The sequence below is a fragment of the Sphaerisporangium sp. B11E5 genome (assembly GCF_039871875.1).
Lineage (GTDB): Bacteria > Actinomycetota > Actinomycetes > Streptosporangiales > Streptosporangiaceae > Sphaerisporangium.
Genome location: NZ_JBDPMD010000037.1, coordinates 1 through 57,671, shown reverse-complemented (window position 1 = coordinate 57,671; position 57,671 = coordinate 1). Strand labels below are relative to the sequence as shown.

At 72.3% G+C, this 57,671-nt stretch carries 42 protein-coding genes and 2 pseudogenes (1 of these 44 running past the window's edge); 22 read left to right on the top strand and 22 right to left on the bottom strand.

Features of this window, described 5'->3' with window-relative positions; all coding sequences use genetic code 11:
• Window positions 1-674, bottom strand: the 5' portion of a protein-coding gene (locus tag ABGB17_RS27605; protein ID WP_347634619.1) for a UDP-glucose/GDP-mannose dehydrogenase family protein. The gene continues 631 nt to the left of window position 1, outside the view; only the first 674 of its 1,305 coding nucleotides appear in the window; its start codon is at window positions 672-674; its stop codon lies beyond the left edge, outside the window.
• Window positions 674-1,021 carry a hypothetical protein gene (locus ABGB17_RS27600; RefSeq protein ID WP_347634617.1) on the bottom strand — a complete coding sequence of 116 codons (348 nt, stop codon included), beginning with the start codon at window positions 1,019-1,021 and terminating at the stop codon, window positions 674-676. The genes ABGB17_RS27605 and ABGB17_RS27600 overlap by 1 nt, the downstream gene beginning before the upstream one ends.
• 424 nt (window positions 1,022-1,445) lie before the next feature.
• On the opposite strand from ABGB17_RS27600, the gene ABGB17_RS27595 reads away from it, so the two are divergent.
• A complete protein-coding gene (locus tag ABGB17_RS27595) occupies window positions 1,446-2,705 on the top strand; it encodes a nucleotide sugar dehydrogenase (protein WP_347634615.1) in 1,260 nt (419 codons plus the stop codon).
• A 26-nt stretch (window positions 2,706-2,731) separates the two neighbouring features.
• Here the strand turns inward: ABGB17_RS27595 and ABGB17_RS27590 are convergent, their stop codons facing one another.
• The 5 genes from ABGB17_RS27590 to ABGB17_RS27570 form a co-directional block, all read right to left on the bottom strand.
• On the bottom strand, window positions 2,732-3,136 hold the full coding sequence (locus ABGB17_RS27590) for a DUF4279 domain-containing protein (protein ID WP_347634613.1): 405 nt from the start codon (window positions 3,134-3,136) through the stop codon (window positions 2,732-2,734).
• Between the two features lie 2 nt (window positions 3,137-3,138).
• Window positions 3,139-10,335 carry an RHS repeat-associated core domain-containing protein gene (locus ABGB17_RS27585; RefSeq protein ID WP_347634611.1) on the bottom strand — a complete coding sequence of 2,399 codons (7,197 nt, stop codon included), beginning with the start codon at window positions 10,333-10,335 and terminating at the stop codon, window positions 3,139-3,141.
• Between the two features lie 220 nt (window positions 10,336-10,555).
• A complete protein-coding gene (locus tag ABGB17_RS27580; protein ID WP_347634609.1) occupies window positions 10,556-11,311 on the bottom strand; it encodes an SDR family NAD(P)-dependent oxidoreductase in 756 nt (251 codons plus the stop codon).
• Between the two features lie 49 nt (window positions 11,312-11,360).
• Window positions 11,361-11,561 carry a DUF397 domain-containing protein gene (locus ABGB17_RS27575; protein ID WP_347634607.1) on the bottom strand — a complete coding sequence of 67 codons (201 nt, stop codon included), beginning with the start codon at window positions 11,559-11,561 and terminating at the stop codon, window positions 11,361-11,363.
• Window positions 11,551-12,369 carry a helix-turn-helix transcriptional regulator gene (locus ABGB17_RS27570; RefSeq protein ID WP_347634605.1) on the bottom strand — a complete coding sequence of 273 codons (819 nt, stop codon included), beginning with the start codon at window positions 12,367-12,369 and terminating at the stop codon, window positions 11,551-11,553. Before ABGB17_RS27570 ends, ABGB17_RS27575 begins: the two co-directional genes overlap by 11 nt.
• A 205-nt stretch (window positions 12,370-12,574) precedes the next feature.
• Here ABGB17_RS27570 and ABGB17_RS27565 point away from each other — a divergent pair, with 205 nt between their 5' ends.
• Together ABGB17_RS27565 and ABGB17_RS27560 are read left to right on the top strand one after the other, a co-directional pair.
• Complete coding sequence (locus ABGB17_RS27565; RefSeq protein WP_347634603.1) at window positions 12,575-12,934, top strand: ATP-binding protein; 360 nt, start codon at window positions 12,575-12,577, stop codon at window positions 12,932-12,934.
• A gap of 85 nt (window positions 12,935-13,019) precedes the next feature.
• Window positions 13,020-13,772 carry a hypothetical protein gene (locus ABGB17_RS27560; protein WP_347634601.1) on the top strand — a complete coding sequence of 251 codons (753 nt, stop codon included), beginning with the start codon at window positions 13,020-13,022 and terminating at the stop codon, window positions 13,770-13,772.
• 53 nt (window positions 13,773-13,825) lie between these two features.
• Here ABGB17_RS27560 and ABGB17_RS27555 read toward each other — a convergent pair whose 3' ends face one another.
• The 3 genes from ABGB17_RS27555 to ABGB17_RS27545 all read right to left on the bottom strand — a co-directional run bounded on the left by ABGB17_RS27555 (window position 13,826) and on the right by ABGB17_RS27545 (window position 16,793).
• Window positions 13,826-15,130 carry an MFS transporter gene (locus ABGB17_RS27555; protein WP_347634599.1) on the bottom strand — a complete coding sequence of 435 codons (1,305 nt, stop codon included), beginning with the start codon at window positions 15,128-15,130 and terminating at the stop codon, window positions 13,826-13,828.
• On the bottom strand, window positions 15,127-15,735 hold the full coding sequence (locus ABGB17_RS27550) for a helix-turn-helix domain-containing protein (protein ID WP_347634597.1): 609 nt from the start codon (window positions 15,733-15,735) through the stop codon (window positions 15,127-15,129). Before ABGB17_RS27550 ends, ABGB17_RS27555 begins: the two co-directional genes overlap by 4 nt.
• A gap of 77 nt (window positions 15,736-15,812) precedes the next feature.
• Window positions 15,813-16,793, bottom strand: coding sequence for a pirin family protein (locus ABGB17_RS27545; protein WP_347634595.1), 981 nt, complete (start codon window positions 16,791-16,793; stop codon window positions 15,813-15,815).
• A gap of 431 nt (window positions 16,794-17,224) precedes the next feature.
• On the opposite strand from ABGB17_RS27545, the gene ABGB17_RS27540 reads away from it, so the two are divergent.
• Window positions 17,225-17,929, top strand: a complete 705-nt coding sequence (locus tag ABGB17_RS27540; RefSeq protein ID WP_347634593.1) for a hypothetical protein — start codon at window positions 17,225-17,227, stop codon at window positions 17,927-17,929.
• Window positions 17,930-17,962: 33 nt separating this feature from the next.
• Window positions 17,963-20,947 (top strand): AAA family ATPase, encoded by a 2,985-nt coding sequence (locus tag ABGB17_RS27535; RefSeq protein WP_347634591.1) that lies wholly within the window; start codon window positions 17,963-17,965, stop codon window positions 20,945-20,947.
• A 53-nt stretch (window positions 20,948-21,000) separates the two neighbouring features.
• On the opposite strand, the gene ABGB17_RS27530 is transcribed toward ABGB17_RS27535, so the two are convergent.
• Window positions 21,001-22,536 carry an aldehyde dehydrogenase family protein gene (locus ABGB17_RS27530; protein ID WP_347634589.1) on the bottom strand — a complete coding sequence of 512 codons (1,536 nt, stop codon included), beginning with the start codon at window positions 22,534-22,536 and terminating at the stop codon, window positions 21,001-21,003.
• Window positions 22,537-22,623: 87 nt separating this feature from the next.
• A complete protein-coding gene (locus tag ABGB17_RS27525) occupies window positions 22,624-23,229 on the bottom strand; it encodes a cupin domain-containing protein (protein WP_347634587.1) in 606 nt (201 codons plus the stop codon).
• A gap of 124 nt (window positions 23,230-23,353) precedes the next feature.
• Here ABGB17_RS27525 and ABGB17_RS27520 point away from each other — a divergent pair, with 124 nt between their 5' ends.
• The 6 genes from ABGB17_RS27520 (at window position 23,354) to ABGB17_RS27495 (ending at window position 32,407) form a co-directional block, all read left to right on the top strand.
• A complete protein-coding gene (locus ABGB17_RS27520) occupies window positions 23,354-24,940 on the top strand; it encodes an SWIM zinc finger family protein (protein ID WP_347634585.1) in 1,587 nt (528 codons plus the stop codon).
• A gap of 182 nt (window positions 24,941-25,122) precedes the next feature.
• Window positions 25,123-26,601, top strand: a complete 1,479-nt coding sequence (locus ABGB17_RS27515; protein ID WP_347634583.1) for a DUF5691 domain-containing protein — start codon at window positions 25,123-25,125, stop codon at window positions 26,599-26,601.
• An 82-nt stretch (window positions 26,602-26,683) separates the two neighbouring features.
• Complete coding sequence (locus ABGB17_RS27510; RefSeq protein ID WP_347634581.1) at window positions 26,684-27,748, top strand: AAA family ATPase; 1,065 nt, start codon at window positions 26,684-26,686, stop codon at window positions 27,746-27,748.
• Window positions 27,738-30,071, top strand: a complete 2,334-nt coding sequence (locus ABGB17_RS27505) for a DUF5682 family protein (protein WP_347634579.1) — start codon at window positions 27,738-27,740, stop codon at window positions 30,069-30,071. The genes ABGB17_RS27510 and ABGB17_RS27505 overlap by 11 nt, the downstream gene beginning before the upstream one ends.
• Window positions 30,071-31,255: a VWA domain-containing protein gene (locus tag ABGB17_RS27500; RefSeq protein WP_347634577.1), complete on the top strand. Its 1,185-nt coding sequence runs from the start codon at window positions 30,071-30,073 to the stop codon at window positions 31,253-31,255. Before ABGB17_RS27505 ends, ABGB17_RS27500 begins: the two co-directional genes overlap by 1 nt.
• A 150-nt stretch (window positions 31,256-31,405) precedes the next feature.
• Window positions 31,406-32,407: an enolase C-terminal domain-like protein gene (locus tag ABGB17_RS27495; RefSeq protein WP_347634575.1), complete on the top strand. Its 1,002-nt coding sequence runs from the start codon at window positions 31,406-31,408 to the stop codon at window positions 32,405-32,407.
• A 25-nt stretch (window positions 32,408-32,432) separates the two neighbouring features.
• Here ABGB17_RS27495 and ABGB17_RS27490 read toward each other — a convergent pair whose 3' ends face one another.
• The gene (locus ABGB17_RS27490) at window positions 32,433-33,884 is read right to left on the bottom strand and encodes an LCP family protein (RefSeq protein ID WP_347634573.1); all 1,452 of its coding nucleotides are present in this window, start codon (window positions 33,882-33,884) and stop codon (window positions 32,433-32,435) included.
• 321 nt (window positions 33,885-34,205) lie between these two features.
• The gene (locus tag ABGB17_RS27485) at window positions 34,206-35,699 is read right to left on the bottom strand and encodes a prolyl oligopeptidase family serine peptidase (RefSeq protein WP_347634571.1); all 1,494 of its coding nucleotides are present in this window, start codon (window positions 35,697-35,699) and stop codon (window positions 34,206-34,208) included.
• A gap of 145 nt (window positions 35,700-35,844) precedes the next feature.
• On the opposite strand from ABGB17_RS27485, the gene ABGB17_RS27480 reads away from it, so the two are divergent.
• Both ABGB17_RS27480 and ABGB17_RS27475 read left to right on the top strand, forming a co-directional pair.
• Window positions 35,845-36,969: an exonuclease SbcCD subunit D gene (locus tag ABGB17_RS27480; protein ID WP_347634569.1), complete on the top strand. Its 1,125-nt coding sequence runs from the start codon at window positions 35,845-35,847 to the stop codon at window positions 36,967-36,969.
• Window positions 36,966-40,880: an AAA family ATPase gene (locus ABGB17_RS27475; protein ID WP_347634567.1), complete on the top strand. Its 3,915-nt coding sequence runs from the start codon at window positions 36,966-36,968 to the stop codon at window positions 40,878-40,880. Before ABGB17_RS27480 ends, ABGB17_RS27475 begins: the two co-directional genes overlap by 4 nt.
• Before the next feature lie 13 nt (window positions 40,881-40,893).
• Here ABGB17_RS27475 and ABGB17_RS27470 read toward each other — a convergent pair whose 3' ends face one another.
• Window positions 40,894-41,625, bottom strand: a complete 732-nt coding sequence (locus ABGB17_RS27470; RefSeq protein ID WP_347634565.1) for a M50 family metallopeptidase — start codon at window positions 41,623-41,625, stop codon at window positions 40,894-40,896.
• Window positions 41,626-41,896: 271 nt separating this feature from the next.
• On the opposite strand from ABGB17_RS27470, the gene ABGB17_RS27465 reads away from it, so the two are divergent.
• The 3 genes from ABGB17_RS27465 to ABGB17_RS27455 all read left to right on the top strand — a co-directional run bounded on the left by ABGB17_RS27465 (window position 41,897) and on the right by ABGB17_RS27455 (window position 44,533).
• Window positions 41,897-43,045: a magnesium and cobalt transport protein CorA gene (locus ABGB17_RS27465; protein WP_347634563.1), complete on the top strand. Its 1,149-nt coding sequence runs from the start codon at window positions 41,897-41,899 to the stop codon at window positions 43,043-43,045.
• A 23-nt stretch (window positions 43,046-43,068) separates the two neighbouring features.
• The gene (locus ABGB17_RS27460) at window positions 43,069-43,638 is read left to right on the top strand and encodes a TIGR03086 family metal-binding protein (RefSeq protein ID WP_347634561.1); all 570 of its coding nucleotides are present in this window, start codon (window positions 43,069-43,071) and stop codon (window positions 43,636-43,638) included.
• Between the two features lie 148 nt (window positions 43,639-43,786).
• Window positions 43,787-44,533 (top strand): aminoglycoside phosphotransferase family protein, encoded by a 747-nt coding sequence (locus tag ABGB17_RS27455; protein ID WP_347634559.1) that lies wholly within the window; start codon window positions 43,787-43,789, stop codon window positions 44,531-44,533.
• A 70-nt stretch (window positions 44,534-44,603) separates the two neighbouring features.
• Here the strand turns inward: ABGB17_RS27455 and ABGB17_RS27450 are convergent, their stop codons facing one another.
• From ABGB17_RS27450 to ABGB17_RS27425, 6 genes and pseudogenes are all read right to left on the bottom strand, one after another.
• Window positions 44,604-46,817 carry a thiamine pyrophosphate-dependent enzyme gene (locus tag ABGB17_RS27450; protein WP_347634557.1) on the bottom strand — a complete coding sequence of 738 codons (2,214 nt, stop codon included), beginning with the start codon at window positions 46,815-46,817 and terminating at the stop codon, window positions 44,604-44,606.
• A gap of 112 nt (window positions 46,818-46,929) precedes the next feature.
• On the bottom strand, window positions 46,930-47,802 hold the full coding sequence (locus ABGB17_RS27445) for an ABC transporter permease (protein WP_347634555.1): 873 nt from the start codon (window positions 47,800-47,802) through the stop codon (window positions 46,930-46,932).
• A 4-nt stretch (window positions 47,803-47,806) separates the two neighbouring features.
• Window positions 47,807-48,799 (bottom strand): ATP-binding cassette domain-containing protein, encoded by a 993-nt coding sequence (locus ABGB17_RS27440; protein ID WP_347634553.1) that lies wholly within the window; start codon window positions 48,797-48,799, stop codon window positions 47,807-47,809.
• Entirely contained in the window at window positions 48,796-49,017 is a 222-nt protein-coding gene (locus ABGB17_RS27435; protein ID WP_347634681.1) for a hypothetical protein, read from the bottom strand. Before ABGB17_RS27435 ends, ABGB17_RS27440 begins: the two co-directional genes overlap by 4 nt.
• Before the next feature lie 103 nt (window positions 49,018-49,120).
• Window positions 49,121-49,222: pseudogene (locus ABGB17_RS27430) on the bottom strand (helix-turn-helix transcriptional regulator); the annotation flags it as partial.
• A gap of 298 nt (window positions 49,223-49,520) precedes the next feature.
• Window positions 49,521-50,108, bottom strand: a complete 588-nt coding sequence (locus ABGB17_RS27425; protein ID WP_347634677.1) for a TetR/AcrR family transcriptional regulator — start codon at window positions 50,106-50,108, stop codon at window positions 49,521-49,523.
• A gap of 107 nt (window positions 50,109-50,215) precedes the next feature.
• On the opposite strand from ABGB17_RS27425, the gene ABGB17_RS27420 reads away from it, so the two are divergent.
• The 6 genes from ABGB17_RS27420 to ABGB17_RS27395 all read left to right on the top strand — a co-directional run bounded on the left by ABGB17_RS27420 (window position 50,216) and on the right by ABGB17_RS27395 (window position 57,335).
• The gene (locus ABGB17_RS27420) at window positions 50,216-51,799 is read left to right on the top strand and encodes a carboxyl transferase domain-containing protein (protein WP_347634551.1); all 1,584 of its coding nucleotides are present in this window, start codon (window positions 50,216-50,218) and stop codon (window positions 51,797-51,799) included.
• Between the two features lie 3 nt (window positions 51,800-51,802).
• Window positions 51,803-53,785: a biotin carboxylase N-terminal domain-containing protein gene (locus ABGB17_RS27415; RefSeq protein ID WP_347634549.1), complete on the top strand. Its 1,983-nt coding sequence runs from the start codon at window positions 51,803-51,805 to the stop codon at window positions 53,783-53,785.
• Window positions 53,785-54,738, top strand: coding sequence for a hydroxymethylglutaryl-CoA lyase (locus ABGB17_RS27410; protein WP_347634547.1), 954 nt, complete (start codon window positions 53,785-53,787; stop codon window positions 54,736-54,738). Before ABGB17_RS27415 ends, ABGB17_RS27410 begins: the two co-directional genes overlap by 1 nt.
• Entirely contained in the window at window positions 54,725-55,891 is a 1,167-nt protein-coding gene (locus ABGB17_RS27405; RefSeq protein WP_347634545.1) for an acyl-CoA dehydrogenase family protein, read from the top strand. Before ABGB17_RS27410 ends, ABGB17_RS27405 begins: the two co-directional genes overlap by 14 nt.
• A 93-nt stretch (window positions 55,892-55,984) precedes the next feature.
• Complete coding sequence (locus tag ABGB17_RS27400; RefSeq protein WP_347634543.1) at window positions 55,985-56,815, top strand: helix-turn-helix domain-containing protein; 831 nt, start codon at window positions 55,985-55,987, stop codon at window positions 56,813-56,815.
• A 67-nt stretch (window positions 56,816-56,882) separates the two neighbouring features.
• Entirely contained in the window at window positions 56,883-57,335 is a 453-nt protein-coding gene (locus ABGB17_RS27395; RefSeq protein ID WP_347634541.1) for a GNAT family N-acetyltransferase, read from the top strand.
• A 25-nt stretch (window positions 57,336-57,360) separates the two neighbouring features.
• Here the strand turns inward: ABGB17_RS27395 and ABGB17_RS27390 are convergent.
• Window positions 57,361-57,671, bottom strand: a pseudogene (locus tag ABGB17_RS27390) (hypothetical protein); the annotation flags it as partial.

Below are 57,671 nucleotides of genomic sequence, written 5' to 3'. Positions count from 1 at the left end.
GCGTTGATGAACGAGATCTTCATGGCGAGGAACGCGTTGGCCGACACCTTGACGAGTTCCGCGGTGGCGTAGCCGGCCACCACGACGGGACATCCCTCCTCGATGACCGTCCGGTACACCTCCCGCAGCACCTTCTCCGCCCGGGGCGTCTCCACCCCGAACACCAGCCGGTCCGGCCGCAGCGTGTCCTCGATGGCGTGACCCTCCCGCAGGAACTCGGGGTTCCACGCCACCTCGACCTGGTCCGTGCGCCGGGCGACGATGTCCGCCATCCGCCGCGCCGTCCCCGCCGGCACCGTGGACTTGCCCACGATGACCGACGGCCCGGACAGCCGGTCCGCGAGCTCGGTGAACGCCGCCTCCACCCACCGCAGGTCCGCCGCGCACGACCCGGGGGCCTGGGGTGTGCCGACGCACACGAAGTGCGCATCGGCCCCGGCGAGATCGTCGTACGACGTGGTGAACCGCAGCCGGCCCGACTCCACCCCCTTGCGGAGCAACGCACCGAGGCCGGGCTCGAAGAACGGCAGCTCGCACGCGGACAGCGACGCGATCTTCTCGGCGTCCACGTCCATGGCGACGACGTCGTGCCCGAGCTGCGCCATACCCGCCGCGTGCGCGGTGCCGAGGTAGCCGGTGCCCACCACGCTCACGGTCAACCCGGACGCAGCCATCAAGAACTGATCTTTCCGGTGCCCGCGTCCACGGCGAACACCCGGCCGGGGCCGCCCGCGCCGGACAACGTGCCGGCCGGCGCGTGACAGGCGTACCCATGGCCCTGGAGGTGCCCGGCGCCGACCGGCGGGTGCCCGGACGGGGCGGCGGACCCTGGGCTCGACGCCCGGCCGGCCTGGCTGTGACGAAGCGTGTGGCCACGGTGTTCGTGATCCTCGGTGTCGAAGGGAAAGTACGTCCTGCGGGTGTCCTGGTGGACCGCCCGTGCCGGGCACGCCACCACCCGCCGCGATCCGCCGCCGGCCACGCCGGCGCGACGGGCCGCCGCCTGTGCCGGGTACGCCATCACTCGTCGCGGTCCGCCGCCGGCGCGGCCGGCCTCCGGCGGGGTGGCCGGGCATCGGCCGTGGTGGTGCGACGGCCCCCCTGCCGGCCTCGCGCCGGCGACCCCGGACCGTGGGCCGGCCGGCGCCGGCAGGTTCACGCACCTCCCCGTCCGCCGTCCGCCGCTTGCCCATCGCGCCATTCCCGCCACCTCCGAGATCTGATCGTTTTCCGGCAGGAGATCTTTTTTAGGCCCCCGCCACGCGCATGAGCGCCCCCGGCGGGCCAAGACACGGAAGAGCTCTACTCAAATCGGTGGCTGGACGGCGCTTTACGTGGGGTTTCAGGGGATTTCGGCCGGCAGACACGCCTGGCCGGTGCGGGTGACCGTCCCCACCGCCGCGGCGATCTACAGTCGGGCTCATCCGAACGTGAAGGGCGGGGTCATGGGGGAGAGACTCGTCGTCGTCGGGCAGGGCTACGTGGGCCTGCCGCTGGCGATGCGCGCGGTGGAGGCCGGTTTCGACGTCGTGGGCGTCGACGTGGACACCTGGCGGGTCAAGCGCCTGGAAGCGGCCCAGTCGTACGTCGAGGACATCACGGACGAGGAACTGGCCGCCGCCCACCGCACCGGCCGCTACCGCGCGAGCACCGACCACGCCGACGCCGACCCGTTCGACGTCTGCGTGATCACGGTCCCCACCCCGCTCCGCGACGGCGTCCCCGACCTGCGGCACGTCACCGCCGCCGGCGAGTCGATCGCCCCCCTGCTGCGCCCCGGCGCCACCGTGGTCCTGGAGTCCACCACCTACCCCGGCACCACCGAGGAGCACCTGCGCCCCCTGCTGGAGGAAGGCAGCGGCCTGCGCACCCCCGGCGACTTCCACCTCGGCTACAGCCCCGAACGCATCGACCCCGGCAACCGCCACTGGCACCTGGAGAACACCCCGAAAGTGGTCGCCGGCCTCGACGCCGACGCCCTGGAGCACGTCCGCGCCTTCTACGGCCGCATCGTCCGCCAGGTCGTCCCCGTGTCATCGCTGCAGGTCGCCGAACTGTGCAAACTCCTGGAGAACACCTTCCGGCACGTCAACATCGCCCTGGTCAACGAGCTGTCCATCTTCGCCGCCCAGCTCGGCATCGACGTCTGGGAAGCCATAGACGCCGCCTCGACCAAACCCTTCGGATACATGCGCTTCACCCCCGGCCCCGGCGTGGGCGGCCACTGCCTCCCCATCGACCCGTCCTACCTGTCCTGGCGGGTGAAACGCAGCCTCGGCCACAACTTCCGCTTCGTGGAACTGGCCAACGACATCAACGACCACATGCCCGACCATGTGGTCCACCGCCTGACCCTGGCCCTCAACCGCCGCGGCAAACCCGTCAACGGCAGCCGCGTCCTGGCCCTGGGTCTCGCCTACAAGAGGAACACCGGGGACTGCCGGGAATCCCCCGCCCTGGAAGTGGTCAGGTCCCTGACGAAACTAGGCGCCAAGGTCCACGCCGCCGAACCCCACGTGGACCCCTTCCTCCTTCCTCCCGGCATCCACCTGACGACCCCCACCCCCCAGGAACTCACCAAAGCCGACGCCGTGGTCATCCTCACCGACCACGACCTCTTCGACTACGAGACGATCCGCACCACCGCCCCTTTCATCTTCGACACCAGAAACCGCTGCCACGGCCCCAACGTGGAACGCCTGTGACCACGCCGCCCTCCGGCCGGCGCCGGTCAGTAGTAGATGTACTGGTCGACGTCGACGGCGGCGCCCGCCGTGGCCAGCCACTCGACGAGTTCCCGGCTCAGTGAGATCCCTTTCTCCAGTGGTTCGTCCGGGGTGCGGAACTCCTGGACGACGACCAGCGAAGCCTCCCAGCCCTTGTCCGCGCATACGTCACGAAACCTGCGCGCCAGCGGAAGACCCCACGAGACCAACGCGTCGAACGCCTCCTCCGGCCGCTCCACCCGCGGCCCCGGCCCCAGGGGGACGCTCCAGGAACTGAACTTGTGCGGCCGGCCGGTTCTGACCGACGGTTCTCCGGCACGGGTCGCGGTGCCGGCCGCCATGCCCGTGGCGGCCGTCACCTCCGCCGGATCGCCGTCGTCGCTGACGAGACGCAGCGATATGCGAAACATTGCTATCGATCCCACTTGAAGCTGGTTCTGATTTTTGCCTTGCCATCCTTGCGGATCAGCCAATAGTAGCCGTCCGATCCCCTGTACACGTCGAATCTGGAGATCTGCGCACCGCGCCCGAGCTCGTCCTGCTTCAGTTCGTGCGGGTCGATGCCGTACTTCTCCTCCAGCTCCTTCTCCAGACGCTTTTCTTTTATCTTGTTGAAGGAGACGGCTTCCTCTATCGCCTTATCGGCGGCGTCTCCGCAGTCCGGCTCGGAACTCGCGTTGGCATTGTGCACCAGCACGTCGGCCGAGCCCACGGACACGTAGTAGGTGTGGAAGCCCTCGATCTCCAGGTTGTGCACGCGCTGACCCGGCCGATGGCCACGTTCGACTCCGGTGATCAGAAGGTCCGCGCCGCCGGGCGACCGGAGACGCATACCAGGCCGCAGCGCGGAGGCGTTGAACCAATGGCCCTGATCACCCACCCAGAAGGGATGTCTGTCCGTCGCGACGACCACACCAGAGGCGACCGTTATCGTGACGACGTCCTTGTCCCCGAGGTCGGTCAGCAGCGCCTCGACGCGCTTGGCTTCGGTCCGGCCGGTCTCGGGATCGTAGGCGAGCACCCTGTCGCCCACTTCGACGCTCTCGATCGGCTTGTGACCGCCATCGGCCATCAGTACTTTCACGCCAGGAACGAAGCTGCTGCACGACTTGATGGCCTTGCCCAGATAGCCGCCGAGCTTCTGACCGGCCTTCCCGGTTTTGCTAGCGAGTTTGAGACCTGCGACCGCCAGTTTCTCACCCGGGATGAAACTCGCCGCGAATAACGCGCACGAGCCGACGCTGCCTTCAGTGCATTTAACCGCATCTTCGAGCATGAATTTCACGACGCCGGCGGTGAAGCGGGCCACGTTTCCCGCCACGCTGTCGTCGTAGTACTCGAACGGATCGAACCCGAGAAGTTGTTCCAGTTGCTGGTCGATCCGGCCGATGCACAGGTAGTCGGAGCAGTGAGTCCGCGCGACGAGCAGGTTCGCGACCGCCTGCCGCCAGCGTTCCGCCTCTTGGATCGCGCGCTTGGCGAGCTTCTTCTGCTTGAGGTACTCCTTGCACCAGACCGACGCTTCCTTCTTGCACAGATGGTCCTTGTAGCTGTCGCATTCCGCCTGGTTGGTGCATGGGATGAGGCCGTTGGGGTCGGAAAGCCCCACAGGGTTGCCCCCTGCGTAGCTGTAGGGATTGGTCCACTGCGGCCGGGACATGTCCAGCAGAGGGTCGGTGGAGACGAACCTCGCGATGGCGGGGTCGTAGTAGCGAGCGGACAGGTAGTCGAGACCGGTCGAGCCGTCCTCGATCTTGCCCAGGAACCCGCGATCGGTGAACGGAAGGTCGTCGACGCCTCGGCGCTCCCCGTACGGGAGATAGCGTTCGCGGCTGACCTGGCCGGTGGTGTCGTCGACGGCGAGTTGCTGGCTGCCCTGCAGGCCGGAAGCCAGCCAAGTCAGTCCGCTCGCACCGGAGCGCATGGCGACGGTGGAACCGTCGGGAGCCGCGTAGTAGCGCTTGCCGGTGAGCTGACCGTTCGCCAGCTCGAGCTCCATGGACCCGAGGAAGAGCGTGACCCTGCCGTCGGGGTCGCGGCGGATGAGGCGTTCCCCTTCGGCGTCGTACACCATCGTGGTGTCCTTGCCGTCGATGGTGGCCTTGGTGAGCTTGCCCAGTTCGTCCCACTGGAAGGAGCCCGCTTTGCCGGCCACGGTACGGGCGGTGAGGCGGCCGGCGTCGTCATAGGTGTAGCTGTCGCTGACGCCGCCGGGACGGTCGATGGAATTCACCGCGTTGGGACGGACCGCCGTGGCACCAGGTGCCGGGTAGCGGTAGGCCGAAGCCCGGCCGTTGTCGGTGAAGGTGGTGATGTTGCCGACGGCGTCGTAGGCGTACTGCTGCTTGTACGGATCGATGCCTTGCCCGTCGGCACCGGCCACACCATCGGCACACGAGGTGGCGGTCGTGGTCCACGCTTCCGACAACCTCTGCAGGCCGTCATAGGAGAAGCATTCCGACTGCCCCGGGGTGCCGCCTGGAACCGCCGAGGCGGCGTCGAGGACACGGGTGATCTGACCGGCGGTGTCGTAGTAATACCGGTCGTCCTGCGCCACCTGCGGGGTGCTGGTGTCAGCCTTGGCCGTGGTAACGACGCGGGTCAGCCATCCCGTGGAATCGTTCCAGGTCAAGGCACGTTTGATTTTGCCGGCTGCGCCGTAGGAGCGCTCGGCGAGCCGACCCGTCGGGGTGTACTGGGTGGCCTTGACGTAGGTGAATCCGCCGCCGAGATCCGACGTCAGCCCGTACGCCAGCCCGAGATCGGTGAAGGTAGAGGTGATCTTCTCGGCCGGGAGCCCGCCTGCGGCCGGCATGCCCACCTCGCTGAGCTTTCCCGAGGCGTCGTACCCGGCGGTGAACTGATAGTCCCCGGCGAGCAGGCCCTCCGAGGACGGAATCGTGAGAACCGAGCCGGTGGGCCGCCCCATAGCGTCATAGCCGGTGATCCGGTCCACGTAGGCGTGATCGTTCACGAACCGTGTGGACGACGTCAGCTTGCCTTTGGCCAGGGTGTCGTAGACCCACTCGACCAGCTTGACCCCCGTGCCGGCGTCCCCCGACCACGCGGCGGTCTTCCTACCCAGATCGTCATAGCTGTAGGAGACCTTCTGGCCGTTGCCGTCCACGGTCCACGCGAGGAGGCCGGCGGCATCGAAGTGCTGCTGACTGTCGCCGGCGTCGGGATCGTGAGCCGATGTCCGGTGTCCCTGCAGGTCATAGGTGAAGGTTCGCCGGTTGCCGTTGGCGTCCACCATCGTGGTGACATGACCAGAGGTGTCGTACGTGTACTTCGTATCGTGATGCGTGGACGCGTCGGCCCACTCTTCGATTTTGGTGGTCTGATCCCTGATGTCCTTGTGGAAGACGCTCTTCCCGCCCACGGGCGGCTGGACCTCAAGCCGATCACCGAAGTACCGCGTGATGTTGCGCCGCAACTCTGCCGAGGCGCCGTACTCGATCTCCGCGACGGTACGACCCACGCCGTCGTAGATCAGTTTGGTCCACTGAGGCAGGCTCGTCAGCACGGGGTTGAGGAGTCCGCTCCCGGGGGCGCCGGAGGCGTAGGCGGCACCGGATGTGGCGGCGGTGAGCCCGCGCGCGTCGTAGGCGATCGCCTTGATGATCCGGCCGCCGGCCGGCGAAGCGGCCTGGGTTTCACGTGGCCGCCCGGTGCCGTCGACATAAGTGTGCGTGCTCACCCATTTGGCGGTTGAGCCGGACCCCGACCGCAGGGTGTTGATGGTGGTCTTGGCGGCCGAGGTGGGCTGCCCGAGCGTCCCGTCATAGGGAATCGTGTAGTTGACGTATGCTGCCGGTGTGCCACCGCTCTGGGGGCGTTCGGGGGTCCACAGCCGCTGAGTACGGCCGAGAGCGTCGTATTCGAGGGTGACCTCGTTGCCGTCCGAGTCGCGCATCCTGACGTTCTGACCGGTCGCCGGTGCGGGCCAGTTCGTCCCTGTGTGACCCTTCGGGTTGGTCACCGTGATTCCCTCGACGGGGTATCCCGTCTGCGGCTTGTACGCGGTCGTCGTGGTCATGCCACGCGCGTCGGTCGTGGAGGCGGGGCGCCCGTACCTGTCGTAGGTGGCCCGCACCGTCGCGAACTCGGTGTCGCTGACGGACGTCCGGGTCTCGGTGGCGTCACCGCGGGTGGGGGTGTTGGCGGACGGGCTCGTGGCGCCGTCGTACAGCGTCACGGTCCTGGCCAGCAGGGTTCCCGAGGTGCAGGCGTCGCCGGCCCGGCGCTCCACGGTCGCCGGATAGTGGAGCAGCCACTTGGCGGTGTTGCGCGCGTAGGTGAAGGTGGTGCAGGTGTTGTCCGCGGCGTCCGCGGTGTCGCCGTAGTCGTTCACCTTGGTGGGCAGGCCGTAGGAGTCGTAGGCGGTGCGCTGGTCGGCGTAGCGGAATCCGCTGGTGACGGCTTCGCGGGAGACCTGGCGGCTGGTAGTGACGAGCGACGGGTCGTGGATGCCCGGGCCGTTGCCGGCCAACTGGATCGCGTACTCGTACCGTGTCGAGCGGACCTCGGCGTAGCCGCCCAGGACCGGACCACCCGGAGGGGTGGTCGGCGTCGCGGTGGGGGTCGGCGTGGGAGTCCGGGTGGGGGTGGGCGTCGGGGTCGAGGTGGCGCAGGCGCCGAGGTCGAGCCACGAGGAATCGACCCCGGGTTCGGCGCCGATGCCCATGTTGAGGTTCTTGGCCTCCCAGTGGTGGCTGACCCAGGTGACGCGGTTGCCCTTGCCGTAGAAACTTGTCCTGGACCATGTGGGATACGTGCACGCGGACGTGGCGGTGCCGGACAGGCCGCTGAGGAGTGCGCGGGCGGGAGCGAGCGCGGCGCCGATCACTTTGGCGCCGTGGAGCGCGGCCACGGGTCGGGTACCCGCCGTGGCGAGGCCCGGCCGTGGCGGAGAGCCGTGACGTTGTGCGGGAACCGGTGGCCCGGCCGCCGGGCGGCCTTGTGCCACGGAGGGGGCGGCGCCGTTGCCGATGGTGGTGGCGCGCCAGGTCTGTTCCTGAAGGATACGGCCAGCCAGGACGCGCAGGTCGTTGTAAGCGACGCCGTCGAAGTCGGTGACGCGGGTGCCCTTGGCGCTGCCGGAAGCGTTGGGGTCGTCGTACATGCCGCGGAAGAAGGCGGTGGTGGTGACGCTGTAGTCGTCGGGGCTGGCGCCGGCGCCCTTGATGGTGCGCACGGTCTGGTAGCCGCGGAACTCGTCCCAGTCTTCCGAAAGAGTCTTGCAGTAGCCGGTGACCGGCGGAGTGCAGACCAGTCCGTTCAACGTGGTGGCCTTCATGTAGTCGAAGGCGCGTGCCCAGGCCGGGGTGCCGAGGTATTCGTAGCGGGTGGGCATGTCGGGTGAGCCGCCGACCAGGTCCTTCTCGACGGTCTGGGTGACCAGCCATTTCATGTAGACGGCGCGGCTGGTGCGGGGGATGCCGCTGGAGTCGTAGTAGGTGCCGAGGGTCGCCCGGTAGCAGTCGCGGGCGTTGGTGTCCCAGCCGGTGCTCGGGTAACCCGAGGGGTAGGGGCAGGGATTGGCCTGCCCGTAGTACACGTCGGTGCGCCCGCCGAGGCCGTTGTAGACCGCCGAGATGCGGGGCATGCGTAGCCGGGCCTTGCCCTGGGCCTCGTCGTAGTCGGCGCGGTTGTCCAGCAGGGTGGCCTCGAAGTCCACCGGCGGCAGCGGGATGTCGGGGCCGTCGCCGGCCAGGCCGACCGGGCGCAGGGTGTCCAGCCACAGCACGGGACCGGCCGGGGGCAGGCCCTGCAGGATCTGTGTGTAGACCCACTTGTAGCCGGCCTCCAGCCGGTACACCTGATCCCACTGCGAGGTCGCCGGATTGTGGACCGAGGTCACGATGGTGTTCAGCCGCTTGGAGATGTAGAACGCCGGCCCGGGGGTATCGCAGGGCTGGATCACGTCCGCAGGGCCGGATGGACAGTTCAGGTCGGTGGGGGTGTCGTTGTCCCACGGCATGCCGGAAACGGGCGGGGTTCCGCGGTCGACGGCGTTGAAGGTGACCCGGGCGGTGTGCGCCGAGCCGGCGACGTTGGTGTTACGGCCGTACTCCACCTGCGCCAGGTATCCGCCGCGGTCGTAGGCCACCCGGAAGGCTCGTCCGTCACCCAGAGGCCCCGGCTGGCACAGCGCGCCGACGGTCTTGCAGTACCAGTTCTCCTCGCGGGTGTAGGTGTAGTCGACCACATTGCCGTGGGGATCGGTCTCCTGGTCCAGGTTCCACCGCCAGGTGGCGTTGCACAGTCCCGGCGTGCCGGTCTTGGAGTAACTGGAATGACATGGCTCGCCGGTGTCGTCACCCACGTACGCGGTCTGCCAGTTGGAGTCCCGCTGGGCACCGAACCGGTAGGTCGTGCCATCGGTGGTGGTGACCACCCAGGACGACAACCCGGAGGCGACGTCCAGTACGTAGGCGACCTTCCAGCCGTAGTCCTCCACCGTCTTCCAGGTGCCGCTGCTGCGGTCCTTGACGATCGCGGAGGACTTGCCGTCCACTGACAACACCAGGTAAGAGGTGGTGTGGTCGGTGGTCGCCGAGTCCCCGTCGTTCTCATCGGGGGACTCCCAGCACTGATGCTTCCAGTTGACCTGGTCGGGGTTCTTGGTGGTCTCTGCCGTGTCGTCGGAGCACGGCCGGAAGCGGCGCTCGACGTACCCGGTCGGGACGTCCCACCCCATGCCGGCCACAGAAGCCTGGTTGTTGGTGTAGTTGGTCAGCCCGTCGATCGCCGACGACGAATACGACAGCGCCAGCTTGGGAGCCTCGCCGGCCACCGGCGGCGGCACCGGGATCGGGTAGGTGTAGGAGAACCCGCCGCCCGAGAGCCCGACCTGCCAGGAGCCTGCCGCCTTCAGGTCGGTCGCGGCGAAGTTCCCCGTACCCGCACCCGGATCCTCGGCCGCTGCCATCGTGGCCATCACATACACGGTCCCTTGCGACGATGGCGTGGCCGCGGAAGCGTCCACCTCGGCCACCAGGTGCCGCGAGGCGGCGTCATTGTCGCTCGGTACGAAGCGGGCCTTCGCCGCGGACTTGGCACATACCGTGTCCGGCCGTGCTTCCAGCACACACGCCGGCATCTCGATCAAACCCAGCCGGGATGCCGCGCTGGCGGGCAACGCGGCGGCGAATCCGGAATAGTCGAGACCCACCCGTACACGTCCAGGCGTGTGGGCACCATCGGCACGCGTGACTCGCACCCCCACCGCCACGCCACCCAATCGCTTGGCCGCGTCGGCGCTCAATGTCTCCACCCGCACCTTGCCCGGCGAGCCGGTTCCACTCGCCTGAGCTACCGTGACGGGCTGACCGGGCACTTTGGCGGCACCGGCACCGATCGTGACGTCAGCCACTCCCGCACCGGGCCACACCGGTGTCGGCGGCTTCCCCGCCGGGAAAGGAAAGTCCTCCGCGCCGTCGACGGCGGCGACCTTGCGAACGGGTTGCCCCTCCACCGGCCGCTCCCGCGCCGCGGAGGCAGACGAGGAAGGCGACACAAGATCGGTGATCAAACCGGCACCGGCGCCCGTTAACACCACGGAAAGAATCGCGAACAGCCAAATTTGAGCATGCCGAAAACGCACGCCACACCCTCCGAAATCCCCGTCAATCCGCGGCGTCGGCCTCAGCCGGCCGCGTAAACCCCGTATAAATCATGCCAAATCGAATTTATTTTCATCGGCACCAGCGAACGTGTCAATGCGCCAGTGGAACGACGTGGGCATCACGGGGGTAGCCGCGTGGGCGGGCTTTGGGTCGTGGATCACACCCAGGAGGCCGGGGCGTGCGGTGTCTCGGCCGGAGTCAGCGGCCCATGCGCCGGGCGGCGTGGCGGATCACGCCGGACGGGATGAGTCGGGCCACGCTCGCGATGGCCTTGTAGCGGGCGTCCGGGACGCTGACCGGGATGCCGCGGGCGAAGTCGCGCATCGCTGTGGCGACCACTCGGTCGGCGTCGAGCCAGAGCCAGGACGGGATGCCAGAGGTGTCGATGGACGCGCGTTCGTGGAACTCCGTGCGGACGAAACCAGGGCACAGGGCCATGATCCGTACGCGGGGCTCGGGGATGCTCAGGGCCATGGACTGGCTGTAGTTGACCACCCAGGCCTTGGAGGCACTGTACGTGCCGCCAGGGAGGAAAGCGGCCACCGAGGCCACGTTGATGACGCCGCCCCGTCCCCGGGCACGGATCGAGGGGAGCGCCGCCATGGTGAGGCGCAGGACGGCCTCGCAGTGCAGGCGCAGCATGCGGACCTCGTCGGCGACGGGCACGTCCGCCGTGCCGTACCTGCCCTCGTGGCCGAACCCGGCGTTGTTCACCAGCAGATCGACCCCCGCCCGCAGCCGTTCCTCGACCGTCGCGAGGCCCTCCTCCGTGGTCAGGTCGGCGGGGAGCACCTCGGGCTCGACCCCGTACCGCCTCCGCAGCGCGGCGGCGCTCTCCTCCAGCCGCTCGGCGTCCCTGGCCACGAGGACCGGCGTCAGTCCGTCCCCGGCGAGCTTGCGGGCGAACGCGGCGCCGATGCCCGCGGTGGCGCCGGTGATCAGTGCGGTAGGCATGCGGGCAGACTAGCGGCCCGCATGCCTGCTCCTGCACCACCACGGTGGGTCAGACGGTGAACCGGCCGCTCTTGACGGCGTCCAGGAACGCCGACCACTCGGTGAGGGAGAAGATCAGCGCGGAGGCGGCAGGGTCCTTGCTGTCGCGGACGGCGAGGACACCGGGCAGGTTTGAAGCGACTTCGACGCATTGCTCGTCGGCGCTGAAGCTGCTCTTGCGCCACCGTGCGTCGTGGAGGTCATACGACACGTGCGTTCACCACTTCCTCGATGAGACGGAGCGACTGCCTGAACGGTAAAGCCTCGGCTCTGATGGCGTCATATCGAAGCATCAGCTGAGCGATCTCCAGGTGCCCTCCGATGATGCGTCCGTGGGGCTGGCCTTCGATGAAGGCGATATAGGGGGATCCGTGGCGTTCGGCGATGATGAAGCCGCCTGACAGCCCACAGTGCGCCCCCGTCTCGTAGGGGACGATCTGGAGGGTGAGCTTCGGATGCTGAGACATTTCCAAGAGGTGGCTCAGCTGTTCCGGCATGACCTCCGGCTCGCCGATCCTTCGGTGGAGGACCGCCTCGTCCATCAGGAAGCTGATGGTGGGAGCGTCGTGCCCGCGCAGGATCGACTGGCGTTGCAGGCGGCTGGTGAGCCTTTCATCGATCTGCGCGGCGGTGATGCCTGGCCGCTTGGAGATCATCTCGCGGGCGTACGCCTCCGTCTGGAGCAGGCCGGGGACGATGGTCGGTTCCCAACTGCGCAGTCCTGTCGCGTCCTGTTCCTCCTCCAGCCACGGCCGGAGGTTCTCGGGGGCGTTCTTCCATGTGGTGGCGACGTAGAGCCGTTCCATCGTGCCGTCCAGGCCGAGGGCTTGGTCGCACAGGCGGGCGAACGGCTCGGTGGGTGGGCGTCTGAGTGATTCCACCATGGCTACCTGGGAACCTGAGTAGCCGATGCGGTCAGCCAGGCCGTGCTGGGTCAGGCCGGCGGCGTTCCGGTGCCGTTTCAGCTCGAAGGCGAACAGAGCGCGGGGCGACTCGCGGGGGTCGAGCTCGCTGGACAATTCCTGCCTATTTCCTTTCTAATCGGGCGATTAGTCGTCTTACCTCTATTCTCGCGGCGATTGTAGGTCAGGTGTGAGGGGAAAGCGCTACCGATCGTAGCGGGACGCCGCCAATCTGGTGGGGCGAAGTTCGCAGGAAGTGCGCGCTTCGGCGAGGGAAAGGGCGTGCCCCATGCGAACGGGGAAACTCTTAGGAGCCATAGAGTTGGCCGGTTCTCCGGAATCGGTCAAGGCTGCGCGTGAGTTCGTGAGGCGGCGGCTCGGCGACGGGCACCCGGCGCTGGACGACGTGACGCTGCTGGTGTCCGAGTTGGTGACGAACTCGGTGCTGCACTCCAGGTCGCGGGGTGGAGGGCGGGTCGCGGTGGCGATGGCGGACTGCCGCGACGTGATCCACGTGGATGTCGTCGACGCGGGAGGAGACGCGTTTCAGCCGGTATCTGGGGATATGTTCAATGAAAACGGGCGAGGGCTCATGCTCGTACGGGAATTGTCCAGAGATTGGGGAACCCATACGGACGAAGGCGGGCGAGTCGTGTGGTTTCAGGTCGCGTACCAAAGCTGATTCGCAATGCAGGAGAAGGCCATCCTGGCGTGGAGGTGTTCTGCTCGTCTGGTCGGCATTTCCGCCTCACAGGAAGGAACTCGCGATGACCACTCCAGCAGCCCGCGCGGGCGACGACAGGGCTTTCCCGGACGTCGGTATCGATGCTTTCCTGAGCCACTTCATCGTCGCGGTCCGGTTCCACGCCGGGGACCGGGCCGGTGATCTCGTCACCTTCTCTCTGCCCTCGGCCGTGCAGACGGTCGCCAGGTCGCGGCCCTTCGTCCCGGCCGAGGACGGTGAGCGGGCCGTCTTCCGGCTGCCGGAAGGGGCGACCCTCGCGGACGAGGTCGGCCGGGACGACTTCCTCGTCTCGCCGCGCGGGTTCTTCGCGCAGGACCGCGAGCAGGTGTGGTTGCAGATCCTCAACCTCGACGCCAGGGGGGAGACGCCGTTCGGGCCGGTGCGGGTGATTCTCGGGGAGACGTTCAAGCGGGAGTACCCGGATCTGTTCCAGCCGTCGTTCGGTGCCGCGCAGTCGCTCGGGGAGCGGGGCTTTCCCGCACGGCTGTTCTTCAGTCCGAACGCGGTCATCGAGACGCCGCTCGGCGCATGGAAGACACGGCCGAAGGCGCTCGTCGGGGCGGAGATCGGCGAGTTCCCGCCGATCGGTTCCTATCCGAGCCTGCAGGAGCCGGTGCCGCTCGACGCGGTCGAGTCACTGCGTGCCCTGGACGACCCGCTCGCGCCGGGGAGCCTCGCGCCGGTCGCGACCATCAGCGCGCTCGCGCACCCCATCGACGCTGTCGTCCACGACGCGCAGGAGGCGTTCACGGCCATACAGCGGTCGCTGAGCTGACCGGCGGGCGTCCCCGTCCGCACGGGGACGCCTGTCGCGGCGGTGTTCAGAGTTCAGCGTTCGGAGGGGGCTCGTCCTGCGGGGATCGGGTGGATCCCCGGCGGGTCGGCGAGGGTGCGGACGCGTGGTATCGGGGAGGGCAGCAGCCAGAGCAGGGACAGTGCTCCGCCGACGGCGGCGATGAGGAGGGTCGCGCGGAGGCCGACGAGGGTGGCGAGGAGGCCGCCGAGGACGGCGCCCGCGGGGCGTAAGCCGTAGTTGACGGTGCTGAACGCGCCGGCGACCCGGCTGCGCATGCCGTCGGGGATCACGGCCGCCTGGAGGGAGTTGAGGTTGACGTCGAACAGCATGACGCCGACGCCGGAGAGGAACTCGGCCAGGGCCAGGGCCGTGGCGCGGGCCCAGAGGGGGCCGTCCGCGGCGGCGATGACGGCGATCGGGGCGGGGAACAACACCGCGCCCACGACGATGCTGCGGCCCACGCCGAACCTCCGCGAGACCTTCGGGGCGAGCACCGCGCCGAGGAGCGAGCCTGTGGCGCCGATCCCGAACGCCATGCCGATGACTCCCGCGGACAGCCCGAGGTTCCGGCTGGCGAACAGCACGATCAGGCCGCTGCCCGCGACGAAGGTGAAGAAGTTGACGGTCGCCGCGCACCCGAGGCTCGCCCGCAGCACCGGGTGACGGACGACGAACACCAGTCCCTCCCTGGCACGCCGCAGCAGGGTGGGGGCCGCGTGGTCATGGGCGGCCGGTGGTTCGTTCGCCGGGACCCGGCCGACGAGAACCGCGGACGCCAGGAACGTCAGGGCGTCGACGACGACGGCGACGGGGGCGGTCAACGCCTGGACCAGGACACCACCGGCCGCCGGGCCGGCGACGTATGACGCCGACCGGCTGGCGCTGAGCTTGCTGTTCGCGTCGACGTAGGACGACCGGGGCACCAGGTGGGCGAAGAACGGCGAATAGGCGGTGTTGAACAGCACTCCGGCCGCGCCCGTCAGCAACGCCACGACGTACAACTGGCCGAGGGTCACCGCCTCCAGCAGATAGGCGGCGGGGAGGGAGAGCAGCACCGCCGCCCGCACCAGGTCGGCGAGGACCATCAGGCGCCGCTTGTCGGCACGCTGGTCGACCCAGGCACCGAGGACGATCGCGAGCAGGTTCGGGGCCCAGATGAGCGCGGTCAGCCACGCCACCTCGTTCGCCGAGGCCTGCAGCGCGCCGACCGCGATGAGCGGCAGGGCCAGTTCGGTGATCCTGTCGCCGAACTGCGAGACCGACTGGCCGGCCCAGAAACGAAGAAATCGCCGATCCCGCCACAGCGACGCGGGTGACGCCTGGTCGGTGGCGTTCACGACGTCCCGCCGGCCTGCTCCTCGGCGCCGTCCGGCAAGGCGTAACGCAGCAGGCGGACGCCGCGGGCGCCGGCCGGCCGCGCGGCCTCGTCACGTGTCACGTAGGGCGCGAGGATGTGCTCGATCGCGTCCTCGATGGCGGCGAGCTCGTCGGCGGAGACGACGACCCGGGTGTCGGCCAGACCCGCGCGCCTCAGCCACTCCGGTTCGAGCGTGGGCTCGACCTCAGTGGCCCACCGGCTCGGCAGGTCTCCCGAGCGCAGGAACATCTCCCGGGACAGGACGCGCGCGGCCGACCTGCCTTCCTCGTCGTCCGGATCCGCCGGCGCCTCGAACCGGAAGCCGCGCGCCACCGCCTCCCATCGCCGTTGCCGGCGGTCCGGGCCGGGCTCGGCGTCGCGGACCAGCCCGAAGCCCGCCAGGTGCCGCAGGTGCCAGCTCGTCACCGACGGGGTCGCTCCTACGGCCGGCGAGAGCTGCGTCGCCGTCGCCGGGCCGTGTCGCTGCAGTTGTTCGAGGATCGCCAGCCGCACCGGGTGCGCCAGTGCCCGCATCGCGTGCGGATCGGTGATCTCGATGTCGCCGAAGCGGTTACCGGTGTTCATAGTGTGAGAGTCTTCTCTCACAATTCTTGAGAGTCAACTCTCACATCTGCGGCACCGAGGAGCCCGCCGAACACCCTTCACGAACCCTGCGGTCCGCCTCCGGTCATCCCGTGCACGGCCGGGACGGTCCCCAGGCGGCCCTTCTGGAAGTCCTCGAACGCCTGCCGCAGTTCCTCGCGGGTGTTCATGACGAACGGGCCGTAGTGGGCCATCGGCTCGCGGATCGGCTGCCCGCCCAGCAGGACGACCTCCAGGGCCGGGGTGCGCGAGTCCTGCTTCTCGTCCGCGCGGACGGTCAGCGAGGAGCCCGCGCCGAAGACGGCGGTCTGGCCCAGATGGATCGGACGGCGGTCCGCGCCGGCGGAGCCGCGGCCGGCCAGGACGTACGCGAGGCCGTTGAAGTCCTCACGCCAGGGCAGCGTGAGCTCGGCACCCGGGGCGAGCGTCGCGTGGATCATCGTGATCGGGGTGTGCGTGACGCCGGGACCGGCGTGACCGTCCAGCTCGCCCGCGATGACCCGCAGGAGCGCGCCGCCGTCGGGGGAGGTGAGCAACTGGACGTTGCCGCCTCTGATGTCCTGGTACCTCGGCGCCATCATCTTGTCCTTGGCCGGGAGGTTGACCCAGAGCTGGAGGCCGTGGAACAGCCCGCCGGACATGACCAGGTGCTCCGGCGGGGCCTCGATGTGCAGCAGGCCCGAGCCCGCCGTCATCCACTGGGTGTCGCCGTTGGTGATGGTGCCGCCGCCACCGTTGGAGTCCTGGTGGTCGAAGACGCCGTCGATGATGTACGTGACGGTCTCGAAACCGCGGTGCGGGTGCCACGGGGTCCCCTTCGGCTCCCCGGGCTGATACTCCACCTCGCCCATCTGGTCCATCATGATGAACGGGTCCAGGTACCGGTAGTTGATCCCCGCGAAGGCCCGGCGCACGGGGAAACCCTCGCCTTCGAAGCCACTCGGCGCGGTCGTCACGGCCAGCACGGGGCGGGCCACGGCCTCGGCGGGCGCGGCCACGCGCGGCAGGGTCAGGGGGTTCGCGACGGTTACGGCAGGCATGGGTCCAGCTCTCCTCTATGTGGAAGTTCTCGCAGGTCAGCGAAGGGGCAGGGGGACGGCGTAGCCCTACAGGCGGCGGGCGGCGGTCACCGCGCGTGCCGCCGGGCACCGGGCCGTGGCCGTCCCGGGGACTGGGGTGGCCACGGCGTAGTAAGGGTGTCGGCGGTGACGGCCGGCATGCGAACCTCCTGGTAGGGCCGTGCGAGGTGTGGCGTTCGGGGTCTCGCACGCCGCTACAACAGAAGTTTATGTTTCAACTATTCCCGGTCGTCTGGTGCCGCCGTCGCCGCCGGTCGCGACACCCTTGTGTCACAAGTCGAGCTAAGTTTCCGCCAAGATTTGGTCAAGATTTTTCCGGTTGCCCTCGGGGAGGGACCCCAAAAAAAGGGCACAACAACCATGATGACCCGCAAAGCGGAGGTAAGGCCCCTGTGGAACGGACGCGGGTGGGGTCGCGGCTGATCGCCATGGCGATCGCCGCCGTAACAGTGGTCACGGTGACCTCGGCCGGCTGTGGTGGCCCGAGTTTCACCTATGTGATGGGCAGCGACGGGCAGAGCTACTTCCGGGTGCCCGCGACGTGGCGGCAGGTGGACCAGAAGGCGCTGGACCGGGAGGTGTTCGGCGACCTGGACTCCGCCACGGCCCAGCTACGCAAGAAACTGTCCTGGACCGTGGGCTACGACGGCTACCACGTCCCGTCGGCGGACCATCTCTACGACGCCGGCGACTCCGACAAGCCGTTCGTCTTCGCCATGGTCAAGAACCTGACCGAGGCGCAGCGCGACGGCATCTCGCTGGACGGCCTGCGCAACGCCGCGGGGCTCCCGGTCGCCGTCGAGGACGAGCTGCGCGACCAGATGGAGAAGACCCCCGGCTATCCCTTCAAGGACTTCGAACTCCTCAGCGACGAGGTGCTCCCCCCCAAGGACGGCGTACGCGGCGTGCACGTCGTCTTCAACTTCAAGGTGCAGGGCGGCCCGGTGCAGACCTTCGACCAGACCGCTTACCTCGCCGCCGACGGCACGCGCGTGTCCGTCCTCCTGATCCGCTGCTCGGCCACCTGCTACCGGTCCGAGGCGGAAGCGATCGGCGGCGTCGCGCAGTCTTTCAAGGTCAAGCGGCTACCCGGGTGAGCCCGGGCGGCCTGGTGACCGTGAGGAGTCCCGATGACACAAACCCCCACGCCCGAGGCCGCCGGCCTGCGGGCGCCTGACTCCGGCCCGGTCGCCACCGGCCGGGTCACCATGCCGATGTGGGACCGGCTCAAGTTCCTCATCGGCCTGAGCGTGGCATATCTCGTCCTGGTCTGGCATCAGATGGCGAGCTTCGAAGGCATCATGCCGTTCACCGAGGCCGCCCAGGTCACCGCCACCGAAGGCGCCGGGCGCATCGTCCTCGTGCTGATCGCCGTCGAGGCGCTTCGACAGGTCCACTTCCGCGTCAGCGAGAAGTCCCCCGGCTACCACCGCTTCTGGACCAAGAAGGTGTTCGGCGGGTTCGACCGCTGGAGCCGCCGCCGCTTCAGCGACTGGAACCGCTTCCGCATCGCCCGGGCGCTGAAGTGGCTGTTCTGGATCGCGCTGCTGGCCCTGGTGCTCGGCCAGGTCCTCGGCACGTCCCCGCTGCTCGCCCTGTTCCAGGCGCCCGCCCTGCTGTGGCAGGTGCTGCCGTACGGGCTCCAGCTCGCGTTCGCGTTCTTCTTCGTCATCATCCAGTTCGTCGGCCTGTTCTGGTTCATGTCCAGGGGCGGCGTGGAGACGTACTTCCCCGACGACATCAAGACCCGTTTCTCCGACGTCTGGGGCCAGGACCACGTGGTCGAGCGGGTCAAGGAGAACATCGTCTTCCTGGAGAAGCCCGACGAGATCGAGGCCAAGGGCGGCTACGTGCCGAGCGGCCTGCTGCTGTGGGGCCCGCCCGGCACCGGCAAGACCCTGATGGCCGAGGCCGTCGCGGGGGAGACCGGCAAGCCGTACGTCTTCGTGGACCCCGGCGCCTTCATCAACATGTTCATGGGCATCGGCATCCTGAAGGTGAAGTCGCTGTTCCGCAAGCTGCGCAAGCTCGCGCTGCGGTACGGCGGGGTGATCGTCTTCTTCGACGAGGCCGACTCCCTCGGACGGCGCGGCGCGCTCGCCCAGCAGGGCCCGCCCGGCGGCCGCATCGGGTTCGGCGCCGGCGACGCCTGCCACGGCTTCGGCTACCTGTCGGACGAGACGCGCTCCCTGCTCACCCGGCGTTCCCTGACCACGCCGGCGGACGCGCCGCCCCAGCAGCGCGAGCGTTTCATGGGCATGCCGATGGGCGGCGGCAGCGGGGACATGGGCACGCTGCAGGCCCTGCTCACCGAGCTGTCCGGCCTGAAGAAGCCCCGCGGCCTGGTCAACCGGTACGTCCGCAGGCTGTTCGGCATGCGCCCGAAGCCCCCGCCGAAGTACCGCATCCTCGTCATGATGGCGACCAACATGCCGAACTCCCTGGACGAGGCGCTGCTGCGGCCCGGCCGCATCGACCGCATCTACAAGGTGGGCTACCCCTCCAAGGCCGGCCGGGTGCGCACCTACCACGGCTACTTCGGCAAGGTGCGCCACGAGCTGACCGCCCAGCAGATCGACAAGCTCGCCACCATCACGCCGTACGCCACGGGCGCCACCATCAAGGACCTGGTCAACGAGTCGCTCATCACCGCCATCAGGGACGGCAGGGACGTCATCACCTGGCACGACGTGATGACGGCCAAGCGGCTCAAGCAGCTCGGCCCGCCCGAGGACGTCGAGTACATCGAGCGCGAGCGGCACGCGGTGGCCGTGCACGAGGCGTGTCACGCGGTGGCGGCGTACCGCACCCGCCAGCACCTGGAGATCGACCTCGCCACCATCGAGAAGGGCGCGGACTACCTCGGCATGGTCTCCAGCATCAAGCCAGAGGACCAGTTCACCCGGTGGCGCAGCGAGTACGAGGCCGACATCATGGTGTCGCTCGCGTCGCTGGCCGGGGAACGCATGTTCTTCGGCGACGACAACTCCTCCGGCGTCTCCGGCGACCTGGAGAGCGCCACCATGGTCACCGGGCTGATGGAGGCGTACTGGGGCATGGGTGTCGGCATCGCCGCGCTGCCCGCGCTGCAGCAGCTCGGCATCAGGGACGGCAAGGCGGCCCCGCCGCAGCCCGGGTCCGGCGGCATCGGGTACACGCAGGAGCCCGGGACGTCGCGGGACCGGAACGTGCCGGACATGCTGGCCGAGCGCATCGAGTACAACCTGGCGCGGCTGCTGACCAAGACCGAGGAGCTGCTGCGGGCCAACCGGCGCGAGGTGCTCGCCGTCGCGCACGCTTTGGAACAGCACAAGACGCTGTCCGGCGACGACGTGATCGCGGTGATCGAGGGCACGCGGGGGCCGCTGGTGGACGGCACCGTGTACCTCGCCGACGAGTTCTACGACGAGCTGGAGGCCTACCACACGGTGGCCGCGGAGGCGCACCGCACGCACAGCCACGTCACCGCGCCGCTGCCCCGGCCGGTGGCCGCCCCGGCGGCCGTGCCGGTGATCGCCGGTCAGGTGATGTCGCAGTCCGTGGTGCTGTCGCCGCCGCCGGACCCGCCCACCGGGCCGCCGGTGATCGCGCCGCAGGGTGGCGGGGCGCCCGTCGTCCTGCCCGGTGGCAACGGCGGGGTGGTCATGCCCGGCGCGCCCGCCTCCAACGGCGGCGTGTCGCCCGATTTCATCCCGTGGAGCGTGGAGAAGCCCGCGCCGCGGGAGGCCCCGGCGACCCCCGCCGCGGTGCCGCTGGAGGCCGGGCGGTCGGCCCGTCCCGTGCTGCTCGCGCTGGCGGCCGTCGCGGCGCTCATGTTGTTCGTGGTCCTCGGGCTGGCGGTGTTCGGCGGCGGGGCCGAGGGGCCACAGGCGAACGTGGCGCCGGTCACCGGGGTCGCGGCGTTCGTCATCGTGGTGGTGCTGGTGGCCGTGGCGTGCGCCATCGCGTTCATCGTGGTGCGCAACCACCAGGCCGGGCGCGCCCGCGCCGAGGCGTCGCGGGACCGGGCCGTCGAACGGGCGCAACTGCTGGCCGCGGCCATGGACCCGGAGACGGCGATGCGCCTGCTCGGGTACGACGGACGCAACGGGCAGCACGGTCAGAACGGGTCGTGACGGATTCGGGCCCTCCCGCGGGGGAGGGCCCGATCACCGTCCGGCCGCGGTCGTCAGAGGCGGAACTCCAGGTCAGGCACGATCTCGGCGACGTCCATCTGGGCCTTCTGCAGGCGGCCCGAGTAGTCCCAGTTCATCGCCTGCCAGCGGGTGAACTGGTCGAGCACCCACATGCCCGACTGGCGGCTGCCGTTGCCGGACCTGCCGTTGCCGCCGAACGGCAGGTGCGCCTCGGCGCCGGAGGTGGAGTTGTTGACGCTCACCATGCCCGCGCCGACGCCCGAGCGGAACCGGAAGGCCGCCTTGGGGTCGGTGGTGTAGATCGAGGACGACAGGCCGTAGCCGGGGCGGTTGGCCAGCGCGATCGCCTCGTCGAGCCCGCCGAACGTCGTGACGCCGACGACCGGGCCGAACGTCTCCTCCATGAACAGCCGGTCCCCGGGACGCACGCCGTCCACCACCACCGGGTGGTAGTACAGGCCGCCCGCGCCGTCGAAGTCCCCGCGCGGGTTCTGCGCGGTGATGCGGCCGGTCGCGCCGGTCACCACCGTGTGGTGCGGCTCGATCCACCTGAGGTGGTCCTCGAAGCGGTCGGCGAACCGGTGGTCGAGCATCGGGCCGTACAGCACGTCGCCGCGCGGGTCGCCGACCTTCGCCGCGGCCACCGCGGCCGCGTACCGCTCCACGAACTCGTCGTGCACCGACTCGTGCGCGATCACCGTGCCGAGCGAGGTGCAGCGCTGGCCCGCCGTGCCGAAGCCGGAGAACAGGGCGCCCTCCACGGCGAGGTCCAGGTCGGCGTCCGGCATGACGACCATGGGGTTCTTGCCGCCGAGCTCCAGGCACGGCGACTGCAGGTGGCGCCCGCACAGCTCGCCGATCCTGCGGCCCACGGCGGTGGAGCCGGTGAAGCCGACCTTCTGCACCGTGCCCTCCTCCAGCGCGGCCTCCAGGCCCGTGAAGGTGGCCGGGCCGTCGGCGAACACGATGTTCAGCACGCCGTCCGGCAGGCCCGCCGCGGCGAACAGCCGGTACAGCGCGTGGGCCGACGCGGCGGCGTACTCGGCGGGCTTCCACACCACCGCGTTGCCGCACAGCAGGGCCGGCACGATGTACCAGCTCGGCACCGCGACCGGGAAGTTGCCCGCGGTGATCACCGCGGCGACACCCACGGGGACCCGGAACGTGAACAGGTTCTTGTCCGGCATCTCCGACGGCACGGTCTGCCCGTACAGCCTGCGTCCCTCGCCGAGGAAGAAGTCGCAGGTGTCGACGATCTCGCGCACCTCGCCCAGCGCCTCGGCGTACGGCTTGCCGATCTCCTCGGTGACGAGCCGCGCGAGCTCCTCGGCGTTGGCCTCCACGAGCCGCCCCATGGACGCGACCACCCGCCCGCGCACCGGGGCGGGCACCCGCTCCCACTCGCGTTGCGCCGCCGACGCCGCGCTGCACGCCCACGCGAACGTCGCGCCGTCCGCGAGGCGCACCTTGGCCACGGTCTCCGTGGTCCGCGCCGGATTGATCGAGTCGTAGGCCGCGGCATTGGTGTCCTCGGCGGCCTTACCGCCGACGACAGAAACGATCCGCATGCTCACCGTCGCCCTCCTCGAATCGCCCTATCCCCGCATTCTGCCGATACCACAACCGCTCACTCCTGAACCGGTCCCTGCCGAGGCTCACAACGCGGTGAAGTCCGCGAAGTCGAACCCCGGCGAGACCACGCAGCTCACCAGTACGGCCTCGGCGCCGGCCGGCCGCGCCGCCTGCCAGGTCCCCGCCGGTACGACGGCCTGCGGCACCTCCCCATCCTCCACCCGCGCCCCCAGAGTGACCTCGGCGGCTTCCCCGGGACGCTCACCCCTCCCGCCGAGTGTCAGCGTCAACGGGCCGCCCCGGTGCCAGAACCACACCTCGTCCGACCGCACCACGTGCCACACCGACTCCTCGCCCGGCGCGAGCAGGAAGTAGATCCCCGTGGCGCTCTGCCGCACCCCGCCGTACCCCGGCGGCCGGAGCTCGGCCGCCGTCCGCCAGGTCTCGCGGAACCACCCGCCTTCGGGGTGAGGCAGCAGATCGAGCGCCTCGGCGACCACCGGCCGCTCCCGCAGCCCCGTGAACGCCCCCGTCACGTCCCTGCGCAGGAACCGGACCCGTCCGTCCTCCACGGCGACCACCGGCTCGGGCCCGGTGAACTCCCGGGCGGCGACCCGCAGCGCTTCGTCCTCGCCGGCCACCGGGACGGAGGGGCCGTGGGGGTACGCGTCGTACGTCATCAGCAGCATCCCGCCGATCGTAGGCGACATTTCACGACGTGTCCGATGTCGGGGTTTAGCGTGGGAAACATCCCCTCTGACCAGGTATGAGAAGCGGCCGTGAAATGTCGGAGGGGGTCGATAGTGTGCCTGTGTGATCGAACGTTGGAGTCGTGATCAGGTCCTGGCGCTCGCCCCGGACGCGTCGTCCAAGAAGGGGGCGCAGAGTGTCAGCGGCCCCGGCAAGTGGCCGGTCACGGGCGTCATGCCCGATGTCCTGTGGGGAGAGTGCAAAGGCAGCGGAGCCACGCCGTACCGCGCGTGCGTCGACCTCGCCGACACCGCCTACCGCTGCAGTTGCCCCAGCCGCAAGTTCCCCTGCAAGCACACCCTCGGCCTGCTCCTGCTGTGGTCCGCCGACGGCGTGTCCCCGGCCGACGAGCCCCCCGCCTGGGTGCGCGAGTGGCTGGAACAACGCCGGGCCCGCGCCGCCCGCACGGCGCCACCACCGCCCCCGTCCCCGGACGATCCACCGGGCCCGGGGTCCCGTTCCGCGGCGGGGGAGGCCGCGGACGGAACCGGCGGGCCGGACGCGACGGGAGCCGGGCCGGAGGGCTCCGGCGCCGGCGGGTCCGCGGGGGCGGACGGCTCAGGCGCCGGTGACGGCGCGAGGCCGGGCGGCGCGGATGCCGGCGGGGCCGCGGGGCCGGGAGGTGCCGGCGCGGACGCGGCGGCGCGCAGGGCGGCGCAGCGGGAGGAGAGGGTGACGGCCGGGCTGGCCGAGCTGGAGCGGTGGCTCGCCGACCAGATCGGGCAGGGGCTGGCGAGTGCGCGGCGGGACGCTCCCGCGCAGTGGCAGGAGCTGGCGCGGCGGCTGGTGGACGCGCAGGCGCCGGGGGTCGCCGGGTTCGTGTCCCGGCTGCCCCGGGTGCTGGCCGACGAGGACTGGCCGTCCCGCCTGCTCGGGGAGTACGGCCTGCTCAACCTCCTTGCCGTCGGCCACCGCCGCGCGGCCGTCCTGCCCGGGCCGTTGCGGGACACGATCCGGTCGCGCGTGGGCTTCCCGGTCTCCCGGGAGGACGTGCTGGCCGGTGAGCGGGTCCGCGACGAGTGGGACGTCCTCGGCCGGCGGGACGACGAACAGGACCACCTGGTGTCCCGCCGCGTCTGGTTACGCGGCCGCCGCACCGGCAGGTTCGCCCTGGTCCTGTCCTTCGCCCCACCCGGCCAGCCCTTGGACGCCTCGCTGGTCACCGGCACGGCCGTGGACGCCGACCTCGCCTTCTACCCCGGCGCGACGCCCCTGCGGGCCCTGGTCGCCACCCGCCACGCCCCCGTCCCCGCCGCGCCGCCGGAGGGCACCACCGTGGCCGGCGCCCTCACCGAGATCGCCGGCGCCCTGACAGGCGACCCCTGGACCGACTCCTGGCCCGTCGTCCTCCGCGCGGCCACCCCGGCCAGAACCGACGGTCTCTGGCTGCTGACCGACCCCGGTCCTGAGGCGGCCGGAGAGGCGGGAGGCGATCCGGCGGCGCCCGGGTCCACCGGCTCCGCGACCCCCGGTACGGACGGGAACGCGCCGGGGCCGCCGGGGCTCCTGGTGCACCCCGTGGCGGGACATCCGTGGCGGCTGCTGGCGGTGTCCGGGGGGCGTCCGGTGACGGTGGCGGGGGAGTGGACGCCACGCGGCATCCGGCCGTTCACCGCCTGGGACGAGCAGGGCCGGATGGTGGTGCTGTGAACGGCAGGAACACGAGAGGTGGTGCGGTGGACGCCGAAGGTGTGGGTTCAGCAGAGGGTGGGCTCGCGGTGAGCGGTGGTGCGGTGGACGCCGAGGGTGCGGGATCGGGAGAGGGTGGGCTCGCGGTGAGCGGTGGTGCGGTGGGCGCCGAGGGTGCGGGATCGGGAGAGGGTGGGTTCGCGGTGAGCGGTGGTGCGGTGGGCGCCGAGGGGGTGGGTTCGGCAGAGGGCGGGTTCGCGGTGAGCAGTGGGGTGGAGTGGGAGCGCATGGTGTCGGCGGCGCTGGTCGGGGTCGATCGGCGGCCGGAGGGGGATCTGCTGGGGCGGGCCGCGGCTTATGTCGTGGGGGTGCGGGCGGGGGGACGGGCCCGGGGTGGGGAGCCGTTGCCCGCGGCGCCTGACGAGGAGCAACCCATGGTGCCGCGGGCGGCTGGGGAGCGGGCGGGGCGGATCCTTGACGGGGAGCATCCGCGGTTGCTGCCGGAGTGGCTGGAGGCGGCGGCGGCGCGGGGGTACCGGCTGGTGCCCGAGTTGCTGCCGCAGGTGCTGGACCACGGGGCGCGGGACCGGTCGCTGCGCGCGGCGATCGGGGTGCTCGCGGGGGCACGCGGGCGGTGGCTGGCGGGGCTCAACCCGGCATGGGCGTATGTCCAGGACGAGGCCACGCCGGTCGTGGTGCCGGGGCCCGTGGTGGCGGAGACGGCCGTGGCGGGGCCCCCGATGGATCTCTGGGAGTACGGCACCCGGGGCGACCGCCTCGCGTACCTGCGGACGTCGCGGCGGGCCGACCCGGCGCGAGCGCGTGAGCTGCTGCGCGAGGGCTGGGCCAAGGAGGCACCCGAGGACAGGGCGGCGTTCGTCCACGCGCTCGCCGAAGGGCTGTCGATGGACGACGAGCCGTTCCTGGAGGACGCGCTGGACGACCGCAGGCGCGAGGTGCGCGGGCAGGCCGCCGACCTGCTGACCAGGCTCCCCGCGTCGCGGCTCGGGAAGCGCATGGCCGCACGGGCGGAGCGGTGCCTGACGTTGTCCGGCGAGCGGCTGCTCGCCGAGCCGCCCGAGGCCTGCGACGCCGCCATGGAGCGGGACGGCGTCCGCTCCCGCGCGCCGGCGGGCACCGGGCAGCGGAGCTGGTGGCTGCAGCAGGTGATCGCGCGGACCCCGCTCGTGTTCTGGACGGAGCGTTTCGGCCTGCCCGCCAAGCAGATCGTCCGCCTGAAGGTGGTGGAGTGGCCGCGCGAGGTCCGCCTCGGCTGGGAGCGGGCGGTCGTGCTGCAGAACGACCCCGAGTGGGCGCGTGCGCTGTTCGCCGTGGAGCCGCTCACCGACCTGCTCGCCGTGCTCCCGCCCGCGGAACGCGCCGGCCAGGCGGCCGAGCTGGTCCGCGGCCAGCCCGTGGACGGCCAGCTCATCATGATGCTCGGCGGCATCCCCGGGCCCTGGGGCCCGTCCCTCACCGAGGCCGTCCTCGACAAGATCGTCGAAACCGTCGGCCACCAGCCCTGGAACCTCGGCGAGCTCGTCCGCCTGGCCGGTGAACGCGCCGACCCCGCGGCCCACGAGACCGCCGCCACCCGTTCCCTCGAACCCGCCGTCCAGGAGGTCGCCGACGTCCTCCGCTTCCGCCACGCCATGCTCACCGAGCTGGGAGTCCTCCGATGACTCCCGACCGGAGCGAACTGATGATCACAAATGTCCGTGCCGTCGCGCGTCGTCACCACGTGAGAGCGAGCTGAGAACACCCATGACAGTCCTGCGTCCGCACGCGGAAGATCAATATGCCGAGGAGCTGGCGATCCTCGCCAAGACCGACGAGCGGCCGCGGCCGCCGGGGTGGAAGTTGTCGCCGTGGGCGGTGACGACCTACATCGTCGGGGACGGGGATCAGATCACGCCGAAGTACATCGGGCCCCGGCGCATCGTCGAGGTGGCGGTGGCGACGCTCGCCACCGACCGGGCGCTGCTGTTGCTCGGGGTGCCGGGGACGGCCAAGACCTGGTTGTCGGAGCACCTGGCGGCGGCCGTCAGCGGGGACTCGACGTTGCTGGTCCAGGGCACGGCCGGGACGGCGGAGGAGGCGGTGCGGTACGGGTGGAACTACGCCCGGCTGCTCGCCGAGGGGCCGTCGCGGGAGGCGCTCACCCCCAGCCCGATCATGCGGGCCATGGCCGAGGGGCGGCTGGCCCGGGTGGAGGAGCTCACCCGGATGCCGTCGGACGTGCAGGACGCGCTGATCACCGTGTTGTCGGAGAAGACCATGCCGGTGCCCGAGCTGGCGACGGAGGTGCAGGCCACGCGGGGCTTCAACGTGATCGCGACGGCGAACGACCGCGACCGCGGGGTGAACGAGCTGTCCAGCGCGTTGCGGCGGCGGTTCAACACCGTGGTGCTGCCCGTCCCGGCCAGCGAGGACGAGGAGGTCGACATCGTGTCGCGTCGTGTCGCCCAGCTCGGCCGGTCCCTGGAGCTGCCGGAGACCACCACGGCCATGGAGGAGATCCGCCGCGTGGTCACGGTCTTCCGCGAGCTGCGCTCCGGCACGACCTCCGACGGCCGCACCACCGTGAAGTCCCCGAGCGGCACCCTCAGCACCGCCGAGGCCATCTCGGTGCTCACCAGCGGCATCGCCCTCGCCGCCCACTTCGGGGACGGCGTGCTGCGGCCCGGTGACGTCGCCGCGGGCATCGTCGGCGCCGTGATCCAGGACCCGGTGTCCGACCGCGTCATCTGGGGCGAGTACCTGGAGACCGTCGTCCGCGAGCGCCCCGAGTGGCGCGACTTCTACCGGGCCTGCCGCGATGTCTCCTGACGTGGCGGCCGTGGCGCCGCCGCCGCACCCCTCCGGTCCGGACGGCGTGGCCGCGTCCGGTGACCCGGCGCCTGTGGGGACGCCGCCGCAGCCCTTCCGGGCGGACGGCGCGGCGGCGCATGTGGTGCTCGGGGTGCGGCACCACGGGCCCGGGTCGGCCCGGGCGCTGGCGGCGGAGCTGCGGCGCCTGCGCCCCGACATCGTGCTCATCGAGGGCCCGCCGGAGGCGGACGCCCTCGTCGCGCTGGCCGCGGACCCGGACATGGAGCCGCCGGTCGCCCTCCTCGCCCACGTGCCGGGCGAGCCGTCCCGCGCGGGGTTCTGGCCGTTCGCGGTGTTCTCCCCGGAGTGGCAGGCCATCCGGTACGCCCACGAGGCGGGCGTACCCGTCCGCTTCTGCGACCTTCCCGCCGCCCACAGCCTCGCCGGACCCCCACGCGGCGCCGCGGACGCCGGCGACGGCCCCGGGGACGAGGCGCGGCCGGAGGACGGGACGGAGGATCAGGACCCCGGCGGCCGGGACCCCATCGGGCGGCTGGCGGAGGCGGCCGGGTACGACGACCCGGAACGCTGGTGGGAGGACGTCGTCGAGCACCGGGGCGACGCGCCGTTCGAGGTGATCGCGGAGGCCATGGAGGCGGTGCGGGAGGGGTACGTGCCGGACGAGCGGGAGAGCCGGCGTGAGGCGTACATGCGCAGGACGGTCCGCGTGGCGTTCAAGGACGGGTACCGGCGGGTGGCGGTCGTCTGCGGGGCCTGGCACGTGCCGGCGTTGCGGGTGATCGGCGCGGCGGCGCCCGACGAGCGGGTGTTGCGGGGAATCCCCAAGGTCAAGGTCGAGATGACCTGGGTGCCGTGGACGTACGGCCGGCTGGCCTCGTGGAGCGGGTACGGCGCGGGGGTCGGGTCGCCGGGGTGGTACGACCATCTGTTCGCCTGCCCGGAACGGCCGATCGAGCGGTGGATGGCCCGGGCGGCGGCGGTGCTGCGCGACGAGGACCTGCCGGTCTCGTCCGCGCACGTCATCGAGGGGGTGCGGCTGGCGAACGGGCTGGCGGCCGTGCGGGGACGGCCGCTCGCCGGGCTGAGCGAGGTCACCGAGGCGGTGCGGGCGGTGCTGTGCGAGGGCGCCGAGCTGCCGGTGGAGATGATCCAGCGGCGCATGGTGGTGGGGGAGCGGCTCGGGCACGTGCCGGACGGGACCCCCATGGTGCCGCTGCAGCGCGACCTGCGGGACCGGATGCGGCGGCTGAAGCTGCGGGCCGAGGCGCTGGAACGCGACCTCGACCTCGACCTGCGCAAACCCCTCGACCTCGACCGGAGCCGCCTGTTGCACCGGCTCGGGCTGCTCGGCGTGCACTGGGGGGTGCCCCGGGAGGCGCGCGGCAAGGGCACCTTCCGGGAGTCCTGGCGGCTGGAGTGGCGGCCCGAGTTCGACATCGAGCTGATCGAGGCCGGGGGGTACGGCACCACCGTGCCCGCCGCCGCGTCCGCCCGGGTGCGGGAGCTCGCGGCGGGCGACCGGCCGCTGGCCGAGCTCACCGAGGCCGCCGAGCGGTGCCTGCTGGCCGACCTGCCGGACGCGTTGCCGTCGGTGTTGTCGGCGGTGTCGGACCGCGCGGCGCTGGACAGCGACGTCACGCACCTGATGGCGGCGCTGCCGCCGCTGGTGCGGGCCGAGCGGTACGGCGACGTGCGCGGCACCTCCGCCGAGGGGCTGTCGGCGATCGTGGAGTCGCTGCTGGCCCGCATCCGCGCCGGGCTGCCCGCGGCCGTCACCGGCCTGGACGACGACTCGGCCCGCGCGCTGCTGCGCCACGTGGACGCCGTGCACACCGCCGTCGGGCTCCAGCAGGAACGGCGCGAGGGCTGGCTGGCCGTGTTGTCCGGCATCGCGGCCCGCGACGACCTGCACGGCCTGATCGGCGGCCGGCTCACCCGCATCCTGCTTGACGCGGGCACCGTCCCCGCCGACGAGGTGGCGCGGCGCATGTCCCGCTCGATGTCGGCGGGTTCCCCGCCCGCGCGGGCCGCCGCCTGGATCGAGGGCTTCCTGGCCGGCAGCGGCCTGCTGCTGGTGCACGACTCCACCCTGTTCGCCCTGGTGGACACCTGGCTGTCGGGCCTCGCCCCCGAGGCGTTCGTGGACGTGCTGCCCCTGCTGCGCCGCACCTTCGGCGCCTTCCCGGCCCCCGAGCGCCGCGCCGTCGGCGGCCGCGTCACGGCCGCGCGCACGGCCCCCGCGGCCGCACCGGAGGCCGATGACCCGCGCGCGGCCCCGGCCGTCCGCACCGTACTGGAGATCCTGGGAGTGAGGGGCTGATGGACGAGCGGGTACGCAGGTGGCGGCTGGTGCTCGGCGGCGAGGCCGACGGCACCGGGTGCGAGCTGTCCGGGGCGGACGCGCGCATGGACGCCGCGCTCGCCGCGCTGTACGACGGCGGCGGGCGCGGGGCGGAGAGCGGCGGCGGTGGCGGTGGTGACGGGCGGCGCGGGGCCGGGCTCGGGGCGTCGGCGCCGCGGGTGGCGCGGTGGCTCGGGGACATCCGGTCGTACTTCCCGTCCACGGTGGTGCAGGTCATGCAGAAGGACGCCATCGAGCGGCTCAACCTCACCCGGCTGCTGCTTGAGCCGGAGATGCTGGAGGCCGTCGAGCCGGACGTCCACCTGGTCGGCACGCTGATCTCGCTGAACCGCGTCATGCCGGAGACCGCGCGCAGGTCGGCGCGGGCGGTCGTCGCCAAGGTCGTGGCCGACCTGGAGCGCCGCCTGTCCCAGCGCACCAAGACCGCGGTGTCGGGCGCCCTGGACCGCTCGGCCCGCACGTCACGCCCGCGCCGGGTGGCCGACATCGACTGGGACCGCACCATCAGGGCCAACCTGAAGAACTACCTGCCCGAGCGCCGCACCGTCGTGCCGTCCCGCGTCGTCGGCTACGCCCGCAGGCAGCGGGCCGTGCTGCGCGACGTCACCCTCTGCGTGGACCAGAGCGGGTCGATGGCCGCGTCGGTGGTGTACTCCAGCGTGTTCGGCGCCGTGCTGGCCTCGATGCGCACCCTCCGGACGTCGCTGGTGGTGTTCGACACCAGCGTCGTCGACCTCACCGACCGCCTGCACGACCCCGTGGAGCTGCTGTTCGGCACGCAGCTCGGCGGCGGCACCGACATCAACCGCGCCATCGCCTACTGCCAGGGCCTGATCACCCGTCCCGCCAACTCCATCTTCATCCTGATCAGCGACCTGTACGAGGGCGGCGTCCGCGAGGAGATGCTGCGCCGCGTCGCCGCCATGACCGCCTCAGGCGTCCAGGTGATCGTGCTGCTGGCCCTGTCGGACGAGGGCCAGCCCCACTACGACCACGACAACGCCCAGGCCCTCGCGGCCCTCGGCGTCCCCGCGTTCGCCTGCACCCCCGACGCCTTCCCCGAGCTGATGGCCGCCGCCATCGAGCGCAGGGACATCGCCCGGTGGGCCGAGCGCACCCTGGCCGTCCGCGGCCGGCACTGACCCCTGTTCCGGTCCTCCGGTTTGGCCGGGGTGACGCGAGCAGGCACCATGGAGGGCAGGGGTCGAGAGAGGAATCACATGCCGCGCGTTCGTGAGCTTGAGGTTTTCCGGCTTGTGCTGCCGTACGGCAGGCGGCCGGAAAGCATTTTGGTGAAGCTCACGGACTACGGCGGCATGACCGGCTGGGGCGAGGCCGTGCACTCCCCGGCCCGCGGGAACGGCGACGGCGTCCCCGCGCGGGAGCCGGACGCCACGCTGGTCAAGGCGTGGGGCACGATGGAGGAGTCCCTGGCGCCCGCGCTGCTCGGCGTGGACTGGGAGCACCCCGACGAGCTCGGCACCGTGCCGGGCGGCTCCGCGGTGGACCTCGCGTGCTGGGACCTGTGGTCCCGCATGCGGGGCGTGCCGCTGGCGCACGCCCTCGGCGGCACCCGCACGTCGCTGATCGCGACGGTGCGGCTGGCCGCCGAGCGTTCCCTGGAGGCCATGGTGGCCCGGGTCAACCGCCACGTGTGCGCCGGGTACGCGCACGTCACGCTGGACATCCACCCGGGCTGGGACGTCGAGCCGGTGCGCGCCGTCCGCCAGGCCTACCCGGCGCTGGCCCTCGCCGTGGACGGCAGGGGCGCCTACACCGCCCTCGGCGACCTGCCCTCCCTGGACGCCTACGACGTCACCGCGATCGAGCGCCCGTTCGGCGGTCCCGCCGGGGACGCCGACCTCGAACTGCACGCGCTGCTGCAGGGGCAGGTGAACTCCACGGTCGCCGTCGAGGTGCACTCGGTGGCGGCCGTCGAGGAGGCCGTCGCCGCCCGGGCGGGCACCGCGCTGCTGCTGCGCCCGTCCCGCTTCGGCTCCCTGCGGGCCGTGCGCCAGGCCCACGACCGCGCCGCCGAGGCCGCGTGGGACATCACCGCCGCCGGCGGCCGCGGCACGGGCCTCGCCCGCGCCGCCACGGTGGCCGTCGCCAGCCTTCCCGGGTGCACGCTGCCGAGCGACGTCACCGAGCCGCCGCGCAGCGCCCAGATCGTCACGCCGCCGGTCGGCGCGTCCGGCGGTGTGGTGGCCGTGCCGCTGACCCAGCCCGGCCTCGGCCACCTGGTCGACGAGGACCGTGTGCGGCGCCTCGCGACCGAGTCGTTCCGCTTCTGACGCGGTCCCCCCGGACAGGCGCCGATCAGGCGCAGCCGTCGCCGAGGCGCCGGGGCGCCCCCGGTGTGGACGCGGCGGCAGGCCGCCTCGGGGTCTTGGTCACGCCCGGCGTCGGCGTCGCGCCCGGCGTGGCCGTCGCGCCCGGGGTGGCCGCGGGGGTGCGGGCCACCGGGGGACGCAGGGCGCGGGCGGCCGTGCGGCGGATCAGCGCCCAGTCCGGCGAGCCGGTGTTGATCAGCGGCGGGACGAACTGCACGCCGGTCAGCCGGGCGCCGCGGACCTTCAGCGCGAGGGGCACCAGGTGCTCCAGCATCGCCCGGGGGATGTCGGTGCGGAACATGCCCTTGGACGCCCGGGCCAACTGGTTGAAGCGCAGCAGCACGGTCGCCGGGTCGGCCTGCTGCACCAGCGCGTTGAGCACGCACCGCTGCCGGCCCATCCGGGTGTAGTCGTCGCTGTTGGTGCGCGACCGGGCGAACCACATGGCGTCCGCGCCGCGCAGCTTGCGGGTGCCGGCCTTCACCAGGCCCTCGTTGTACTTGCCGAACACGACGTCCACCGGCACGGTGAGCGTCAGCCCGCCGAGCGCGTCGATGATGCGCGCGAGGCCCCACATGTTGGCCAGGGCGTACCAGTCGACCCGCAGCCCGAGCGTGTACCCGATGGTCTCCTTCAGCGTCTGGGGCCCCATGCCCTTGCGCCCGCCGAAGATCTCCGGGTGGGACTCGGCGTACTGCCACACCGAGAACAGCAGGTCCTCGCGGGACCCGTCGGGGTTGGTCGGCAGCCGGAAACCGTTCGGGAACGCGCGGTGCATCGGCGTGCCGGGCGGGAAGCGGACGTTCTCCAGGTTGCGCGGCAGGCTGAACAGCACGGTGTCGCCGGTGCGGACGTGCACGCTGGCCAGGTTGATGCTGTCGGTGCGCACCCCCACCCGGTCCGGCTGCCAGTCGCCGCCGAGGATCAGGACGTTCACCCGGGTGCGGCCCGCCCACGGGTCCTCCGGCTTGGCGGGCGCCCCGGTGGCCGCCGCGGCCGCGGGCTCGTCGAACACCGCGTCCAGCGTGGCTCCCGACACCAGGGCGTACTGCGCGACGACGGCGAACGGCATCGCGACCGCCACGGCCAGCGTGCCGGTGAGCACGCCCGAGACGATCTGCCCCACCTGGGACAGCTCACCCGGCCGCAGGACCACGTACGACCGCACGAGCAGGGCGAACCAGCACAGCCCCGCCACGCAGGCGATGACGATGACGCCCCGCAGCCAGGCGGGGTCGAGCAGACGCCCGGCGAGCCCGGCGTCCGCGGTGAGGGCGACCACGACGAGCGTGGCCAGGACGAGGAAGTACGCCCCGAGCAGCAGGAATCCCGATCGTCGGCGGCCCGCCCGCAGGTGTGCCGCCCCCGGCACGATGGCGGACAACGCCGTCCAGCCGATGACCCCGGCCGTCCCCGGTGGCTTGTTCGCATGGCGCAAGGTTGTCAGTACCTCCCCGTTTCCAGGGGCGGCACGATATTCGCCCCACCCGACGCGCACGTGAACTCTTCACCAACAGATCAGGATTTATATGGATACGTCTGGCGGAGCTGCAGGCCACAGGCTCACCGCCAGAAGCCGGACCGCCCGCGGCGGGCCCCGGCTTCGCCAGGGGGCGCCGCGAGCCCGCGGCAGGGCCCGGTCTCACCCGGGGCAGCCGCGAGCCCGCGGCGGGCCCCGGTCTGGCCCGGGGCAGCCACAAGCCTGCGGCAGGGCCCGGTCTGGCCCGGGGCCGCCGCGAGCCCGCGGCGGGCCCCGGTCTCACCAGGGGAAGCCGAAGAGCCCGTAGTAGGCGGCGATGAGCAGCAGGCCGCCCGTTCCGCCGAGGACCGCCGCGATGGTGAACCGCTGCCATCGTCCCGGTTCCCAGCCGTCCTGCACCGCGGCGTACACCGCCGCCGCGGCCGTGACCTCCTGCACCAGCATGAGCAGCGCCAGCACCCGGACCACCAGCCATCCGGACAGCACCGCGGGCCACGCCCCGGCCTGGTTCACCGAGAACAGCACGATCAGCGTGATGAACGCGACCACCGCCGTGAGCAGCCCCACGCCGGTCCACGCCATGCGGCGCAGCCGCCGCCGGATGGCCGGCCACTGCGGCGACCGGGCCGGCGACACGAGGTCCCGGTCGCGCATCCGCACCACGAACTCGGTGACCGGCGCCGCGACGTACGCCACCGTGGCGAGCATCAGCACCAGCGTGAGGATGGCCCCGCCCGCGTACCACGGCGCCTGCGGCACGTCCGCAGTCTCGTACCGCTGCACGGGTGTGGCGCCCGCGATCTGCGCGCCCGGCGGCGGCAGCGCCGTGCCCGGCAGCCCGAGCACCCAGTTGGCGAGGGTCTCCAGGTAGCCCTTGGTGAACGGCCCGCCGTTGACCCGCATGGCGTGGTCGGCGCCGCCGAGGAACCGGATCGTGTACTTGACGTTGCCCGCCGCCCGCAGCCCCGCGGTGAGCTTCTGCGTGCTCTCCACGAACGGGATGGAGGGGTCCATCGTGCCGTACAGCGCGAGCACCGGCTGGGTGATCTGCCGCAGCGCCGGGTCCGGGTCGTACCGCAGGAAGTCGAACCCCACGCCGCCCATCGCCTTGGTGAGCAGCTCGCGGACCCCCGACGGGGCGTGCAGCCGTTCGAGCTGCTCGTTCAGCGCCCACGCCACCTGGCGCAGCGGCGTGACGTTGGGGGAGGAGACCATCACGGCGAACCCCACGTCGAGGCTGCGCGCCGCGAGGGGGATCACCCAGCTCCCCTCGCTGACCCCCCACAGGCCCACCCGCGAGGGATCGACGTCGGCGCGCAGCTTGAGCGCCTCGATCATGCGCAGCGCGTCGTCGGCGAGCAGGGAGAAGTCGCGGTGCCGGAAGTCGTAGCCGACGGTGCGCTTGTCGTAGGTGAGCGTCACCACCCCGGCCCGGGCCAGCCACGTGGCCTGCGTGGTGAACTCGCCGCGCACCCCCGGGCCGGAGCCCTGCACGAACACCAGCGCCGGGTGCGGCCCGGGTGTGGCCGGCGCGCGGATGGTGGCGCCGAGCGTGGTGTCCCCGGCCGGGACGGTGATCTCCTGCGTGACGATGGCGCCGTCGTGGCGGACCGGGCGGACCTCGGCGGACGGCTGCGGCGGCAGGTGCTGGAAGCTCAGGTCCTCACGGAGGGGCGGCGGGTCGAACGCGGGCGGGGACAGCAGGTATCCCGTCGCGGCCAGCGCCGCGAGAAGCAGCCCGACGGCCAGACTCAGACGGCCCCGCTCGCTCACGCCACCTCCTCGGTCGGGGCGGCTCGTCGTGGCGAGGGCTTTTCCGCCCGAAAATGACCTCCGATCAGTAGGTTAAGTCACGCGGGTGGAACGATGGTACCTGAGGGGCCGCATTTGTCATTGGGACCTGTTAGCTTCCTGCTCCATGCGTCTGCTGCATACCTCGGACTGGCACCTGGGCCGGGCCTTCCACCGTGAAAGCCTCATCGCCGCCCAGGCCGCCTTCGTGGACCATCTGGTCGCCACGGTCCGGTCCGAGCGGGTCGACGCCGTGGTGATCGCCGGAGACGTCTACGACCGGGCCCTGCCGCCGGTGGACGCGGTGGAGCTGTGCGGCGAGGCGCTGCGGCGGCTGACCGACGCCGGGGCGCGCGTCGTGCTGATCAGCGGCAACCACGACTCACCGCGCCGGCTCGGTTTCGGCGCCGACCTCATCGACGCGTCCGGCGTCCACCTGCGCACCGACCCCGCCGGGGTGGGCCGCCCCGTGATGATCGAAGGCGTCGCGGTGTACGGCATCCCGTACCTGGAGCCCGACATGGTGCGCGCCCCCTGGGGCCTGACCGAACGGGGCCACCACGCGGCCGTCGCGCACGCCATGTCCCTGATCCGCGCCGACCTCGCCGGCCGCGGCGCGCCGTCGGTCGTGCTGGCCCACGCGTTCGTCACCGGCGGCGAGTCCAGCGACAGCGAGCGCGACATCAGCGTCGGCGGCGTCCCCCACGTCCCGGTGTCCGTCTTCACCGGCGTCGACTACGTCGCCCTCGGCCACCTGCACGGCCGCCAGCGCATGACCGGGTCCGTCCGCTACTCGGGCTCGCCGATCGCGTACTCCTTCTCCGAGGCGGACCACCTCAAGGGCTCCTGGCTCGCCGACGTCGGCCCCGCCGGCCTGACCGCCGCCACCTTCGTCCCGGCCCCGGTGCCCCGCCCCCTGGCCCGCCTGCGCGGCCACCTGGAGGACCTTCTCACCTCCCCGTCCTGGTCGTCCCACGAGGACCACTGGCTCCAGGTCACCCTGACCGACCCCGTGCGCCCCAAGTCGGCCATGGAGCGCCTGCGGCAGCGTTTCCCCCACACCCTGAACCTCGTGTTCGCCCCCGAGAACGCGCCCGCCGCCCCGCGCGTCCCGCGTCTCGCCGGCCGCCCCGAGATCGACGTCGCCCTCGACTTCGTGCGCGACGTCCGCGGCGAGCCCGCCGACGCCGCCGAGCGGCGGCTCCTGCGCCGGGCCGTCGAGTCGTGCCGCGCCAAGGAGGCCCTGGTTTGAGGCTGCATCGGCTGGCGCTCACGGCCTTCGGGTCGTTCCCCGGGCGGGAGGAGGTCGACTTCGACGCGCTCGGCGAGGCAGGGTTGTTCCTGGTGCACGGCCCCACCGGCGCCGGCAAGACGACCGTGCTGGACGCGGTGTGCTACGCCCTGTACGGCAGGGTGCCCGGTCAGCGCGACAGCGCCCGGCGCCTGCGCTGCGACCACGCGCCGCCCGGCCGGGCCCCCGAGGTCGTGCTGGAGACCACGCTGCGGGGGCGGCGCCTGCGCGTCACCCGCTCCCCGGCGTGGGACCGCCCCAAGCTGCGCGGCGAGGGCGTCGTGGAGGAGAAGCCCAAGATCCTGCTGGAGGAGCTGCTCCCCTCCGGCGAGTGGACGTTCCGCTCCAGCCGCTTCGACGAGGCCGGCGACCTGATCGGCGGCCTGCTCGGCATGAACGCCGACCAGTTCTGGCAGGTCGCCATGCTGCCCCAGGGCGACTTCGCCCGGTTCCTGCGCGCCGACGGCGACGACCGCCGCAAACTCCTGGAGAAGCTCTTCTCCGTCCGCCTCTACACCGCTGTGGAGCAGTGGCTCGCCGACCACCGCACCCGCACCGGGCAGGACCGCCAGACCCTGCGCCACAAGGTCGACTCCACCCTCGACCACATGCGCGGCGCCGCCGGCCCCCTCCTCCTCGAAGCCGCAGGCACCGGCACGGACCCCGACCCCGCCGAGTGGGCGGCCGCCCTGGTGTCCCAGGCGGCCGGGGTCCGGGACACGGCCGGGCACGCCGCCGAGGAGACGGCCGCCACCCTGCGCGCCGCCCGCGACGCCCTGGAGAACGCCCGCGACCTCGCCAAGCTCCAGCGCGCGTACGCCGAGGCCCTGACCCGCCGCGACGACCTGGACCGCACGGCCGACGAACGCGCCGACCTGGAGGCCATCCTCGCTGAGGCGGCCCGCGCCGACCGCGTGCTGCCCCTGATCCACCAGGCCGAGCACCGGTCCGAGGCGGCCGCCAAGGCCGCGGAGCTGGCCTCCGACGCCCTGGCCCGCCTGTCCACGGGCCACGACGCCGGCGTGGACGAGCTCATGGGGCTGGAGCGTGAGCGGCGCGACGAGATGGCGCGGGTGGAGCAGCTCCGGGTGGAGGAGAGGCGGCTGGCCGAGGTGAACGAGGAGCTCGGCCGGCTCGCGGAGCGGCTGGCGCGGCTCGCGGAGGAGGACGGGGACGTGGCGGGGCGGCTCGCGCTGCTGCCCGCCGAGCGGGAGCGGGCCGGGGAGCGGCTGGCGGGCGCGCGGGTCGCGGCGTCGCGGCTGCCGGCGGCACGGGCCGAGGTGGGTGCCGCGCGTGACGACGTGGAGGCCGTGCGGCTGCGGGACACGCTCGCCGCGGACGCGGAGTCCGCGCGGCGGGAGGCGTCCCTGGCGCTGGAGCGGGTCGAGGGACGCGGCGGCCCGGAGGGCGGCGACATCGGGGAGTGGCTGGCGGCGGCGGCCAGGGAGGTCCAGGACGAGCTGGCGGCCCTGGAGGCGCGGCGCGGGGACGAGGAGCGGCGGGCGGAGGTGGAGCGCACGCTGGCGGACGTGGAGGAACGGCTGGCGCGGGTCGCCGAGCGGGAGGCGGGCCTGGCGGACGCGCGGACGCGGTCGCTGGAGATGCTCGCGGAGATCGAGGAGCGGCTCGCCGAGGCACGGGCGGACGCCGCGGCGATCCCGGCGGCGGTGGCGGCCAGGGACGCCGCGGTGCTCCAGGCGGAGCAGGCCGCCCGGCGGGACGCGCTGGAGGGGGAGCTCGCGGAGGCCGAGGAGGAACGGCGGGCGGCCACCGACGAGGCGCAGGAGGCGCGGGACCTGGTGCAGGCCGTCCGGCAGGCCCGCATGGACGGCATGGCCGCCGAGCTGGCCCGGGGGCTGCTGCCCGGCGAGCCGTGCGCGGTCTGCGGGTCGGACGACCACCCGGCGCCCGCGGAGCCCGAGGAGACGACGCCGACCTCCCACGACGAGCAGGAGGCCGAGGCGCGGGCCGAGGCGGCGCAGGAGGCGCGGCAGGCGGCCGAGGGGCGGGTGGCGGCGCTGGCCGCCCGTCTGGAGGAGGCGGCCGCGCAGGCCGGGGGGCTGAGCGTCGCCGAGACGCTGGCGGCGTGCCAGGAGGCCGAGGCGGAACTGGCGCGGCTGCACGCCTCCGCCGCGCGGGAGCCCGCGCTGGCCGGAGAGGCCGCCGGCCTGCGGGCCGGCCTTGAGGACGCGGCGGCCGGCGCGCGTGAGCTCGCCGTGGAGGCCGCCGAGTGCCGCGCCGCCCTGGCCGTCCTCACCGAGGAACTGGACCGTCTCACCCGCACGCTCGACGCCGCCCGGGGCGACGACCCCAGCGTGGCCGCCCGGCGCGACCGCCGCGCCGAGGAGTCACGGGTCCTCCAGGCCGCCGCCGAGGCCGCCGCCCGCGCCGAGGAGGCCGCGGCCGCTCACGAAGCGGCACGCGAGGCCGCCCGTCGTGCCGTCCTGCGCCCCCGTCCTGCCGCCGGCTGGGACCCGCCCTGGGCCACCGCGCCACTGGAGCCGCCCGTCGCGCCCGGCGAGGACGCCGTGGTGGCGATGCCGGCCGACGCCGAGCCTCGTGTGGGCGCTGTGGCGGCGATGCCGGCCGACGCCGAGCCTGGCGAGGAGGCCGTGGTGGCGATGCTGGCCGAGGCCGAGCGGGTGCTGGCGTGGGTGGAGGAGGAAGCCGCGCGGGAGGAGGAGTCGCTCGCGGAGACCCTGCGGGTGGAGGAGGAGCTGGCCGAGGCCGGCGAACGGGCCGCGCGGCTCGGCGTGGAGATCGCCGCCGAGGAGGCGCGGCGGGACGGGCTGGTGGCGGACGCCGCGCGGCTGGCGTCCCTCATCGAGGAGGCCAGGGGCGAGGACGCCTCGCTGACCGCGCGGCTGGAGCGCCTCGCGCACGAGGCCGAGCTGCTGCGCGACGCGGCGGAGGCGGGCCGGGCCGCCGCGACCGCCGCGGCCGAGGCCACGCAGGCGTGGGACCGGGCCGGGCGGGCGGCCGAGGACGCCGGGTTCCCCGGCGTCGCCGACGCCCTGGCCGCGGCCCGCGACACGGCCGCGCGGGAGGCCATGGGCGAGCGGCTCCGTACGCTGGACGCGGAACGCGCCGCGGTGGGCAAGGCGCTGTCGGACCCGGCGCTCGCGGCGGCGGCCGCGATGCCGGCACCGGACCTCGCCGCCCTTGAGTCCGCCCACGACGAGGCCGAGCGGCAGCACGCCGCGCGGGTGTCCACGCGCGACCAGGCCGCGGCACGCCACGACCAGCTCGCCGGCCTCGCGACCGTCCTGGACGGCACGCTGGCCGAGTGGCGTCCCGCCGAGGAGGCGTACCTGCTGGCCAGGCGTCTCGCCGAGCTGACCGGCGGCACGTCCTCCGACAACACCGAGCACATCCGCCTGTCGTCCTACGTGCTCGGGGAACGGCTGCGCCAGGTCGTGGACGCCGCCAACCACCGCCTGGACCACATGTCCGGCGGCCGCTACCTCCTGCTGTACGACAAGCGCAAGACCGCCGCCGACCGCAGGCGCGCCGGCGGCGGCCTCGGCCTGCGGGTCCTCGACGGCTGGACCGGCACCGACCGCGACCCCGCCACCCTCTCCGGCGGCGAGGCGTTCATGACGTCCCTCGCCCTGGCCCTCGCCCTCGCCGACGTCGTCACCGCCGAGGCGGGCGGCGTCGAGCTCGGCACCCTCTTCATCGACGAGGGGTTCGGCACCCTGGACGAGGACACCCTGGACGCCGTACTCGACATCCTCGACGACCTGCGCGACGGCGGCCGGGCCGTCGGCATCGTCAGCCACGTCGCCGAGCTGCGCTCCCGCGTCCCCGCCCAGCTCAGGGTGCACAAGCACCGCCACGGCTCCACCTTGGCGGTCGCCGTCCCCGGCTGACCTCTCTGCAGGTCTACAGGGGAGGGAGCGTGATGGGCGCCAGGAGGTACGCGCCGGTGGCCAGCGCCGCGACGGAGATCAGCAGGAACAGGAAGACGAAGAACCCGGCGGGGAAGGGCGTCAGCCGCGCGAGCTGGTCGGCGTCGGAGTCCGGGGCGCGTCCGCGGCGGCGCTTGCGGCGCAGTTCCAGGATCGGCCGGATGCCGCCGAGCAGCAGGAACCAGGACGCCGCGTGCGCGCCCCAGCCCTGCACCTCCGGCGCGGTGTACATGGAGAGCGTGAAGACCGCCCCGCCGATGGTGACCAGCGCGACGGCGCCGTAGATGTTGCGGATCATCAGCAGCATGCCGGCCAGCAGGACCAGCACCGTCCACAGGAAGATGGTGACGTACCCGGCGGCGGTGAGCCACGCGGCGCCGAGCCCGATGAGGGACGGGGCGATGTACCCGGCCGCGGCCGTGAAGATCATGCCGGGCCCGGTGGGCCGGCCCCGGGTGAGCGTGACGCCCGAGGTGTCGGAGTGCAGGCGGATGCCCTGGAGCTTGCGCCGGGTGAGCAGCGCGACGACGGCGTGGCCGCCCTCGTGCGCCACCGTGATGAGCCCGCGCGACAGGTGCCAGGCGGTGGGGTGCAGCACGACGACCAGAGCGGCGAGCGCGGCCAGCGCGATGATCCATAAAGGGGGTGTGGGCTGCGCCGTGGTCAGGCGCGTCCAGAGCGCGTCGAGCGTCTCCAGGGGTGCCACCTCCGTCGATCGGCCACGGTACGGCGCGACCTAGCATCCCATGATCGGAAGGGCACCGTGTACGCCTGTTTCCGCACCGGCCCGCAAGCCCCTGGTCAGGCGCTGTGCGTCCGGCACGGAAATGATCGGTCCAGGTCATCGAGGGAGATGCGCGGAGAACGGGAGGGGCGGTGGCAGGGTAGGGCCGGGACCACGGGTTCATCGGAAGTTCGGAATGTAGGGCTAAGGTCGGACACGGCCGGTGGAGGGAGCAGTTCAGGAGGGAGGGGACGTGGCGGAGCGGCGGACCCGGGGCCTGCGGAGCCTCGTGCGTGGGCCCGTGCGGAGCGGGGAGCGCCGGGAGGTGGCGCCGGAGCAGTCCATGGACCCCAGGTCCAGGGAGGACGGCAGCCCGGCCCGGCACAGCGTGATCGACAACGCGATCTACGTGGACGGGCGCCGGGTGGCGTCCCCGCCGTCGCTGCCCGAGGCGGTGGCGGCGCTGCGGGGAAGGCCCGGCAGCATGGCCTGGATCGGCCTGTACCGGCCGTCCGAACGCGAGATGCTGCACATCGCCGAGGAGTTCGCCCTGCACGAGCTCGCCGTCGAGGACGCCATCGTGGCCCACCAGCGCCCGAAGGCCGACCGGTACGGCGAGACCCTGTTCCTGGTGCTGCGCGCCGCCCGCTACCTCGACTCCGAGGAGAAGGTGGAGTTCGGCGAGCTGCACGTGTTCGTCGGCGCCGACTTCGTGCTGACCGTCCGCCACAGCGAGGCCCCGGACCTGTCCAAGGTGCGCCGCCGCATGGAGGAGGACCCCGACCTGCTGCGCCAGGGCCCGCAGGCCGTGCTGTACGCCATCCTCGACGCGGTGGTGGACGGCTACGCGCCGGTGGTCGCGGGCGTGCAGAAGGACATCGACGAGATCGAGGTGCAGGTCTTCGGCGGCGACCCGGCGGCCCCGCGGCGCATCTACGCGCTGTCCCGCGAGGTGATCGAGTTCCAGCGCGCCACCCGGCCGCTGCTCGCCATGCTGGAGGGCCTGATCGCGGGCTCCCCCAAGTACGGCGCGGACGGCGAGCTGCAGCGCTACCTGCGCGACGTGGCCGACCACGCCATCACGGTCGTGGAGCGGGTGGACAACTTCCGGCAGATGCTCCAGGACATCCTGATCGTCAACTCGACGCTGGTGAGCCAGGCGCAGAACGAGGAGATGAAGAACGTCACCCAAGCGAGCTACGCGCAGAGCGAGGAGGTCAAGAAGATCTCCTCCTGGGCGGCCATCCTGTTCGCCCCCACCCTGGTCGGCACGATCTACGGCATGAACTTCGAGCACATGCCCGAGCTCGGCTGGGTGTTCGGCTACCCGTTCGCCGTGGCGCTCATGGGCGTGGTGTGCCTCACCCTCTACGTGGTCTTCAAACGCCGCGACTGGCTGTAGGGCAGAGGGGTAGGTCCGCCGGTATGGAAGACCGTGAGCTGGAACTGCACGCCGTCGCGATGGACGAGTTCGGCCTGCGCGTCGGCATGGTCCGCGCGGACCAGTGGGACGCACCCACGCCGTGCTCGGAGTGGACGGTCCGCGACCTGGTGAACCACCTGGTGGTGGAGCAGCTGTGGGTGCCGCCGCTGGTGGGGGGCGCGACGGTGGCCGACGTCGGCGACCGGTTCGACGGCGACCAGCTCGGTGACGACCCGGCCGGCGCGTGGCACCGGGCCGCGGCCGAGGCGCAGGCGGCGTTCGCCGCGCCCGGGGCGCTGGACCGCGAGGTGCATCTGTCCTACGGCACAGTGCCGTGCCGCGTCTACTGCCGCGAGATGGCCACCGACCTCGCCGTGCACGCCTGGGACCTCGCGCGGGCCCTCGGCGTGGACGAACACGTCGACCCCCGGTTGATGGCCGCCGCCTACGACCACCTGGCCCCGATGAGGGAAGGCCTCACCGGCACCGGCCTGTTCGCCGAACCGGTACCCGTCCCCGGCGACGCCGACATCCAGACCCGCACCCTCGCCCTCACCGGCCGCCGCCCTTAGGGCTCCTGGCACCACAAGTGGCGGGCTTGACCTGGCCGGCGGCCGGTGTCGCGCACGAGGCCGCTCGGCAGCGGGACGCGGCCGGCCGCGCGGTCGCACGCGATAAACCCGGTGACGCCGACGATCACCCCCGGGATACTGGTCGCCGATGGATGAGGTCGAAGTGGTCGTCGCCCATTCCGAGCGCGCGACCCTGCGCGTCGGCGACGTGTTCCTGAAGGTGGACGCCGATCAGGCGCGCATCGACGCCGAGGTCGAGGCGATCGCCCTGGCGCCGGTCCCGGCCCCGAAGGTCCTGTGGCACAAGCCGCCGGTGCTCGCGATCGCCGCGGTCCCGGGGACGGCGCTCGGCCGCCTCGGCGAGCCGTCGACCGCGTCCCCGGCGGCGTGGGCCGCGGCGGGCGCCGCCACCCGGAGGCTGCACGACGCGCCGTTGCCGCCCAGGCCCGGCCGGGCCGGCCGGGGCATCGACGAGTTGGCGGCGGATCTCGACGGCGAGTGCGAGTGGCTCGTGACGAACGGCGTCCTGCCCGCCGGCCTGGTCACCCGCAACCGCCAGGTCGCCGAGGCCGCGCTCCGGCCGTGGGCTCCGGTGTTCACGCACGGCGACCTGCAGGTCGATCACGTGTTCGTCGAAGGCGACAGGATCACGGGCATCATCGACTGGTCCGAGGCGGGCCAAGGCGATGCCCTGTTCGACCTCGCCATCTTGACGCTCGGGCACAAGGAACACCTCGGCGACGTCGTCGCCGGCTATGGCGCCGACGTCGACCTCGACGTGATCCGCGCGTGGTGGTCGTTGCGAAGCCTGCTGGCGATTCGCTGGCTGGTCGAGCACGGCTTCGACCCGTTCGCGCCGGGCTGCGAGGTCGACGTGCTGAGATCCCGCGTGTGATGCCGCACGGCCCGGCCGCTCTGAGAAGTCCTGTCGGAACGATCGGCGTCGGGCTCGTGCGGGAACAGGGCTAGGGCAGCATCTTGCGGGCGGCGTCCTCGATCTCGGTCTCGGACAGCAGGACGTGGGCGGCGGCGTCGCCGAGGGGGACGAAGCTGTCCCTGGAGGTGACGCGGGCGACCTGGCCGGTGAAGCCGGCGTCGGCCAGGGCGGCCAGGACGGCCTCGGAGACGCCGCCCGAGCTGCGGGTCTCGTCGGCGATCAGGACCTTGCCGGTGAGGCCGGCGGCGCGCAGCAGGTCGTCCACCGGGAGCGGCGCCAGCCACCGCAGGTCGAGCACCCGGCAGCCGCGGCCCTCGGCGGTGAGCCGGATCGCGGCGCGCAGGCTCATGCGCAGGCCGTTGCCGAACGTCACGATGGTGAGGTCGCGGCCGTCGCCGTAGGAGCGGCCCCGGCCGATCGGCACGTGCGTGTCGGCCCACCGGGACGGCGGCGCGTACGGCGCGAGCCAGCCGTTGTCGCCGTCGTCCATCAGGTCCCGGGTGTTGTACAGCGCGATCGGCTCGAGGAACACGCACACCTCGCCGTCGGTCTTGGCGGCGGCCACGCAGGTGCGCAGCATCGCGGCGGCGTCGTCCGGCCGGGCGGGGGAGGCGATGACCAGGCCGGGGATGTCGCGCAGCGCGGCCACGGAGTTGTCGTTGTGGAAGTGGCCGCCGAAGCCCTTCTGGTAGGCGTAGGAGGCGACCCGCACCACCATGGGGTTGCGGTAGGCGCCCTTGGAGAAGAACCGCAGGGACGCCGCCTCGCCGCGTATCTGGTCGAGCGCGTTGTGCAGGTAGGCGAGGTACTGGATCTCCGGGATCGGCAGCAGCCCCGACACCCCCGCGCCGAGCGCCAGCCCGAGGACGGCCTGCTCGTCCAGCACGGTGTCGAACACCCGGCCCGCGCCGAACCGCTTGAGCAGCCCCCGGGTGACGCCGTACACCCCGCCCTTGCGCGCGACGTCCTCACCGAACACGATCGCCTCGGGGTAGGCGCCGAGCAGGTCGGTCAGCGTGCGGTTGACCGCCTGGGACAACGTGAGCGGGCCCTCGCGCGCGGGCGGCGGCGTGCCGAACAGCGTCTCGCGGGCGAGGGCGGCGCGGGCGGCCCGCGCGGCGACCTGAGCGGGACGGCGCGGCGCCAGCGGCTCCATGACCTCGGCGGCCGAGCGCAGCCGGGGCCGCCGGGTGGATTCGAGCGCCAGTTTGAGCACGTGCTCGCGGATCGTCTCGTACCGCCCGAGCAACTCGTCGGGGTCGGCGAGCCCCGCCTCGACCAGCAGCCGTGCCGTGGCCACCAGCGGGTCGCGCTCCAGGTCGGCGGCGATCTCGCGCGGCGTGCGGTACGCCGACTCGACGTCGGAGCCGGCGTGGCCCATCAGCCGCACGGTGCGCAGGTGCAGCAGGGCCGGCGCGCGGCGGGTGCGCACGTGCTCGGCGGCGCGGCACGCCACGTCGTACGCCTCGGGCAGGTCGCAGCCGTCGGCCTCGAAGCGGGGGATCAGCGGGTGCGCGGCCGACTCCACCCACCGGCTCGGGGTGCGCACGCTGATGCCGATGCCGTTGTCCTCGCAGACGAACAGCACCGGCAGCGGCAGCCCCTGGTAGGCGCAGTACGCGGCGGTGTTGAAGCCGGTCAGGGCGCTCGCGTGGTTGACCGACGCGTCGCCGAAGCCGCACACCGCGATGGAGCCGTCCGGCCAGGGGGTGCCGGTGACGCCGAGCTTGCGTGCCCGCTCGATGGCGAACGCCACGCCGACCGCGCGGGGCAGGTGGCTGGCGATGGTGGAGGTCTGCGGGATGATCGCGAGCGCGGGGTGGCCGAACACCTTGTGCCGCCCGCCCGCGATGGGCTCCTCGGCCGCGGCGGCCAGCCCGAGCAGCACGTCGCGCAGCCCCTCCTCGGCGAGCCGCCCCGCCTGGGCGGAGCGGGCCAGGTAGAACGCGCCGGAGCGGTAGTGGAGCAGCGCGGGGTCGGTGGCCCGGACGGCGGCGGCGACCGCGGCGTTGCCCTCGTGGCCGGCCGAGCCGATGGTGTAGAAGCCCTCGCCCTGCTCGCGCAGCCACCGGGCCGCGATGTCGAGCAGCCGGCTGGCGACCTGGACCTCGAACAGGTCGCGGCACAGGGCGCCGGTCAGCGTCGTGCCCGGCCGGATCAGGAGGCCGGGATCACGGCGTTCCCCCGGCGTCAGCGCGGCGACCGACTCGGTGAAGTGCGTCTCGACAGTGTCGCGGGCCACATCACCGATTATGTCGCCCCTCGGCGCGCCGCGTCCCGGGGCTTGCCGATACGGCCTGCCCCGGGACGGCCCGCCGCGACACGCCGCGGGGGGAATGCGAACTTCGCCCCGGTCAGCCGTCGCGCCGGAACTGGGCGATGGCGACGCCGACCAGCGCGACGCCCATGCCCGCGATGATGAGGAGCTCGACGCCCGCGGGGACGGGCCAGCCGAACCAGTGCACGCCCGGGTTGAGGGCCTGCATGACCTGCGGGGTCACCTCCAGGTGGCTGAAGACCGCGTGGCGCATCGGGTCCACCGCGTACGTCAGCGGGTTGATCTTCGTCAGGAAGTCGAGCCATGCGGGCAGGTTGGCGAGGGGGAACATCGCGCCGGACAGGAAGATCATCGGCATGATGGCCATCTGCATGATGCCGAAGAAGGTCTGCATGTTCTTCATGCGCGCCGCCAGGCTCACCCCGAACGCGGTGATGGTGAACGACGCCAGGAACATCTGGCCGAGCAGCGTGAGGATCAGGCCGGGGGAGTAGGGCACGTTCACCAGCCCGGCCATGGCCAGGATGATCAGGCCCTGCGCGGTGGCCATGAGCCCGCCGCCGAGACACTTGCCGATCACGATCGAGGACCGGCTGACCGGCGCGACCAGCATCTCGCGCAGGAAGCCGAACTCCCGGTCCCAGACGATCGACCCGGCGGAGAACATCGCGGTCGTGATCACCGTCATGGCGATCACGCCGGGGTAGATGAAGGTGCGGAAGTCCACACCCTCGACCGGCCCCTGCGAGACCAGCGTGCTGAGGCCGGTGCCCATCACGAACAGCCAGAGCACCGGCTGGATGAGGGTGGAGATCATGCGGGTGCGGTCGTTGACGAACCGCAGCATCTCGCGGTGCAGCACGATCTTGACGGCCCGCAGGTCGTGCGTGACGCTGCGCCGCGGGACGTGCACCCGGACGACGCCGGGCGTGGTGACGCCTGTGGACATCTTCCTACCTCCTCGCCATGGCGCGCATCCACGACGTGGCGCCGCTCTCGGCCTCGGCGTCGCGGATGGTGGATCCGGTGTAGTTCATGAAGACGTCGTCCAGCGAGGGACGGGACACGCTGACCGAGCGGATCGGCACGCCGAGCTCGGCGAACAGCCGGGGCACGAACTCCTCGCCCGAGGCCACCGCGAAGGTCACCTGGCCCTCGCGCACGGCCGCGTCGATGCCGAAACGCTCCTTCAGCGCGGCGATGGCCTCGGTGTCGTCGCCGGTATGGATCTGCACCCGGTCCTTGCCGATGCTGGCCTTGAGCGCCTCGGGGGAGTCGACCACCACGATCTCACCGTGGTCGATGATCGCGATGCGGTCGCAGTACTCCGCCTCGTCCATGTAGTGCGTCGTCATGAAGATCGTGATGTCCTCGGTGCGCCGCAGCTTGTTGATGTACCCCCAGATGGCCGACCGGGTCTGCGGGTCGAGCCCCACGGTGGGCTCGTCGAGGAACAGCACCCGGGGGGAGTGCAGCAGGCCCCGGGCGATCTCCAGGCGGCGCTTCATGCCGCCGGAGAACGTGAGCACCTTGCCGTCCTTGCGGTCCCACAGCGCGACCATCTCCATGACCTGGCGGATGCGGTCCCCGACCACCTCACGCGGCACGCCGTACAGCTCCGCGTGGAACCGGAGGTTCTGCTCGGCGGACAGGTAGCCGTCCAGCGTCGGGTCCTGGAACACCAGCCCGATGTTGCGCCGCACCTCGTCGCGCTCGCGCACGATGTCGTGCCCGGCGACCTCGGCCGAGCCGCCCGTGGGCCGCGCCAGGGTGCACAGCATGCTGATCGTGGTGGTCTTGCCCGCGCCGTTCGGCCCGAGGAACCCGAACACCTCGCCGGGCCTGACCTCGAAGTCGATGCCCTTGACCGCGTCCACCTTGCCGTAGCTCTTCCTGAGGCCCCGCACCGCCACGGCCGGTGCCTCGTCCCTCTCGTTCGCCGTCACTCGTCCCCCTTGCCGTGCTCCGCCGGCATGTCAGGTGCGCCGCCGTCCTCGTCCTCGGCGAGGATCGCGAAGACCGAGCGCCTGGTCCTCTTGAGCAGATCGCGCGCCGCGGCCGCCTGCCGGGGGCTGGCCACCCGGATGAGCTGGCCGAACGCCTCGTCGAGCTGGCCCCACAGCATGCGGAGCTGCATGATGTCCTCGGGCAGCGTGTTCGCCACCTCGGCCCAGGGCGAGGTCGTGTGCCGCGCGGTCCCACAGCGCGACGCGGTCGCGGCCCTCGTCGGTGAGCCGGTAGATCCGGCTGCCCGCGGCCTCCTCGCCGCTGACCAGCCCTTCGTCCTCGAGCTGCTGGAGCGCCGGGTACACCGACCCGGGGCTCGGCCGCCAGATGCCGCCGCTGCGGGCGTGGATCTCCTGGATCATCTGGTAGCCGTTGCGTGGCTCCTCGTGCAGCAGGGCCAGCAGCGCCGCGCGCACGTCACCCCGCCGCACGCGGGGCGCGAAGTGGCCGCCGAGCGGTGGCCCCGGCGGGCCCGGCGGGCCCCATTCGCGGTACCGGTGCCCCTCGTCGTGCCTGGGCGGGCCGTGCGGGCCGGGAGGAGCCGGGCGCAGCCAGTCCCGGGGATCGCTCATGTCCTCACCTTCCCAACTATCGAGATACGTGAACGATATATCTAGATAGTTGAGACGAACAACCCATTTCTGGTGAAGGACGGGAAAGTTAAGGCTCGTTAACGAACGTGTGCAGCGCCACCCGGGCCATCCGGTGCAGAAGCTCGGCCATCTCGGCGCGCGGCAGCTCGCCCGCGCTGTGCGGGGTGGAGTTGAGCAAGCCGAACACCGCGTGGGTGGCCGCGCGCAGCCGCGCCGGCCGGGCCGCGGGGTACAGCTCGCTGAGCACGGTGACCCACTCCTCGACGTACAGCCGCTGCAGCCGCCGGACGCGGCGGCGCTCGGCCTCGGGAACGTTCCCGAGCTCCCGGTCGTGCACGGTGATCAGCGCCGGGTGGTCGAGCGCGAACTCGATCTGCCCGGCGATCAGCGCGTCCAGGGCCTCGGCGCCGTCCGAGGCCCGGGTCACCCGCTCCACCGCCGCGCCGCGCAGCCGTTCGCTGACGTCGAGCAGCATCTCGGCCAGCAGCGATTCCTTGCCGTTGAAGTGCCGGTACAGCGCGGGCCCCGAGATGCCGACCGCCGCGCCGATCTCCTCGGTGGACACCCCGTGGAAGCCGCGCGCGGCGAACAACGTGGCCGCGGCGGACAGGATCTCCCGGCGCCTACGGCCCGGAACTCGGGTAGGACTCCGCATAACGGTCACGAGCCGCAATGGTAGACGAATACGTTAATGCTGACTAACATCCAGGGGCGGTGTTAGCGCGCGTTAACCCAGTCGACAGAGGCAGGAGGTACGTCGCCATGGCGCCTGTGCTGCGGACGGCCGCCGTCCCGGAGGGCGAGGAGTACAAGCGCAACGCCGAGGTCAACGAGCGCCTGGCGGCCGAGTTGCGTGAGCGCCTCGCGACCGCCGCACTCGGCGGCCCCGAACGCGCACGGCGTCGGCACCTCGACCGGGGCAAGCTGCTGCCCCGCGACCGCGTCGCCACCCTGCTCGACCCGGGTTCCCGCTTCCTCGAGCTGTCCCCGCTCGCCGCCACCGGCCTGTACGGCGACGAGGCCCCGGCCGCCGGCATCATCACCGGCGTCGGCCGGGTCAGCGGGCGCGAATGCGTGATCGTCGCCAACGACGCCACCGTCAAGGGCGGCACCTATTACCCCGTCACGGTCAAGAAGCACCTGCGTGCCCAGGAGGTCGCCCTCCACAACCGCCTGCCGTGCCTGTACCTCGTCGACTCGGGCGGCGCGTTCCTTCCCCTTCAGGACGAGGTGTTCCCCGACCGCGAGCACTTCGGCCGCATCTTCTACAACCAGGCCACCATGTCCCGGCGGGGCATCCCGCAGATCGCCGCCGTGCTCGGCTCGTGCACGGCGGGCGGCGCCTACGTGCCCGCCATGAGCGACGAGGCGGTGATCGTGCGGAACCAGGGCACGATCTTCCTCGGCGGGCCGCCCCTGGTGAAGGCCGCCACCGGCGAGGAGGTCAGCGCCGAGGAGCTCGGCGGCGGCGACGTGCACGCCCGGGTCAGCGGCGTCACCGACCACCTCGCGCGCGACGACGCCCACGCGCTGTCCATCGTGCGCGACATCGTGGCCACCCTCGCGCCGCGCGCCGCCGCCCCCTGGGAGCGGGCCCTGCCCGAGGAGCCGCTGCACGACCCGCGTGACCTGTACGGCATCGTGCCCGCCGACACGCGCGTGCCGTACGACGTGCGCGAGGTGATCGGTCGGCTGGTGGACGGCAGCCGCTTCCTGGAGTTCAAGGCCGAGTACGGCCCGACGCTCGTCACCGGCTTCGCCCACCTGCACGGCCACCCCGTGGGGATCGTCGCCAACAACGGCATCCTGTTCGGCGAGTCGGCGCTCAAGGGCGCCCACTTCATCGAGCTGTGCGACCAGCGCGCGGTGACGCTGGTGTTCCTGCAGAACATCAGCGGGTTCATGGTGGGCCGCGCCTACGAGGCGGGCGGCATCGCCAAGCACGGCGCCAAGATGGTCACCGCGGTGTCCTGCGCCCGGGTGCCCAAGTTCACCGTGGTGATCGGCGGGTCGTTCGGCGCGGGCAACTACGCGATGGCCGGGCGGGCGTACTCGCCGCGGTTCCTGTGGATGTGGCCGAACGCCCGCATCTCGGTCATGGGCGGGGAGCAGGCCGCGAACGTGCTGGCCACGGTGCGTCCCGCCGGATCGGGGGACGAGGATGAGTTCAAACGGGGCATCCGTGAGCAGTATGAGGAACAGGGCAATCCCTACCACTCCACGGCCCGCCTGTGGGACGACGGCGTGATCGACCCGGTCGACACCCGCACCGTTCTCGGGCTGGCCCTGTCCGCGGCGGCCAACGCCCCGCTCGACCCTGTCGGCTACGGCGTCTTCCGGATGTGAGGCATGTTCGACACCGTTCTCGTCGCCAACCGGGGTGAGATCGCCCTGCGGGTCCTGCGCACCCTGCGGCGCCTCGGCGTCCGCTCGGTCGCCGTGTACGCCGACGCCGACGCGGGCGCCCCGCACGCCGCGGCGGCCGACCTCGCGGTGCGGCTGCCCGGCGGGTACCTCGACATCGAGGGCGTCGTCGCCGCGGCGCTGGCCACCGGCGCGCGGGCCGTGCACCCCGGGTACGGCTTCCTGGCGGAGAACGCCGCGTTCGCCCGGCGCTGCGCCGAGGCGGGCCTGGTGTTCGCCGGGCCGCCGCCCGCCGCGATGGAGGCCATGGCCGACAAGATCCGCGCCAAGGCCACCGTCGCCGCCGCCGGGGTCCAGGTGGTGCCGGGCGGCGCCGAGCCGGGCGACGACCTCGCCGCGGTGGCCGAGGCCATCGGGTACCCCGTGCTGATCAAGCCGTCGGCGGGCGGCGGGGGCAAGGGCATGCTGGTCGTGCGGTCGGCCGGCGAGCTGCCCCAGGCGCTGGAGTCGGCGCGGCGCACCGCCGTGGCGGCGTTCGGCGACGGCACGCTGCTGCTCGAGCGGTTCGTGGCGAACCCCCGGCACATCGAGATCCAGGTGATGGCCGACTCCCGCGGCGGCGTCGTGCACCTCGGGGAGCGCGAGTGCAGCCTCCAGCGCCGCCACCAGAAGATCATCGAAGAGGCGCCGTCGCCGCTGCTCGACGACGCCACCCGGGCCGAGATGGGCGCCGCCGCGGTCCGCGCGGCGGCGGCCGTCGGGTACGTGGGCGCGGGCACCGTCGAGTTCATCGTGCCGGGCGACGAGCCGGGGCACCCGGGCTACTTCATCGAGATGAACACCCGGCTCCAGGTGGAGCACCCGGTCACCGAGCTGGTCACCGGCCTCGACCTGGTGGAGCTGCAACTGCGCGTCGCGGCGGGGGAGCCGCTGCCGTTCGCGCAGGGCGAGGTGCGGGCACGCGGCCACGCCGTCGAGGCCCGCGTGTACGCCGAGGACCCCGCGCACGGTTTCCTGCCCACCGGCGGCCGGGTGCTCGCCCTCGCCGAGCCCGGCGCGACGGGGGTGCGGGTGGACTCCGGCGTCCGGGCCGGCAGCGTGGTCGGCAGCGACTACGACCCCATGCTGTCCAAGGTGATCGCGTGGGGCCCCGACCGGGCGTCCGCGCTGCGGCGGCTGGACGCGGCGCTGCGCGAGACCACCGTGCTCGGGGTGACCACCAACGTCGCGTTCCTGCGGGCCCTGCTCGCCGACCCGGCCGTGGCGTCCGGCGACCTCGGCACCGGCCTGATCGACGAGCGGCTCGGCGCGCTGCTCGCCGCCGCGTACGGCGACGGCGCCCTGCCCCCGGACGTGCGGGCCGCCGCCGCGCTCGTCTTCCAGGACGACCTGGCCGCGGCCGCGGGGGACGACCCCTGGGACGTGCCGGACGGGTGGCGGCTCGGCGAGCCCGCCTGGACCACCTGGGTGCTGGAGACCCGCGGGAGCACCGCCCGGGTGAGGGTGCGCGGCCTGCCCGCGCACGGCGCCGAGGTGGCGCCGGGCGACGAGGCCCCTGTCGCGGCGCGGCTGGCCCGCGCGGACGGCGAGGTGCTGGTGACCCTGGACGGGGTGGCGCGCCGGTACGCCTGCGCCTCCGACGGCCGCACCCTGTGGCTCGGCAGGGACGGGCAGGCCTGGGCGATCACCCCGCACGTGGCGGGCGACCCCGGCGACGCGGCCGCGGCGGGCGGGGCCGGCGACGGGGTGGTGCGCAGCCCCATGCCCGGCACCGTGTTGCTGGTCAAGGTGGTGCCCGGCGAACGGGTCACCGAGGACCAGCCGCTGCTGATCGTCGAGGCGATGAAGATGGAGCACACCGTGACCGCCCCGATCGACGGCGTCGTCGCCGAGCTGTCCGCACGCGCGGGCCGCCCCGTCGACATGGACGCCGTGCTCGCCGTCGTGCGCCGGGAGGAGGAGTCGTGATGCGCCAACCGATGCGGGTCCCGGCCGAGGGCCTGCCGGACCGGGTGACGATCTACGAGGTCGGCCCCCGGGACGGCCTGCAGAACGAGAAGACCGTCGTGCCGGTGGAGACCAAGGCCCGCCTGGTGCGCCGTCTCGCCGCCGCCGGGCTGACCACCATCGAGACCACGAGCTTCGTCCACCCCGAATGGGTGCCGCAGCTCGCCGACGCCGAGGACCTGCTCACCCGGCTGGAACAGGTGCCCGGCGTGCGGTACCCGGTGCTGGTGCCCAACGAACGGGGCCTGGACCGGGCGCTCGCGCACGGCGTCACCGAGATCGCGATCTTCGGCAGCGCCACCGAGACGTTCGCCCTGCGCAACCTCAACCGGAGCCTCGCCGCCTCGATCGAGATGTTCACCCCCGTGGTGACCCGCGCCACCGAGGCCGGTCTGCGGGTGCGCGCGTACCTGTCGATGTGCTTCGGCGACCCCTGGGAGGGCCCGGTGCCGGTCGAGCAGGTCGTGCGGACCGGCAGGCGGCTGCTCGACCTCGGCTGCGCCGAGCTGTCCCTCGGCGACACCATCGGCGTCGGCACCCCGGGGCACGTCACCGCGCTGCTCGCCGCCTTCGCCGCCGCCGGGGTCGGCCCGGAGCGGCTGGCGGTGCACTTCCACGACACCTACGGCCAGGCGCTGGCCAACACACTGGCCGCGCTGCGGGCCGGGGTGACCGTCGTCGACGCCTCCGCCGGGGGCATCGGCGGCTGCCCCTACGCGCGCAGCGCCACCGGCAACCTCGCCACCGAGGACCTGGTGTGGATGCTCACCGGGCTCGGCGTCGAGACCGGCGTCGACCTAGAGGCGCTGGTCGCGACCAGCGTGTGGCTGGCCGGGGAGCTCGGCCGCCCCAGCCCGTCCCGCGTCGTCCAGGCGCTGTCCAAGGAACAGGAGCCAGACCATGCACAGGCTTGACGACGAGTACGAGGCGCTGCGCAAGACCGTCGAGGAGTTCGCCAGGGACGTCGTCGCCCCGGTGATCGGCGACTACTACGAACGCTGCGAGTTCCCCTACGACATCGTCGCCCAGATGGGGCGCATGGGGCTGTTCGGCCTGCCCATCCCGGAGGAGTACGGCGGCATGGGCGGCGACTACTTCGCCCTGTGCCTGGCCCTGGAGGAACTGGCCCGGGTGGACTCCTCGGTGGCCATCACCCTGGAGGCCGCGGTGTCGCTCGGCGCGATGCCCCTCCACCGGTTCGGCACGCCCGAGCAGAAGGCCGAGTTGCTGCCCCGGCTCACGTCGGGCGAGACGCTCGGGGCGTTCGGGCTCACCGAGCCGGGCGGCGGGACGGACGTGCCGGGCGGCATGCGCACCACCGCCGTCCTCGACGGGGACGAATGGGTGATCAACGGCTCCAAGGCCTTCATCACCAACTCCGGCACCGACATCACCGGGTTCGTCGCGGTCGCCGCGATCACCGGGCGGCGGGAGCGGGAGGACGGCACGAGCGCGCCGGAGATCAGCACGATCATCGTGCCGGCGGGCACCCCCGGGTTCACCGTGTCCAAGAAGTACTCCAAGGTCGGCTGGTCGGCCTCCGACACCCGGGAGTTGTCGTTCTCCGACTGCCGGGTGCCGGCCGCCAACCTGCTCGGCGAGCGGGGCCGCGGGTACGCCCAGTTCCTGCAGACCCTGGACGAGGGCCGGGTCGCCATCGCGGCGCTGTCGGTGGGCCTCGCGCAGGGGTGCGTGGACGAGAGCCTGCGGTACGCCGCGGAGCGGCACGCGTTCGGCATGCCCATCGGGCGGTACCAGGCCATCCAGTTCAAGATCGCGGACATGGAGGTGCGGGCGCACACCGCGCGGCTGGCGTACCACCACGCGGCGGAGAAGATGCTCGCCGGGGAGATGTTCAAGAAGGAGGCCGCCATCGCCAAGCTGGTCGCGTCCGACGCCGCCATGGACAACGCGCGCGACGCCACCCAGATCTTCGGCGGCTACGGCTTCATGAACGAGTTCCCCGTGGGGCGCTTCTACCGCGACGCCAAGATCCTGGAGATCGGCGAGGGCACCAGCGAGGTGCAGCGCATCCTCATCGCCCGGCAGCTCGGCCTGCCCGCCTGAAGTGTGGGTCGAGGTCTGGCAAAGTTCTCGCCCTCGCGGTTCACTCAGGGGAGGGCCCCGCAGAAACTTGTCGTTATGCACCGGGAGAGCCGTTTGGGGGACTTCCTCCGAGCTCGACGTCATCTGACGGCCCCTGAGCAGGTCGGGTTGCCGCTGCTGCGTGAGCGCCGCCGCACACCCGGCTTACGCCGGGAGGAGGTGGCCACGCTCGCCGGAGTCAGCACCGATTACTACGTCCGCCTGGAGCAGGGCCGGGAACGCAACCCGTCCGACCAGGTCCTGGACGCCCTCGCCCGCGTCTTCCAGCTCGGCCCGGAGGCCGCCGAGTACCTGCACGAACTGGCCCGCCCACGTGGCCCCCGCTGCCGGGCCGTCCCGCCCCCGCGCGTGGACCGCAACGTGGTGCTGCTGATGAAGAGCTGGGACCGGGTGGCGGCGTACGTCGTGAACCAGCGGCTCGACGTGCTGGCCCGCAACGCCGTGGCCGACGCCCTGTACGAGGGCCTGGAGCACAACGACAACCTGCTGCGGCTCGCCCTGCTCAACCCGAGGGCACGGGATTTCTACGTGGACTGGGAGAAGGACACCCGGCACAAGATCGCGCACCTGCGTGCCGTGATGGGGGCCGACCAGGACGACCCCATGCTGGCCGAACTCGTCGAGCAACTGTCCGCCGGCAGCGACGAGTTCCGCCGCCTGTGGGCCCGCCACGACGTACGTCACCGCGTCCGCGCCCCCGTGCGTTTCCACCACCACGCCGTCGGCGTCCTGGTCACCACCATGGAGGTGATGAGCATCGACAGCGCCCCCGGCCAGAAACTCGTCACCTTCCAGGCCGAGCCCGGCAGCCCCTCGGAACACGCCCTGGCCCGCCTCGGCGGCGCCCGCGGCGCACCACGGCGCACCTCGACGTACGGCGCGTGACAGGCGGGCCGGGGAGGGTTGTGGTGAAAGTGGACGGACGACGGGTCTACTCCCTAAAGTCCTTTTCATGACTTCTGATGATCTTCTGGTGCGCAGGGCCGTACACGACGATGCCGAGGAGATCTTCGGACTGACCCGGGAGTTCGCCCTCTCCGTGCGTCCCCGCCGCGCCCCGTTCGACCAGCACCTCCCGGCCCTGCTGGCCAACCCCGACGCCCTGCTGCTGGTCGTCGTGGTGGACGGCCACGTCCGCGGCTACCTCCTGGGCTTCGTCCACCTCACCCTGTTCGCCAACGGCCACGTCGCGTGGGTGGAGGAAGCCGTCACCCAGCACGGCTTCCGCCGCCGTGGCCTCGGCAGGGCCCTGCTGGAGTCCTTCGAGGTCTGGGCACGCGAACGGGACGCCCACTACATAGCCCTGGCCACCCGCCGGGCGCCCGAGTTCTACGAGGCCCTCCACTACGAGTCCGCCGGCACCTACTACCGCAAGACCCTGAAACCCGCCGAGGACCAGGCCTAGCTCGTACGGCGCCCGGCGGGCCGTGTCAGGACGTGAGCTGGGCGTCCAGGCGGTAGCCGTCCACGGTGACGTAGACCGAGTCGCCGGGGCGGGCGTTCAGGCGCATCAGGACCGGTTGGAGGGAGTCGAAGACCGGCTGGCGGTCGCGCCAGACGAGGACCACGGCGTTGTCGCCTGGGCCGGTCACGGAGAGCAGGGTGCCGGGGCGCATGCCGAGTTGGGTTGCGTAGCCCTCGGGGACGGGGACCGGCTCGCCGCGCAGGTGCTCGCTGGTGACGTCGATGCGCTGCCACCGGCGGGGGTCGGAGGCGGGGCCGGGGAGGGGGCGCTGGGGAG

Bases quoted from the DNA above. Each gene is read 5' to 3' on its own strand.
- ABGB17_RS27505 (WP_347634579.1), top strand. From the start codon at position 27,738: ATGTCTCCTGACGTGGCGGCCGTGGCGCCGCCGCCGCACCCCTCCGGT.
- ABGB17_RS27525 (WP_347634587.1), bottom strand. From the start codon at position 23,229: ATGCTGCTGATGACGTACGACGCGTACCCCCACGGCCCCTCCGTCCCG.
- ABGB17_RS27395 (WP_347634541.1), top strand. From the start codon at position 56,883: ATGACTTCTGATGATCTTCTGGTGCGCAGGGCCGTACACGACGATGCC.
- ABGB17_RS27455 (WP_347634559.1), top strand. From the start codon at position 43,787: ATGGATGAGGTCGAAGTGGTCGTCGCCCATTCCGAGCGCGCGACCCTG.
- ABGB17_RS27600 (WP_347634617.1), bottom strand. From the start codon at position 1,021: ATGGCGTACCCGGCACAGGCGGCGGCCCGTCGCGCCGGCGTGGCCGGC.
- ABGB17_RS27460 (WP_347634561.1), top strand. From the start codon at position 43,069: ATGGAAGACCGTGAGCTGGAACTGCACGCCGTCGCGATGGACGAGTTC.
- ABGB17_RS27510 (WP_347634581.1), top strand. From the start codon at position 26,684: ATGACAGTCCTGCGTCCGCACGCGGAAGATCAATATGCCGAGGAGCTG.
- ABGB17_RS27420 (WP_347634551.1), top strand. From the start codon at position 50,216: ATGGCGCCTGTGCTGCGGACGGCCGCCGTCCCGGAGGGCGAGGAGTAC.
- ABGB17_RS27595 (WP_347634615.1), top strand. From the start codon at position 1,446: ATGGGGGAGAGACTCGTCGTCGTCGGGCAGGGCTACGTGGGCCTGCCG.
- ABGB17_RS27415 (WP_347634549.1), top strand. From the start codon at position 51,803: ATGTTCGACACCGTTCTCGTCGCCAACCGGGGTGAGATCGCCCTGCGG.
- ABGB17_RS27580 (WP_347634609.1), bottom strand. From the start codon at position 11,311: ATGCCTACCGCACTGATCACCGGCGCCACCGCGGGCATCGGCGCCGCG.
- ABGB17_RS27560 (WP_347634601.1), top strand. From the start codon at position 13,020: ATGACCACTCCAGCAGCCCGCGCGGGCGACGACAGGGCTTTCCCGGAC.
- ABGB17_RS27550 (WP_347634597.1), bottom strand. From the start codon at position 15,735: ATGAACACCGGTAACCGCTTCGGCGACATCGAGATCACCGATCCGCAC.
- ABGB17_RS27590 (WP_347634613.1), bottom strand. From the start codon at position 3,136: ATGTTTCGCATATCGCTGCGTCTCGTCAGCGACGACGGCGATCCGGCG.
- ABGB17_RS27535 (WP_347634591.1), top strand. From the start codon at position 17,963: ATGACACAAACCCCCACGCCCGAGGCCGCCGGCCTGCGGGCGCCTGAC.
- ABGB17_RS27445 (WP_347634555.1), bottom strand. From the start codon at position 47,802: ATGTCCACAGGCGTCACCACGCCCGGCGTCGTCCGGGTGCACGTCCCG.
- ABGB17_RS27425 (WP_347634677.1), bottom strand. From the start codon at position 50,108: ATGCGGAGTCCTACCCGAGTTCCGGGCCGTAGGCGCCGGGAGATCCTG.
- ABGB17_RS27410 (WP_347634547.1), top strand. From the start codon at position 53,785: ATGCGCCAACCGATGCGGGTCCCGGCCGAGGGCCTGCCGGACCGGGTG.
- ABGB17_RS27480 (WP_347634569.1), top strand. From the start codon at position 35,845: ATGCGTCTGCTGCATACCTCGGACTGGCACCTGGGCCGGGCCTTCCAC.
- ABGB17_RS27530 (WP_347634589.1), bottom strand. From the start codon at position 22,536: ATGCGGATCGTTTCTGTCGTCGGCGGTAAGGCCGCCGAGGACACCAAT.
- ABGB17_RS27405 (WP_347634545.1), top strand. From the start codon at position 54,725: ATGCACAGGCTTGACGACGAGTACGAGGCGCTGCGCAAGACCGTCGAG.
- ABGB17_RS27500 (WP_347634577.1), top strand. From the start codon at position 30,071: ATGGACGAGCGGGTACGCAGGTGGCGGCTGGTGCTCGGCGGCGAGGCC.
- ABGB17_RS27545 (WP_347634595.1), bottom strand. From the start codon at position 16,793: ATGCCTGCCGTAACCGTCGCGAACCCCCTGACCCTGCCGCGCGTGGCC.